This is a genomic window from Nocardioides alkalitolerans (genome assembly GCA_038184435.1).
In the GTDB taxonomy this organism is placed as follows: domain Bacteria; phylum Actinomycetota; class Actinomycetes; order Propionibacteriales; family Nocardioidaceae; genus Nocardioides; species Nocardioides alkalitolerans_A.
The window spans coordinates 3,352,294-3,409,032 of the sequence record CP116227.1; the positions used below are offsets into that span (position 1 = coordinate 3,352,294).

The window sequence follows — 56,739 nt, forward strand, 5'->3', positions numbered from 1 at the left end:
GCCGTGACCGGGGGGACGCCCAGGGCGACCAGCACCGGGAAGCTGAGGAGGGAGGCGACACCGACGGTCGCCGTCAGCACGCCGGCGCCGAAGCCGGCGAGCAGCACCCACAGCGCGTCCACGTCCCCCCGTCCCGTCGAGCCTCCCCGGAGGGCCCGTCGTGATCGTGCCACGGCGGCCCCACCCGGTGTAACGCGGTGTCCGGGCTTCCATGGACGTGGTCGACCACCGCATCAGTAGCCCGGACACCGCGTTACACGCGGGGGTGGGCGGACAATCGCCCCATGGAGCAGACCCTGACGCTCGTCGTGCTCGCGGTCGTGGCGATCGCCCTGGTCTCCATGGTCAGCAACCGGCTCGGCGTCGCAGCGCCGCTCCTGCTGCTGGCGGTGGGGGGCGTCGTCGGGCTGATGCCCTTCGTGCCGGCCGTCGAGATCGAGCCCGAGTGGATCCTCGCGGGCGTGCTGCCGCCGCTGCTCTACTCGGCCGCGGTCTCGATGCCGGCCATCGAGTTCCGGCGCGAGCTGCGAGCCATCAGCGGGCTCTCGGTCGTGCTCGTGCTGGCCAGCGCCCTCGTGCTCGGCTGGTTCTTCACCCTGGTGGTCCCCGGCCTCAGCCTCGCGTGGGGCGTCGCGCTCGGCGCCATCATGAGCCCGACCGACGCCGTCGCCACGTCCATCGTCAAACGCTTCGGGATCAGTCCACGGGTGGTCGCGATCCTCGAGGGCGAGGGACTGCTCAACGACGCCACCGCCCTCGTGCTGCTGCGGGCCTCGGTCGCCGCGGCCGCGACGGGGTGGAGCGTCGGCGGGATCGCCCGCGACTTCGCCGTCGCCGTCGTCGTCGCGGCCGCCATCGGCGTCCTGGTGGGCCGGGTCAACCTGTGGCTGCGGGCCCGCACCCTGCAGGCGTCGGTCAACACGGCGCTGTCCCTCGCCGTACCCTTCACCGCCGCCCTCCCCGCCGAGCACCTCGGCGCGTCCGGGCTGGTGGCGGCGGTGGTGGCCGGGCTCGTCACCGGCCGGGGCGCACCCCGGGTGCTGAGCCCGCAGCACCGGCTGTCGGACGCCGAGGTGTGGCGCACCGTCGAGGTCCTCCTGGAGGGCGCGATCTTCCTCGTGATGGGCCTCGAGCTCTTCGGGCTGCTCGTCGACCTCGACGAGGACGACCACCACCTCGGCCGCACCCTGGCCGTCGCAGCCGCCGCCCTCGCCATCGTGCTGCTGGTGCGGGCCGCCTTCGTCGCCCCCCTGCTGCTGGCGCTGTCGCGACGCGCGAGGCGGGGGGCGGCGGTGCGCGACCGCGTCGACCGGATGCGGGAGCTGGCGGAGGACCCCGACCGCTTCGCCGCCGCCCTCACCGCGCGGGTCGAGAAGCACGGCAAGAGTCTGCGCGGGGCGTCCCGGGTGGCACGCCTGCGTCTCGAGCCGGAGCGGATCGAGCGCTTCGGCGCGCGCGTACGACGCCGGCTCGCCGACATCGACTACCTGATCGCCGAGCCGCTCGGTCCCCGCGAGGGCGCCGTCGTGGTGTGGGCCGGCCTGCGGGGCGCGGTCACGCTCGCCGCCGCCCAGACCCTGCCGGCCGACACCCCCGACCGGTCGCTGCTCGTGTTCCTCGGGTTCCTCGTCGCCGCGGGCTCCCTCGTGGGGCAGGGCGCGACGATCGGCTGGGTCGTGCGGCGCGTGCGCCCCGCCGGGGTCGACCAGGCCGCGCTGGACCGGGACCGCCGCCAGCTCGTCGACGTGCTCCGCGCGACCGCCGAGCGCCTGGAGCGCGACGCCGAGTCCGACGACAGCGGGCCCGTCGACCGCGCCGACGTCATCGACGCCCAGCGCGGGGTGCTCCTCGACCTCGCCCGCGAGGGCGCCTTCGCCTCGTCGGCCGTGCGCGACCTGATGGCGGTGCTCGACGCCGACCAGATCAGCATCGAGCTCCGCCGTCGGCCGGTGGAGGACGTCTAGCGCTCCCCCCACCCCGGAACGTCATGCGAGGTGGCGCCCCCGACCACCGCAACGCCTGACGTCCGGGAGCACGCGGCTCGGCGGCCGCGCTCGGCTGGACCGAGGAGTCCGGATGACGCGATGCGAGCGCAGCGAGCGGGCGGCGCACGGACGACGAGGGAAGCCGAGCGCTCGGGGCCGCCGAGCACGCGCGAGCGGAGCGAGCGCAGAGAGCAGAGCCTCAGCGCGCCGCCGACAACCGGTACTGCCGCACGCTCAGCGGCACGAACACCACGAGGATGATCGCGACCCAGATCAGCGTGTAGAGCGCCGGGTGCTGCATCGACCACGCGTCGCCGACGGGCACCGAGGGGTCGTAGTTGCCGAACAGCTCGCGGCAGGCCTGCGTGAGCGTCGAGACGGGGTTCCACTCGACGAGCGTGCGCAGCACACCGCTGAAGCTCTCGAGCGGCACGAACGCGTTCGACACGAAGGTCAGCGGCATGATGACGATGAACGACGCGTTGTTGATGACCTCGACGCTCGGCACGAGCAGCCCGATGTAGGCCATCACCCAGCTGATCGCGTAGGCGAACACGAGCAGCAGGCCGAACCCGAGGACCGCGTCGAGGGCACCCTCGCGGATGCGCCACCCGATGAGCAGGCCGGTCAGCGCCATGATGATCAGCGACAGCACGTTGTAGACCACGTCGGAGGTCGTGCGCCCGATGAGCACCGCCGACGGCGACATCGGGAGCGACCGGAAGCGGTCGATGATGCCCTTCTGCATGTCCTCGGCGAGGCCGGCGCCGGTGAACGTCGCGCCGAAGACGACGGTCTGGGCGAAGATGCCGCCGATGAGGAACTCGCGGTAGCCGACCCCGCCCTCCGCGCCGATCGCGCCCTCGAAGACGAAGGCGAACAGCAGGATGAACATGATCGGGCTGACGAGCACGAAGACGAGCACCTCGGGCACCCGCTTGATCTTGATGAGGTTGCGCTTGGTGACGACCCAGCCGTCGCTGGCGGTGCGGGCGAGGGAGCTCATCGGCCGGCCTCCTTCTCGGTGCTACCGGGGGTGCCGGGGGTGCCGGCCGCGGGACCCGCGGAGTCGTCGGCCACCGCACCGGTGAGCGACAGGAACACGTCGTCGAGCGTCGGCCGTCGGAGGCCGACGTCGAGCAGCGCGATCGACGAGCTCTCGAAGGCGTCGAGCACGCGCCGGAGCGCGGGCACGCCGTCGTCGACGGCCGCGGTCAGGGTGCGCCCCGTGTCGTCGGTCTGCACCTCCGCCCCGGCCATCGCGACACCGGCCAGGATGGCGCGGGCGCGCTCGGCGTCCCCGCGCTCGCGCAGCACCGCCTCGATGCGCTCCCCGCCCACCTGGGCCTTGAGGTCGTCGGCGGTGCCGCGGGCGATCGCGCGGCCGTGGTCGATGACGACGATGTCGTCGGCGAGGCGGTCGGCCTCCTCCAGGTACTGGGTCGTCAGCAGCAGCGTCGAGCCCGCCGCGACCAGCTCTCGGATGACGTCCCACATCTCGAGGCGGCTGCGCGGGTCGAGGCCCGTCGTCGGCTCGTCGAGGATGAGCACCGGCGGGGACGCGACCAGCGCCCCGGCCAGGTCGAGACGGCGGCGCATGCCCCCGGAGTAGGTCTTCGAGGGCCGGTCGCCGGCGTCCGCGAGCGAGAAGCGCTCGAGCAGCTCCCGCGCCCGCTCGCGAGCCCGGGCGCGGCCCAGCCCGTAGAGCCGGCCCACCATCTCCAGGTTCTCGAACCCGGTCAGGTGCTCGTCGACCGCGGCGTACTGCCCCGAGAGACCGATCCGGCGCCGCACCCCGTCGGGGTCGCCGACCACGTCGACGCCCGCGACCTCGGCGCGGCCGCCGTCGGGCTTCAGCAGCGTCGCGATGATGCGCACCGCCGTGGTCTTCCCCGCCCCGTTCGGGCCGAGGAGGCCCAGCACCGTGCCCTCGGGCACGGCGAGGTCGAGCCCCGCGAGGGCTCGGACCTCGCCATACCTCTTCTCCAAGCCCTCTGCTCGGATCATCTCTGCCATCGCGGTCCTTCCCCTGGGCGCCCACCACACGTGGACGTCAGGATCACAGACCGCGGTGACAGTCCTGATTCATCGGTGGATCAGGCCCAGGTCGGCACCGTCTGCGCGATCGTGCGCGGCGCGCGGCCCAGCAGGGTGGCGAGGTCGTCGCCGGTGCGACCGAGCTCGCCGTCGAGGATGTTCTGGTCGGCGGCGACGAGGAAGCCGGCGGTGCCCTCGTCGAGGCCCGCCCCGACCAGCACGTCGCGGTAGGTGTCGGCGGGGAGCGCGGCGTACTCGACCTCACGGCCCAGCACGTCCGCGAAGACGGCGGCGAGCTCGGCGTGGGTCCACGCCTCCTGGCCCACCAGCTCGTAGGCCGCACCCTCGTGGCCCTCGCCGGCGAGCACGACCGCGGCCGCCTCGGCCAGCTCGGCCCGCTCGACGCTGGAGACCCGACCGTCGCCCGCCGCCGCGGCGACCTGGCCGCGCTCGGCCGCCTGGCCGAAGGCGGGGAGGTAGTTCTCGGTGTACCAGCCGTTGCGCAGGAACGTCCACGGCAGGCCGCTGGCCTCGATGAGCTCCTCGGTCGCCTTGTGCTCCGGCGCCACGACGAGCGTCGGGCTGTCGACGTTGGTCACCGACGTGTAGACGATGCGCGCCACGCCGGCGGCCTTCGCCGCCTCGACGACGTTGCCGTGCTGCCGCGCGCGCTGGCCGACGGCGCTCGACGAGACGAGCAGTAGCACGTCACCCGCGGAGAGCACCGACGCGTCGACGTCGTCGTAGTCGAGCCGGGCGGTGCGTACGCCGCGGTCCGCCAGGTCCGTCAGCCTCGCCGTGTCGCGGGCGGTGGCCAGGACGTCGCCCGCCGGTACGCCGCGCTCCAGGAGCTGCTCCACCACCAGTCGTCCGAGCTGCCCGCTCGCCGCCGTCACCACGATCGCCATGTCGTTCCTCCTCGTCCGTGCGCCGCGTCGTGCGGCGCTGTCGGCGGGGTCAACCGGGGGACGGACCGAACCCTTCCCGTCGGGAGGTACCGACTTTGAAGTGGGGTACCCACCTGCAGGTAAGGTGGGGCGCATGACCATGACCGGCGCCCGTCTCTCCACCCTCGACACGGGCTGCCCCGAGATGCGCCAGCTCGTCGAGCACGTGACGAGCAAGTGGGGGCTGCTGGTGCTGCTGCAGCTCGACGGCCGCACGCTGCGGTGGAGCGAGCTCAAGCGCGCCATCCCCGGCGTCAGCGAGAAGATGCTCATCCAGACGCTGCAGACGCTCGAGGCCGACGGGCTCGTGCTGCGCGAGGCCCGCCCGGTCGTGCCGCCGCACGTGGAGTACTCGCTCACCGACGCCGGCCGCGACGCCGCCGCCCTGCTCGCCCCCCTCGCCCTCTGGGCCCAGGACCGCGTGCGGGGGGCCTGAGGCGGCGCGACACTTTCCCCGGTCAGCCGGGGAACACGCCACTTAGACCATCAAATTTGATGGTCTAAGTGGTTGGTTCCCCGGTCAGCCGGGGAACCGACCGCTTCACAACCCCGGCAGCACCGGCGGGCTCGGGTGGTGCGCGACGCGGGCGTGCGGGTCGCGGTCGGCCTCGGCGACCGGACCCACGTGCACCGTCGCCGCGACGAGCTTGGGCACGCCGTGGAGCAGCGCGTGCTGTGCCTCGTGGGCCAGGTCGTGCGCCGCCGCGAGGTCGAGCCGGGGGTCGGCGAGCACCGCCACCTCGGCGCGCAGCCGGTGCCCGGTCCAGCGCAGGCGGAGGTCCTCCACGCGCCGTACCCCCTCCACCGCCGCCAGCGACCGCAGGGCCGCGTCGGTCAGCGCGGGGTCGACGGCGTCGAGGAGCCGCCCCAGGACGTCCCGGGCCGCGCCCACCAGCACGACGAGGATCATCGCCGTGATGACGAGACCGACGACGGGGTCCGCGGCCGGCACGCCGAGCATCACGCCGACGGCGCCCACGAGCACGGCCAGCGACGTGAACCCGTCGGTGCGGGCGTGGTGGCCGTCCGCCACGAGTGCGGCGGAGCCGATGCGTCGGCCGGTGCGGATCCGGTAGCCCGCGACCGCCTCGTTCCCCACGAACCCGATCAGGCCCGCGACCGCCACGGCCAGCGGCGCCTCCACGGCCCGCGGGTGCAGCAACCGGTCGATGCTCTGCCAGCCGGCGACCACCGCGGAGAGCGCGATCATCGCGACGACGAAGAGCCCGGCGAGGTCCTCCGCCCGCCCGAACCCGTAGGTGAACCGCCGCGTCGGCGCCCGCCGCCCGAGGAGGAACGCGATCCACAGCGGCACCGCCGTGAGCGCGTCGGAGAAGTTGTGGATCGTGTCGGCCAGCAGCGCCACCGACCCCGTGAACGCGACCACGACCGCCTGCGCCAGCGCCGTCACCAGCAGCACGACGAGGCTGATCTTCAGCGTGCGGATCCCGACGGCGCTCGCCTCGAGCGCCGCGTCGAGCGAGTCCGCCGGGTCGTGGCTGTGCGGACGCACGACGTGGGCGACCCGAGCGCGCCACCCGGGACGCCCGTGCCCGTGCCCATGACCTTGCCCGTGCCCGTGCCCGTGCCCATGACCGTGACCGTGCCCCCCGCTCACCGCTCGCCGCCCGCGTGGTGCGCGGGCACGCCGCCGGCGGCGTGCTCGGCGTGGTGCAGCGCGTCGACGACGAGCGTGCGGACGTGGTCGTTCGCCAGCCGGTAGAACACCTGGTTGCCCTGCCGCCGCGTCGTCACCATCCGCCCCATCCGCAGCTTCGCGAGGTGCTGGGAGACCGCGGCCTGCGGCTTGGCGACCCGCTCGGCGAGGTCGTTGACGCTCAGCTCACCGTCGCGCAGCACCGACAGCAGCCGCACCCGGGTGGCGTCGGCGAGCAGCCGGAAGATCTCGACGGCCAGGTCCACCTCGTCGTCGGCGGGCTCGACGACGGCCCTATCTGCACGCATGCGCATATGCTAAGTCGACGAGGTCCCGCCGCCAACCCCTACGGTGGCCCCATGCCTGCCGAGGTACGACGCGGTGTCGACGCCTTCCGCACCGTCACCGACGACCGCACGACCGCCCACGCCTTCTCGTTCGGCGCGCACTACGACCCGGCCAACCTCGGGTTCGGCCCGCTGGTCGTCCACAACGACGACCGCGTCGCGCCCGGCGGCGGCTACCCCGACCACCCCCACACCGACGTCGAGATCGTCACCTGGGTGCTCGACGGCGCGCTCACGCACACCGACACCCAGGACCCGGCGGGCGGCAGCGCGACGCTGGGCCCCGGCACCGTCCAGGTCACTAGCGCCGGCAGCGGCATCCGGCACAGCGAGCTCGTCGACCCGGCCGCCGGCCCGACGCGCTTCCTCCAGGCCTGGGTGCGTCCCGACGAGCGCGGCACCCCGCCGCGCACCACGCGCGCGACCGTCGATCCCGCCGACCTCGCCGCCCGGTTCGTGCCCGTCGCGGGCGGACCCGACGCGCCGCCGGTCGGCACCCGGGGCGCGACGCTGTGGGTCGCGCGGCCGCGCCGCGGCGTACCCCTCCGGCTCCCCGACGCCCCCCTGCTCCACCTGTACGTCGCGCGTGGCGCCCTCGACGCGCCCGCAGCGCCAGGGCTCGGGGAGGGAGATGCCTGGCGACTGCGGGACGCGGGCGAGCTCGACGTCGTACCCCAGGACGACCGCACGGAGCTCGCCGTGTGGTCCTTCGGAGCCGCGCGCTAGTCGGACGGGTCCGCGGCCCCCGGCGACTCGGCCGAGTCCGCGGACTCGAGACGCTCGTGCAACCGCGCGCGCACCTCGTCGGGCGTCAGCTGCGCACGGGCACGCTGGTCGCGGGCGACGACGACGCCGGTCGCGGTGACGCCGGCGAGACCGGCGAGGCCGAGCACCTTCCAGAGCTTCACGGACCCCAGTGTGCCCGGCAGCGCGGACAGGTCAGCCCAGCGCGGCCGGGTCCATCCACATGACCTCCCAGATCTGGCCGTCGAGGTCGCGGAACGACCACCCGACCATCGGGCCGTTCTCCTGCGGCTCGCCCGCCGCGGATCCGCCGAGGTCGAGTGCGCGCTCGACGAGCGCACGCACGTCGTCGGCGCTGCCCGCAGAGAGGCAGTAGAGCGCTCCCGTCCCGCTCGTGGGGGCGGTGGTGCCGTGGAAGGAGTGGAAGTAGGCGTGCTCGAGGAACATCACCGACGTCAGCGAGTTGAGCTGCACCGACACGGCCCGCTCGTCGCTGAACGCCTCGTTGATCGTGAAGCCCAGGTCGCTCCAGAACGCGCGGGTGGCGGCCGGGTCGGTCACCGGGAGGTTGACGAAGAGCATCCGCTCCGTGGCCTGCTGCGTGGCCTGCTGCGTCGTGGTCATGTGGGCGTCCCCTCGTGGCGTGGCCCCTCGTGGGCCGGTCAGGAGCTCCGACCGGCTGGCTGGCGCGGACTCATCGGCCCGCGACCGATGAGTTCCGGGCCCCGGTGGGGTCATGATGGTCGTCCCTCCCTGTCCCACCCCCAGGAGTGCCCCGGTGACCACCGACCAGACCACGGAGCTCGACGACTTCGACGCCCTGACCGCGCGCTACCGTCGCGAGCTCCTCGCGCACTGCTACCGGATGAGCGGGTCGACGCACGAGGCGGAGGACCTGGTGCAGGAGACCTTCCTCCGCGCCTGGAAGGCGTCGCGCGGCTTCGAGGGCCGCAGCTCGGTGCGCACGTGGCTCTACCGGATCGCCACCAACGTCTGCCTCACCAACCTGGAGAACAAGCCGAGGCGGCCGCTGCCCAGCGGGCTCGGCACGCCCGAGGCGACCGTTGGCGAGCTCGCCCCCGACGCCGAGGTGCCGTGGCTGGAGCCGGTGCCGGACGCCGCGGTGGTCGTCGCCGAGCGGGACTCCATCCGCCTCGCGTTCGTCGCGGCCCTCCAGCACCTGCCGGCCCGTCAGCGCGCCGTGCTCATCCTCCGCGACGTGCTCCGCTGGAGCGCGAAGGAGACCGCCGCCGCCCTCGACACCACGGTCGCCGCGGTGAACTCGGCGCTCCAGCGCGCCCACGCCCAGCTGCAGCAGCAGGGCCTCACCGACGAGACGGTGGCCGAGGACCTCAACCCCGCCCAGCAGCGGCTCCTCGACCGCTACGTCGACGCCTTCTGGCGGAAGGACCTCACCGCGATCGTCGAGCTCCTCACCACCGAGGCGAGCTGGGAGATGCCGCCCTTCACCGGCTGGTACGTCGGCGCGGACGTCATCGCCGAGCTCATCGGCACCAAGTGCCCGGGCGGCGGCTACGACATGCCGATGGTGCGCACCGACGCCAACGGCGCACCCGCCTTCGGTCTCTACATGCGCACGCCCGCCGGCCACTTCGAGCCGTTCCACCTGCAGGTGCTCGACCTCGAGGGCGACCGGGTGCGCCACGTCAGCGCGTTCTTCGACACCCGCCTCTTCGAGACGTTCGGCCTCCCGCCGCGGCTGCCCGCCGACCACGACCCGAGCACCGCGGGCACCGCGGGCGCTGCGGGCACGCCGTGACCGTCGGCGACCTGGTCGTCCCGGCCGAGGTCGCCCTGCTGGAGCGCGCGCTGGCGTGGACCGGCGGCCGGCTCGCGACCGTCGAGCCCCGGCACCTCGCGCTCCCGACGCCGTGTGCCGGGTGGGGCCTCGAGCAGCTGCTCGCGCACATGGAGGACGGCCTCGACGCGTTCAGCGAGGCCGCCGCGGGATTCGTCGTGCCCCTGCGGCCGGCGCGGTCGCCGGAGCACCCGGTGCCGCTCGTGCCCGTGCTGCAGGCGAAGGCCTGCGCGCTGCTGGGCTCGTGGTCGCGACCGACCCTCCCCGCGGTGCGCACGGGGTCGGTGCACCTCGCGGCCGGCACGCTCGTCGCGACGGCGGCCCTCGAGATCACCGTGCACGGGTGGGACGTCGCGGCCGCGGTCGCCTCCGACCCCTCCACCGACCCCTCCACCGACCCCGCCACCGACCCCGGTACGCCGCCGCCCCTGCCCGAGGACCTGGCGCGGGCACTGCTGCCGATCGCCGCCGCCGTCGTCGCGCCCGAGGACCGGCCCCACCGGTTCGGCCCCCCGCTCCCGCCGGCGTCCACCGCGTCGTACGGCGCCCGGCTCGTCGGGTTCCTCGGCCGGCGGCCCTGAGGTCCTCACGGACCCGGCCGGCTACCAGCCGACGAGCGCGCGGACCTCGTCGGCGAGCCCCACGGGATCGAAGGGCTTGGCGATGACGCCCGCGACGGCGAGGTGCTCCCAGGGCGCCGGCTCGCCGGGCACGGTGAGCTTCGCCGTCACCAGCACGATGGGGATGTCGGCGGTCTCCGGGTCTGCCAGCAGCGTGGCCGCCGCGGCCAGCCCGTCCATCTCCGGCATCATCACGTCCATCAGCACCACGGAGGGCCGGTGCTCCCGGGCCGCGGCGACCGCCTCGCGCCCGTCCGTCGCCGTCACGACCTGCCAGCCGGCGAACGACGTCAGCGCCAGCTCCACCAGCAGCCGGATGTCGTCGTCGTCGTCCACGACGAGCGCGAGGGGGGAGGTCATCGACCCTGGAAGTCCGCCGCGACGTAGGTCTGCGTGTCGAGCGTGCTCATCGTCGCGCCTCCGGACCGGTCGAGTATCGCCACGATACCGGCCTCCAGCTGGAGCTCGTCGCGGTTGTAGGAGCACATGTCCCACACGCAGACCGCCTGCTCGGCCCGGAGGCGCTCCACGATCGTGTCGACCATGGACTCGAAGGCGCGGTGCCGGTGGAAGCGCGGGTCGACCAGCGTGAAGCCGAGGTAGTAGACCGCGCCGCGCGCGGACTCCGCGGGGAAGCGCGCCGCGTAGTACTCCGGGCTGATCCACACGATCGCGTCGAGCCGGTTGGTGAAGGTCGAGATGCCCACGATGACGCCGTCGGGGTCGAGCGCGACGTACTTGTCGATGCGCTCGTCCGCCATCTCCTCGGCGAACTCCTCGTGGGTGAGCACGTGGCGGGCCGCCGCGAGCACCCGCAGCGGCCCGAACGCCGCCTCGTAGAGCCCGTAGAGCCGCGCGACCTCCTCCGGCGAGGCGCCCAGCGCGGAGCGCCGCTCGACCCGTACGGCGACCCGTTCCGCCCCGCTCACCACGCCGCGCCCCAGCCGCGGGCCTCGTACGCCGCGACCACGACCGCGCAGACGGGGAGGTCGTCGCAGTGCACGCCCACGATCTCCTGGTGGATCTCCTCCAGGGGGATCCCGCGACGCTCCGCCATGTCGGTGAGCGTCAGCCGGATCAGCTCCTCCACGGACTCCCGGCTGCCGCCATGGTGCTCGACGAAGTAGCCGCCCTTCGCGCCCGCGTGGGTCCACCCGATGCCGGCCCACGCGGACGCCCCGCGGAGCTCGGCGTTGGCCACGGACAGCACGCAGTAGAGCCGGTCGCCGTGCGTCGCCGGGAACGGGCTGTGGTCGCCACGGCGGATCTCGGCGCTCGGTGGCACCACCGACGAGAGCGGGATCAGGTTGAGGTCGCCGACCCCCGCGCCGTGCAGGGCGTCGTCGAAGGCCGACAGGGGGGTCTGCCCGGTGCCGGTCGCCGACCGCACCGAGATGACCAGGGGCGCTCCCTCACCGCTCGTGGTGGCGGGGGAATCGTCGTGGGGACTCACTTCACTCCTCGGTGCTCATGCCGGGCGCGGCCGGTGCCGCGTCGTGGCCGCCGACACCGGTGCCGACCGCCCGAGGGAGGGTAAACCAGAAGGTGGTGCCGACCCCGACCTCGCTGGTGATCCAGATCCTGCCGTTCATCTGGTGGACGATCTCGCGGGTGATGGCGAGCCCGAGCCCCATCCCGCCCTCCCGGCGCACGTCGGAGGAGTCGACCTGTCGGAAACGCTCGAAGACCGCCTCGATCTGGGCCTCGGGGATGCCGCGCCCTTGGTCGTGCACCCCCACCACGACGTCGTCACCGGTCGCGTCGGCCGTGACCCTGACCTCGGTGCCGGGCTCGGAGAACTTCAGTGCGTTGCCCACGAGGTTGGTGATGACCTGGCCGAAGCGGCCCTCGTCGGCGACCACCACCGAGTCGTCGGCCGCCGACGAGATCCGGATGCAGCGGGCGTCGGCCAGCGCGTCGACGGCGCCGAGGGCGTCGGCGATGAGGGCGTCGACCCGGTGCGGGACGATCTGCATCGGCATCTGGCCGGAGCTCAGGCGCTCGACGTCGAGGATGTCGTTGACGAGCCGGCCGAGCCGCTCGGAGTTCTCGGTGGCCATCCGCAGGAGCCGGGGACCGGGGGCGGGCAGCGGCCCGGCGACCCCGTCGTCCAGCATCTGCAGGCTGCCCTGGATCGCGGTGAGGGGCGTGCGCAGCTCGTGGCCCACCACCGAGAGGAACTGGCGCTTCATCCGCTCCACCTCGCGCCGCTGCGTCGCGTCGCGGAAGGCCACGACGGCGCCGCTCACCGAGCCGTCGTCCTCGAGGATCGGGCTGGCGGTGATCTCGACCTCGAGGCGCACCCCGTCGCCCCGAACGTAGACGTCGTCCTCCGAGGCCGTCGTCCGGCCGAGCTGGACCGCCTCGGTGATGTAGCAGGCCGCCAACGGGTCCTCGGCGCCCTCCAGGTCGGTGTGGAACAGCGTGTGCGCGTGGGTGGTGCGGTCCAGGTCGCCGTCCAGGCCGAGCATCTCCCGGGCGGAGCGGTTCATCAGCGTGATCCGGCCACCGCGGTCCACCGCGTAGATGCCGTCGCCGACGCTGTCGATGAGGGCGCTGCGCTCGCGCAGGAGGTGGCGCAGGTCGGCGGTCTGCGCATCGACCGTGCGCTCGAGGCCCCGGCGCAGCGAGTGGTTCTCGGAGATGAGGAGCATCTGCCGCGCCGCTGCGGCCACGACCAGCAGGAGCCAGAGCAGGCCCGTGCCGGTGCGCACGTCGCGGGGGACGCCCGCGACGATCTGGATGACGCCGGCGAAGAGGATGATGGCGAACACCGCGCCGGTGCTGGCGATCCCCCCGGGCCGCTGCCGCCGACCGGGTCTCCCGCCCCGCCCCGGCACCGCCGTGGCGACCGCGATCATCAGGTAGCCCAGGATCCAGCCGAGGTCGGTCCACGTCCCGAAGACGTAGGACCCCTCGGCGTCGAGCACCGCGTAGTGCAGGTCGCCGATGGCGTAGCCGAAGAAGCCGACCATCAGCAGCGCGAGGGCCGGCCGGTCCACCTCGTCGGCACGGAGCAGCTGGCTCGCCGCCGCGGTCACGACGATGACGTCGAGCACCGGGATCACCAGCACCACGGCACGGTCGAGACCGCCGCCCTCCGTGGAGGCGAGGAGCTGGGAGTAGACGAGCGCGCTGGCGATGATGAGGGCCGCGCAGCCGCCGACCACCCCGTCGAGAATCCTCGTCGTCGCCTCGACGCGGGAGAGCTTCTCCTGCGGGAACAGGAGGATGCCGACGATGGCGATCAGCAGGGCGATGCCGACGGTCGCGTCGACGGCGGACCCGCCCAGGGAGCCGCCCACCAGCACCGCCACGACGCCGTTGCCGGCGGCGGCGGTGGTGGCCGCCACGGCGAGCAGCGACCAGGCCCGACGCCGCGGGCCCGTGCTCCTCCTCGCCCGGATCGTGCAGCCGACCGCGGCGACGACGCCGGCCGCCAGCAGGAAGACCGTGGCGACGCCCGGGTGGGCGTCACCGGTGCTCAGCATCACCACAGCCGTCAGTGCGAGGGCACCGAGCGCGACGAGCGCCGTCACGTTCCCACGAGAAATGCCCACCACAGGCCGCCCCTCCGTCCGCCCCGTGGACCCATCGTGTCACGACGTGGTTGGCGCGGGGCAGGCCGTGATGAAGTGGGTCCCGTGCGCACCCCCTTGCCGGACTACCTGACCGAGGTGCTGGAGGTCTGCGGCACCGACTCCAGCGGCGAGCTGGCCGCCTACATCCCGGAGCTCGCCGCCGCGGACCCCGACCGGCTCGCGCTGGGCCTCTGCACCGTCGACGGCACGGGGTACGCCGTGGGCGACGACGGCGTGCGGTTCTCGATCCAGTCCATCTCGAAGCCGTTCGCCTACGCGCTCGCCCTCGCCGACCTCGGGCTCGACGCGGTGCTCGCGAAGGTCGGCGTCGAGCCCTCGGGCGAGGCGTTCAACGAGCTGTCGCTGGAGGAGGACTCCGGCCGCCCCCTCAACCCCATGATCAACGCGGGCGCGATCACCGTGCACGCGCTCGTGGGCCGGGACCGGGTACGACGCGGGTTCGCCGCCTTCGCCGGCCGCGAGCTCGAGGTGGACGAGGAGGTGAGCTCGTCCGAGCTCGCCACCGCCGACCGCAACCGCGCGATCGCCTACATGCTCCGCAACCACGGCATCGTCGAGGACGACCCGCGGGAGGTCGTCGCGGGCTACACCGAGCAGTGCTCCCTGCTCGTGGACGTCGCCGACCTGGCCGCCATGGCCGCGACGCTGGCGAACGGCGGCGTACAGCCGGTCACGGGTGAGCAGGTCGTGCCCCGCTGGGTGGCGCGGCAGGTGCTGAGCGTGATGGCGACGTGCGGGATGTACGACGCCGCCGGCGACTGGTTCACCACCGTCGGCATCCCCGCGAAGTCGGGGGTCTCCGGCGGGCTGATCGGGTCGCTGCCCGGACGGGCCGGGCTCGCCGTCTTCTCCCCCCGCCTCGACCGGCACGGGAACTCGGTGCGCGGCGTGCAGGTCTTCGAGCGGCTGTCGGCCGACATGGGCATGCACCTCATGGAGGTGCCGCCGCCCGCCCGATCGCTGGTGCGCGAGCGGGCTCCCCTGCCCACGGGCGACGGCCACGGCGAGGTGTTCGAGCTGCAGGGGTCGGTCGACTTCGTCGGCATGGAGCGCTTCCTGCGCGAGCTCGCCGACGAGGCCCCGAGCGAGTCGGCCGTCGTCCTCGACCTCACGCGCGTCCACGAGGTGCGCGACGTCGGCCGCCGGATGCTCCTCGAGGGCGCCCGCCGCCTGAGCCTCGACGGCCACGAGGTCGAGTTCGTGGATCCCGACGGGATGCTCGCGGCGTTCCCCGACGGGGCCTCCGGACCCGGCGAGGGCGACGCGGACCACGACGGCCGCCCCGACGGTGCCGAGTCGGCCGCCGACGACCCGTTGGTCGACGTGGGCGACGGGATCCAGGCGCGCGTGCGGCGGCGCCGGTGAGGATGGGGGCGTGAACACCTACAGCCTGTCCCTCCCGGGTGCGGTCGACCTCACGCGCACGGGCGACCTCTGGCTCTTCCGGGGCCGGTCGGGCGCCGACCGCGCGATCCGGGCGGTCACCAACGCCCCGGTCAACCACGTCGGCATGGCCGTCGTGCTCGAGGACATGCCCCCGCTGATGTGGCACGCCGAGCTCGGCAAGGGCCTGCTCGACGTCTGGACGGGCAGCCACCACCGCGGCGTCCAGCTCCACGACCTGCGGGACGCGGTCGAGCAGTGGTGCGGCCGCTACGAGCAGCACGCGTGGCTGCGCCAGCTCGACGTGCCGGGCGCGGGCGACAGCGGGGTGACACCCGAGATGGAGGCGGCGGTGCTGCGCACCATCGCGCGGCTCGACGGCACCCCGTTCCCGGCCACCGCGGCGCTGGCGGGCCGGTGGGCACGCGGCCGCCTGCGGCGTACGGCGCGGGTGGAGGAGACCTACTGCGCGGAGGTGGTGGCCGCGACGTACCAGGCCATGGGCCTCCTCGACGGCGAGCGCCCGACGAACTACTACGACCCAGGCAAGTTCTGGTCGGGCGACGACCTCGAGCTGCAGCAGGGCGCGACGTTGGGCGCGGAGATCGCCGTCCTGGTCTGAGGTTGACCCGCCCCTTGCGCCGGTGCGGAAGGCGCGCTGACGGATCGCGACGGTCGCGGAGACTACGGCGGCGATCGACCCCTCGCTTGTCGCCGCGCCGGTCGTGTGCCAGCCGGACGGCGCACATCGGTTTGACGCAATCTTGCGCGCCCGTCGGCTGGCACACTTACGATGCCCCGGGAGGTTTCGATGAGCGAGGTTGTGTTTCCCGGCGAAGCTGGGTCAAGTAAAGACCTGAGCACGGATACAATCGGCACGGCCTATGCATGTCGTCAGGGTCTGCTGCTCCTGCAGGTCCCAACGGGCAAGTTAGGAAGCGGGGCTAGCTGGCTGAGCGGCGTCTGCGACGCCTTGAAGGCCGACAGTCGTGTCTCGGACTTGAAGCGACCACGCCACAGGGAGCACCAAGCTCGGGTCGACGTGATGTACCCGCGGAACGCCGATTATTTCGACGACGATCTCCTGACGGGCCGGGACCGCTTCTTCGCCTATCGAATGTCGGACCCGGTGACGTTCGTGGTGCAGGTGGCAGCAGAGGACCAAACCGAGTTCCGCGGATCCCGGGACTTCCCAGACGGTCCCTACTATGTCAGTTGGGATGGAATATGCCTGGCGGTTTTATGGGAGCAGCCATCCGATCAGATGGTTTCCATAGCAGCGGGTCGATTCGTGGCCGACGTAATTCGAGATGCGGCAACCTCCTCGGGGCTGGACGTCTTCGTTCAAGCGTGTAGCCCTGGCTGCCAGAACATCTTCACTCATGTGGACACGTTGATCGTGAGTCGCGGGACCTACCACCGAAACTCGGATCGGGTGACTTGCACTCATCGAGACAAGCTGGGTTCACCCTTTTCGGAGCTCGATCGGTGGTTTGGCGAGATTTCTTATCCCTTCTTCCTATTTGGAACTTTCAAAAATCATTCACGGCGTATCCGCGATCTCGACAAGGCCGCCGGATTCCGCCTGTCCGCACTTCTTCAAATCCAACAGAAACGCGGCGTCATAAGTGCGGAATCCGGAGTGCCGAAAAAAATTCGTGAACGCTGGAAGATGCGAGGCTGGCGCAAGGCAGCCGAAAGTTTGACGGCCGATGTTTGGCTGGCGTCGGCGGTCGTTGAGACGATGCGACGGGAATGGAATGAAGAACGTCGCCGGTTTCGCGAGTATCGAGAGAAGGACGCATTCACAAAACTCTTTTCGATGGACTCCAGTGACGATGAACTGGCCGTGGAAAGCATCGATATGAGTCTGGCGCGTCAGGCCCTTACCCACACCTCGTCGAGACTCGACACCCGAATGATGGTTTTCGTCACCGCACTTGCGGGCTGCGCGGGCCTGATTGGGGCAGTGAGCGGAGGTGTTTTGGGGGCGACGATAGCCGGGTAGCAAACCGCGTTGCTAAAGGTTGTAGCGGTTGACGCGGTGGGCTGCCCACCCGTCTACCCCGCCGCGTGCCGAGGCGCCGCGCCGGTGCACGCGACGGCGCGCGGCCGTGCTGCCGATGCGGCTGCGGAGGCGACGTCCTAACCTCTCGCCGCCGTTCTCGGCCGACGTCGGGAACATGCTGCGCCGCTGCGTGTTGGGAACCGGGTACGGACGATCCCGACCACCCCAGGAGCAACCTGTGCCCTCCTCGCACGACGCCCTCGACCTCGGCCCCCTCACCCTCGGCGGCAACGTCTTCGGCTGGACCGCCGACCGCGACGCCTCGTTCGCGGTGCTCGACGCCTGGCTGGAGGCCGGCGGACGCTCGATCGACACGGCCGACATGTATCCCCAGTGGGTCGACGGTCGTTCCATCGGCGACTCCGAGCGGATCATCGGCGACTGGGTGGCCGACCGCGGCGTGCGCGACCAGGTGGTCATCGCCACGAAGGTCGGCCAGGGCGACGGCCGCGAGGGACTCGCGCCCGCCAACGTCCGCCGCGCGCTCGAGGAGTCGCTCGAGCGGCTCCGGACGGACCGTGTGGACCTCTACTACGCGCACGTCGACGACGAGTCGGTCCCGCAGGAGGAGTACGTCGCGGCCTTCGGCGCCCTCGTCGCCGAGGGCAAGGCGCTCCACCTGGGCGCCTCCAACTTCGCGCCCGCCCGCCTCCGCTCGGCCGTGGCGATCGCCGCCGACCAGGGCGTCACCGCGTTCACGGTCAGCCAGGACCGCTGGAACCTCCTCGCGCGCGAGATCGAGGCCGAGCTCGTGCCGACGCTCGCGGAGCTGGGGATCAGCGAGTCGCCGTACTCCGCCCTCGCCAGCGGCTTCCTCACCGGCAAGTACACCCCCGGCGCGACCGTCGACTCCCCGCGGGCGGGCACCGCGGCCGGGTACGCCGAGAAGCCCGGCGCCGACCGGGTCCTGGCCGCCCAGCGGGAGATCGCCCAGGCCCACGGCGTCACGCCCACGGCCGTCGCGCTGGCCTGGCTGCGCGCGCAGCCCGTCGTCTCCGCGCCGATCGCGAGCGCCCGCAGCGTCGAGCAGCTGCCCGCGCTGGTCGAGGCGCTGACGCTCGAGCTGAGCGCCGACGAGGTCGCGGCGCTGACCGTCTGAGGGTCGTGGGAAGCACGAAAGGCCCCGGTCGTCGACCGGGGCCTTTCGTCTCACGTGCGCGAGGGGGGAGTTGAACCCCCACGCCCTTTCGGGCACACGGACCTGAACCGTGCGCGTCTGCCTATTCCGCCACTCGCGCGTGAAGCCGGGCAAACGTATCCCAGGCCCCCACCGATCCCCAAACCGAGCACCGGCCCGGCCGGACCCCCACCGCCGTGGCAGACGGCGCCGCCACCCCGCCATGGTTACGATCGGCACCACCCGCCACCGAGCGCGGGGGCGGCTGCGTGCCCGCACGCCGCGAGCAGGCCGACGGACGACGAGTGGTCCCGCCCGACGGGCGTGGCGGAGGAGGTGGGTGATGAGCGGAGGCTTCCAGCGTTTCGAGAGCCGTCTGGAGTCCATGATCTCCGGCGTGTTCGCCCGTGCCTTCCGCAGCGCCGTGCAGCCCGTCGAGATCTCGGCGGCGCTGCAGCGCGAGGTCGACAACAACGCCCAGATCCTGAGCCGCGACCGGCGTCTCGTGCCCAACGACTTCCACGTGGAGCTGTCCCGCACCGACCTGGACCGGCTGGGGCCCTACGCGACGACCCTGTCGCAGGAGATGGCGGACAGTCTCCGCGACCACGCCGACGCGCAGTCCTACGTGTTCCCGGGTCCGGTGCAGATCAGCTTCGAGGTCGCCGAGGACCTGCCCACGGGGCGCCTCCGCGTCAGGAGCCGCGCCCAGGCGAAGGTCACGAGCAACGCGACGAACACGCAGGTCGGTCGCGCGACGGCGTACCTCGAGATCAACGGCACGCGCCACCCCCTCACCCCGCCCGGCGCGGTGGTGGGGCGCGGCACCGACGCCGACGTGCGCATCAACGACCCGGGCGTGAGCCGCCGCCACATCGAGTTCCGGGTGGGCAGCAGCCAGCACGGCGGGCCCCTCCAGGTGTCGGTGGTGGACCTCGGGTCGACCAACGGCATGCTGGTCGACGGCCGGAAGGTGGCGCAGTCGCCGCTGGACGACGGCTCGGTGGTGCGGATCGGCAACACGACGATGACGGTGCGTCTGGTGGCGGAGGGAGCCCGATGAGCGAGCTGACCCTGTTCCTGCTGCGGTGCGGCTACCTGGCGATCCTCTGGATCTTCGTGCTGGCCGCCGTCTCGGTGGTGCGCGCCGACATGTTCGGCACCCGCGTGCCGGCGACGCCGAAGACGAAGGCCGGCCCGAAAGGCAAGGCGCCGAAGCAGCCCCCGCCGCGCCGCCGCGGCGCACCGACCCACGTCATCGTGGTGCAGGGCGTCAACGCCGGGGCGCGGGCCGAGCTCGACGGCCGGCCGATCCTCATCGGCCGCGGCAACGACGCCGCGATCCGCCTCGACGACGACTACGTGTCGACCCGCCACGCGCGGATCGCGCAGTCGGGCGACCAGTGGTTCGTCGAGGACCTGGGGTCCACCAACGGCACCTACGTCGGCACCGCGCGCATCTCGCAGCCGACCACCCTCACGCTCGGCGCCCAGGTGCGGATCGGCAAGACCATTCTCGAGCTGAGGAAGTAGACAGCCGTGACGCGCACACCCGACGGGCCCGACACGACTCCCGACGAGCCGGACGACAGCACCCGCGAGGTGCCGACGATCCGGCCCGAGAGCTCCTCCGACGACCAGGCCTTCGCCCCGGCCGCCGACGACACCGCGCCCCGTCCCGTCATCCCGGCGGAGGCCGAGGAGCGGTTGGACTACACGGAGATCGGACCCAACGAGACCACCGGCGAGGTGCCGGCGGTCCCCGGTGACCGCGTCGGGCTCCACCTCGACTTCTCCGCCGTCTCCGACGTGGGCCGGGTGCGGAAGGACAACCAGGACTCCGGGTACGCCGGCCCCCACCTCCTCGCCGTCTGCGACGGTGTCGGCGGCGCGGCCCGCGGTGACGTCGCCTCCAGCACGGCCATCGGGCAGCTGCGCAAGCTGGACGACGGCCCCGCCGACGACCTGCTCGGCCAGGTCGCGGGCGGCCTGCTCCGCGCCCACAACCGCATCGGCGAGCTGGTGGACGACGACCCGAGCCTCAACGGCACCAGCACGACGGCGACGGTCGCGGTCTTCGACGGCGCCCGCCTCGGGATCGCCCACGTCGGCGACAGCCGTGCCTACCTGGTGCGCTCCGGCGAGATCACGCAGCTGACGAAGGACCACACCTTCGTGCAGAGCCTCATCGACGAGGGCCGGATCACCGAGGCGGAGGCGCGCACGCACCCGCACCGCAACCTCATCCTCAAGGCCCTCGACGGCGTCCACGAGACCGACCCCGACCTGTTCGTGGTCGACGTCGCCGAGGGCGACCGGCTCCTGCTGTGCAGCGACGGCGCGTGCGGCGTGCTCGACGACGAGCGCCTGCTCGACATCCTGGGCTCCGGCACCCCCGACTACGCCGCCGTCGAGCTCGTGCGCGCCAGCCTCGAGGCGGGCAGCACCGACAACGTGACCTGCGTGGTCGCCGACGTCACCCGGCAGCCTGTCGAGACCGAGCCCCTGCTCGTCGGGGCGGCGGCCGACCTGCCGCGCCGCGCCACCGGGCTCACGGGGCTCTTCCGGGGCCACCGCTCGGGCGACACCGGCGAGATGGAGCCGGTGCAGGCGACCATCCCGCCCGACGTCGGCTGGGCGATCCCGAGCGACCCCATCGACCCCGAGGCCGCGCGCTACGCGCCGCTGCCGCCGCGCCGGTTCGTGTGGGTCAAGCGCTTCTTCTGGCTGGTCGTCGTCGCCGGGCTGCTCGCCGCGGCGGTCGGCGCGGGCTACGGCTTCCTCCAGGGCCGCTACTACGTCGGCGTCCAGGACGGCGAGGTCGTCGTCTACCGCGGCTTCGACTACAGCCTGGCCGGGTTCTCCCTGCAGGACGCCGTCGAAGGCACGGACATCTCGATCGAGGACGTGGAGGCCGTCAACCCCCGCCTCGCCGACGCGATCCAGGACGGCCTGCCCGTCCACGACGACGTCGACAGCGCCAAGGACGAGTTCGAGCGCCGCTGGACGACCGCGCTGGAGGACGCCGAGGCCGCGGGCACGAGCGGCAGCGGCTCCAGCGAGGAGAACCAGGGACAGACGCCCGGCGAGACGGAGGACATGCCGTCCTCCCCCACGTCGGGTCCCACGTCCGCGCCGACCGCCGAGCTGCAGTCCACCGGCGTCGACTCCCCCGAGGTCGGCTGATGTCCCAGGTCACCTCCGCCTCCCCCGACCAGTTCGTCCACCGGTCCCGCCGGGGCGCCGAGCTGTTCCTCCTGATCCTGGCGCTCGGCGTCGGGGCCGGGGCCTACGCGGCCGTCGGTCTCGGCATCGAGGGCGAGGTCCCGCCCGACATGATCGGCTACACGGGCTGGCTGGCCGTGCTGATGATCGCCGCACACGTGGCGATCCGCATGACGGCGCAGTACGCCGACCCGATCCTGCTCCCCGTCGTCGCCGCCCTCAACGGGCTCGGCCTCGCGGTGATCCACCGGCTCGACCTGGCCAACAACAGCAACTTCGCGCGCCAGCAGCTGATCTGGATGACCCTCGGCGTCGTCCTCTTCATCCTGACGATCACCCTGCTGCGCGACCACCGCGTGCTGCAGCGCTACACCTACACGTCGGGCCTGCTGGCGATCGGCCTGCTGCTGCTGCCGATGATGCCGATCATCGGCAACGAGGTGCGCGGCGCCCGGATCTGGATCAACGTCGCCGGCTTCTCCTTCCAGCCGGGCGAGATCGCGAAGCTGCTGCTCGTCATCACCTTCGCGGGCTACCTCGTGCTGCACCGCGACGCGCTCGCGCTCGCGGGTCGCCGCCTGCTGTTCGTCGACCTGCCCCGCGGCCGCGACCTGGGCCCGATCCTCGGCATGTGGCTCGTCAGCCTCGGCATCCTCGTCTTCCAGCGGGACCTCGGGTCGTCGCTGATGTTCTTCGGCATGTTCCTGGTGCTGCTGTACGTCGCGACCGAGCGCCCGGGCTGGCTCGTCGTGGGCGGCGGGCTGTTCGTCGCCGGCGCGTTCCTCGGCTACCAGGCCTTCAGCCACGTGCGGAACCGCTTCGACATCTGGCTCTCGCCCTTCGACTACGTCGACCGCACCCCCGGCAGCGGCCAGCTCGTCGAGTCGATGTTCGGCATGGCCTGGGGCGGCCTGATCGGCCGCGGGTTCGGCGAGGGGCAGCCGTGGCGCATCCCCTTCGCGGAGTCCGACTTCATCATGGGCGCCATCGGCGAGGAGCTCGGCCTGACGGGCGTCATGGCCGTCATCCTGCTGTTCGCGATCATCGTCGAGCGGGGCCTGCGCACCGCCCTGGTCTGCCGCGACGGCTTCGGCAAGCTGGTCGCCACCGGCCTCGCCACGATCGTCGCGCTGCAGGTCTTCGTCGTCGTGGGCGGCGTGACCACCCTGATCCCGCTGACCGGCCTGACCACCCCGTTCCTCTCCTACGGCGGTTCGTCGCTCGTCGCCAACTGGGTGCTCGTCGGCCTCCTGCTCCGCATCTCCGACCAGGCCCGCCGCCCGCTCCCGGGCGTCGAGGAGCCCTACGGCACCTACGACTCGGGGGCGGACGAGGCGACGCAGGTGGTCAAGGTGGTGAAGCCGTGAACAAGCCGATCCGCACCGTGGGCGTGTTCTGCATGCTCCTCTTCGTCGCCCTGCTCGCGCAGTCGACCAACCTGCAGTTCTTCCGGTCCGGGGAGCTCAACGACCGCCCCGAGAACCGTCGTGTGCAGGAGGCCCGCTTCTCCGCCGAACGCGGCTCGATCCTCGCGGGCGACACGGAGATCGCGCTCAGCGTGCCGGTGGACGACCGCTACCTCTACCAGCGGCAGTACCCGGTGGCCGCGCCGTACGCGCACATGACCGGGTGGTTCTACTTCGGCGGCGCCTCGGGCCTCGAGCGCTCGCAGAACCGCGTGCTCTCCGGCGACGACCCGAGCCTCTTCGTCAACCAGCTCTCCGACCTGCTCGCCAACCGCAACCCGGCGGGCAGCAACGTCGGCCTCACCATCGACCCCGACGTGCAGCAGGTCGCCTACGACCAGCTCGCCGCCCAGGGCGACGAGGTGCAGGGCGCTGTCGTGGCGCTCGAGCCCAGCACGGGCCGGATCCTGGCGTCGGTGTCGCTGCCGACCTTCGACCCCAACCAGCTGGCGCTGCGCGACGTCAACCAGGTCCAGGAGAACTACCAGGCGCTCTACGACGACGAGGCGAACCCGCTGACCAACCGGGCCGTGGCGACCACCCTGCCGCCGGGCTCGACGTTCAAGCTGGTCACCGCCGCGGCGTACCTGGAGGACCACCCCGACGTCGACGCGAACACGCAGGTGCCGGGCGGCAGCAGCTACCAGCTGCCGGGCACCCGCACGTCGATCGCGAACGGCGGGCGCTCCTGCGGCGAGACCACGGTCTCGCTCTCGCAGGCGATGGAGCAGTCGTGCAACACGACGTTCCTGCAGCTGGCGGTCGAGGAGGGCCAGGAGGGCATGACCGAGGTGGCCGACGCCTTCGGGTTCAACGCGGACCCGGCCGAGGACTACCCGGGCACCGCCGCGTCGGCGTACCCCGAGAACGCCTCCGACGACCTCCTCGCGAAGTCGGGCATCGGCCAGCAGGACGTGCGCGCCACGCCCCTGCAGATGGCGATGGTGGCGGCCACGATCGCCAACGACGGCGTGCTCATGGAGCCCTACCTGATCGACCGCGTCACCTCGCCCGACGGCGAGACCATCACGCGCCACGAGCCCGAGGAGCGGGCCGAGGTCGTCTCCTCGCGCACCGCCGGGATCCTGCAGGAGCTGATGGTCAACACCGTCGAGCAGGGCACCGCCCGCCAGGCCCGCATCGACGGGGTCGAGGTGGGCGGCAAGACCGGTACGGCGGAGAACTGCGACGGCTGCCGGCCGTACGCGTGGTTCGTGTCCTACGGCGAGCGTGACGGCCAGCAGGTCGCCGTCGCCGTCATGCTGCAGAACGTCTCGCCGAACGTGTCGATCTCCGGTGGTGGCCTCGGCGGCCCCATCGCGAAGGCCGTCATGGAGCAGGCACTGGGAGTGGGAGAGTGACGATGGATCCGAACAACCCCGAGCGCTTCGCCGACGACGCGCACCGCTACCGCCTCGACGCCCGCGTCGCGACCGGCGGGATGGGGGAGGTGTGGCGCGCGACCGACACCGTGCTCGGCCGCGTCGTCGCGGTCAAGATCCTCAAGGCGGAGTACGCCGACGACCCCACCTTCCGCGGACGCTTCGAGACCGAGGCGCGCAACGCCGCCGCGCTGTTCCACCCCAACGTGGCCGGCATCTTCGACTTCGGCCAGTCGGCGACGTCCGACGGCTCGGACTCGACGCGGCCGTACCTCGTCATGGAGCTCGTCGACGGCCAGCCGCTCTCCGCGCTGCTGCGCCCCGACCAGCCGATGGACCCGGCGATCGTCGTCGACATCATCGCCCAGGCCGCGGACGGCATCGGCGCCGCGCACCGCGCCGGCATCGTGCACCGCGACGTGAAGCCCGCGAACCTGCTGGTGACGCCCGACCGCACCGTGAAGATCACCGACTTCGGCATCGCCCGCGCCGCCGACGGGCTCGCGCTCACCCAGACCGGCATGGTCATGGGCACGCCGCAGTACATCTCGCCCGAGCAGGCGCAGGGCATGACGGCCGGACCGGCCGCCGACGTCTACTCGCTCGGCGTGGTCGCCTTCGAGTGCCTCGCCGGGCGCCGGCCCTTCGTCGCCGAGACGGCCGTGGCGACCGCGCTCGCCCACCTCCGCGACCCCGTGCCCGACCTGCCGGGCAACGTGCCGCCGGGCCTCGCGAGCGTCGTACGGCGCGCGATGGCCAAGAAGCCGGAGGAGCGGTTCGCCGACGGGGCGGAGCTCGCGCGCGCCCTGCGCGACCCCTCGTCGGTCGCGGCCCCCGCGGCCGCCGCGGTCGAGCCCGAGCCCACCCAGGCCACGCAGGTGCTCGGCGGCGCGGCGGTCCCCGCGGCTGCGGCCGCCGCCACCGCCTTCCCGCCCACCGGGGCCGCGGCCGTCGTCACCGAGGAGACGACCGAGCCCGTGGAACCCGAGGAGCGGCGCCGGAAGCCGGTGCTGCCGTGGGTGGCGGGCGTGCTCGCGCTGCTGCTCGTCGCCGCGCTCGTGTGGATCTTCGTCGCGACGAGCGGCGGGGACGACGACGATCCGGCCGCGCCGCCGAGCGAGACCTCGTCCGCGCCGCCGCCGAGCTCGACGACCTCGGAGCCGACGACGTCGGAGCCGACGAGCGAGACGACGTCGACGGCGCCGGAGACCTTCGACCTCGACGTGGACTCCTACCGGGGGCGCAACGTCAACGAGGTGCGCGACGAGCTGCGCGACCAGTTCGGGCTCGAGGTCTCGCGGGAGGAGCTCGACAACGACGGCTCCGAGGTGCCCAACACGGTCAGCGACATCCGGCCGTCCACCGGGCTCACCGCGGGCGACTCGGTCACCGTCGAGTTCTGGGGTCCCGAGCCGGACCCCGAGCCCGAGCCGGAGCCCGAGCCGACCGAGACCCAGCCGACCGAGACCGAGCCGACCCTGCCCGTCCCGACCGACACCGCGACCACCGAAGCACCGTGAGGAACCCGGACCGTGTCTGACCCGAGGTACTCGCCCCCGCGCCCCGCGGTGGGCCCGGAGGGAGAGCGATGACGGACGCCGACAGCCCGACCCTGGTGGGCGGGCGCTACGAGCTCGGTGGGCTGCTGGGCCGCGGCGGCATGGCCGAGGTGCGCAAGGGCACCGACACGCGGCTCGGCCGCGTCGTGGCCGTGAAGCGCCTGCGCACCGACCTCGCGAGCGACGCGACCTTCCAGGCGCGCTTCCGCCGCGAGGCCCAGTCGTCGGCGTCGCTCAACCACCCCTCGATCGTGTCGACCTACGACACGGGCGAGGAGATCTCCGACGACGGCGTCGCGCAGCCCTACATCGTCATGGAGTTCGTGGCGGGCCGCACGCTCCGCGACGTGCTCCGCGAGGGCCGCAAGATCCTGCCCGAGCGCGCCCTGGAGATCACGAGCGGCGTGCTGTCGGCGCTCGACTACAGCCACCGCGCCGGCATCATCCACCGCGACATCAAGCCCGGGAACGTCATGCTCACCCCGAGCGGCGACGTGAAGGTCATGGACTTCGGCATCGCCCGCGCCATCTCCGAGGCCTCCTCGACGATGACGCAGACGGCCGCGGTCGTCGGCACGGCGCAGTACCTTTCGCCCGAGCAGGCCCGCGGCGAGGTCGTGGACTCGCGCTCCGACGTCTACTCCGCCGGCTGCCTGCTCTACGAGCTCCTCACCGGCCGACCGCCGTTCGTGGGCGACTCCCCCGTCGCGGTGGCCTACCAGCACGTGCGGGAGCAGGCGCAGCGCCCCTCCGAGCTCGACCCCACGCTGGCGCCCGAGATCGACCAGATCGTCATGAAGTCGCTCGCCAAGCGCGTCGAGGACCGCTACCAGAGCGCCGCGCAGATGCGGAGCGACATCGAGCGCTACCTCGCGGGCCGGCCCGTGCAGGCTCCCGTCATCCCCGACGAGGCCGAGCAGCCGACCGCGGGCGCCACCCCGGCCGTACCGCCGCCGACGCGGCGCGTGCCCGAGGCAGCCGCCCCGGAGCGCGGGCCGCGGCGGGGACCGTGGGTCGCGGCCATCGTGGCTCTGCTCATCGCGCTGGCCCTCGTGTTCGTGTGGTTCGTCAACCGGGTCGACCTCTTCGAGGACCCGCCGACCGACAAGGCCGTCCCCGACGTCGCGGGCGAGACCCAGGAGGTGGCCCGCACGGAGCTGGCCGACACGGGCTTCCGCGTCGCCGGCCAGGTGGAGCCCCAGACGAGCGACACCGTCGAGGAGGGGCTGGTCATCGGGACGGACCCGTCCGGCGACACGTTCGCGGAACCCGGCACGACGATCACGCTCATCGTCTCCACGGGACCGGAGACGGTGATGCTGCCCGACGTCACGGGCGACACGTGCGAGGAGGCGCTCGCGCAGCTGACCGAGTTCGACGCGCGGTGCGAGGACGTCGACTCCGACGAGGAGGCGGGCACCGTCGTCGCCATGGACCCGGAGGGCGGCAACGGCGGCGAGTTCGCCCCCGGCACCGTCGTCACGCTCGACGTCTCGCGGGGCCCGAAGGCCGTGCCGAACGTCGTGGGGTCGACCCGCACCGAGGCCGAGGCAGCCATCCGGGCCCAGGGCTTCGAGCCCGACGCCATCCCGACGCTCGACGAGACGAAGGCGTTCGGCGAGGTCGTGCGCCAGTCCCCCGGCGAGGGCCGCACCCTCAGCCAGGGCGACACGGTGACGATCGTCTACAACAACTACCGGGCCCCGGAGCCGCCCCCGGAGACGACCGCGCCCCCGGACACCGAACCGCCGGCCACCGAGGAGCCCGACCCCGGCAACGGCGGCGGACTGATCCCGTAGCGCACCCGAGCCCCCCGCCCGATCCGGGCGGGGGGCTCGTGCGTGGGTGGACCCGCGGCGTACCGGGGTGGGAGGTCAGCCGAGCGGCTCGGCGAGCTGGACGTCGAGGAGTCCGCGGTACTCGCTCGCGACCAGGTCGTCCTCCTCCTGCATCTCCCAGCCCACCGCGATGCGGGGGTCGGCGGCCTGCTCGCGGTACGTCGCGATCGTCGCGTCGTCGTCGACCGCGGTCTCGAGCGCGGTCGGGTCGCCGATCGCGGAGATGACGTAGGGCTGCGGGTAGGCGATGCCCTGCAGGAGGATCGCGTTGCCCTGGCACTTGATGCCCGTCGTGGTGACGATGCGCTGGCCCTGGATCGTGATGGCCTCCGCGCCGCCGGCCCACAGGGCGTTGACGACGGTCTGGATGTCCTGCTGGTGCACGACGTGGAGGTTCTGGTTGAGGTCGGAGGACTCCCGGACCGACAGCGGGGCGTCGCTCAGCGTGATGGTGACGCCGGAGCCGGTGACCTCCGTGAGGCCCGCCGGCGCCCGCAAGGTCTCGACCTGGCTCTGCAGGTCGTCGACCTGGGCGTCGCCGAGACCCTCGGAGAGCTGCTGCACCTCGCTGTCGAGGTCGTTGACCCGTTCCGTGAGGGCCTCCGCCTGCGCGGCCTCGTTGCTGACGAGGCCCGCGAGGTCCTGGTAGCGCCCCGGACGGAGGTCCGTGCCGTCGCTGCTGAGGGCGCTCGCGACGAACAGCCCGCCCGAGAGGAGCAGCACCACGGGCGTGCCCCAGCGCCACGACCGCGACCGCGGGCGCAGGGCGCGCGGCGCGTCGCTCGACGGGCTCGGGTGAGGACCGGGGGGCACGACGACTACGCTAGCCCGCGGCGTGCGAACCTGCACGACCGCGTCGTCCGACGAGGAGATGTCGTGAGCAAGTCCCAGTCCGATCCCGAGAGCACCTCGGAGACGTCGGAGGCGTCGTCGACGTCGTCGAAGTCCGCGACGTCCGCGTCGAAGACGAAGGGCACGTCGAAGGCGACCGCGAAGGACAAGGCGGCCGTGAAGGACAAGGCGGCCGTGAAGGCTGCGCCCGGTGGACTGCGTGGTCGCCTGCAGAGCCGCCGCGACCCGCTCGCCGGGGAGCGGCCGCCGCTGCTGAGCCTGCGGTTCGTGCTCATGGTGCTGCTCGTCGTCGCCGGCATCGCGTGGATCACCCTGACGTGGCGCTCCCTCGGCCTCGACAACTTCGACCAGTGGAGCCTCATCCCCGACGAGGAGAAGCCGCGCCGCTGGGTGTGGGAGCTCGGGCTGTGGAACTACGCGATCGGCTTCGGCGCGATCCTGCTCGGCCTCATCGTCGGCGCGCACCGCTCCACCCCGCTCGGTCGGGGCAACGGCGTCGTCGTCGGCATGCTCGCGTGCTTCGGCATCGGCCTGCTGTGGATCTGCACGTTCTACCTGTTCGCCGACGACATCTCGTCGATCTGGGTCTTCGGCGCCCTCGGCCAGTGGAACCTGGTCGTCGGCATCGCGTTCATGGCCGTTGGGTTCTCCTACGCCACCAAGTGGGAGTAGCCCACCCCGCACGCACGACGACGCCGGCCCGCACCCGCGGGCCGGCGTCGTTCGCATTTCCGGCCGTTGTGGAGGGTGAGCGGGCCGGTTGTTTCCCCGGCTGACCGGGGAACACGCCACTTAGACCATCAAATTTGATGGTCTAAGTGGTTGGTTCCCCGGTCAGCCGGGGAACCGACCGCCAACTTATCCACAGGGGTTATCCACAGTGTGGAGAACTTACACGCGTGTGATTCCGCCTCAGACGAGCTCGGCGACGCGGAGCGCGACCAGCCCGATCACGACCGCCGCGACGGCGAGCAGGCCGCTCGCCTGCCACAGCACACGGTTGCGGCGGGGCGCCAGCACGATGACGCTGGCCGCCGCGATGCCGCCCAGGAGGCCGCCGAGGTGGCCCTGCCAGGAGATGCCGCTGCCGCCGGCGATGGTGATCACGACGTTGAGGCCCAGCCAGAGCGCGAGCTGGCGAGGATCGCCGCCGACCCGCAGCACGACGACGAGCGCCGCGCCGATGAGGCCGAAGATCGCGCCGGACGCGCCGAGGGTCGACGAGTAGGGCTCGGAGAGCCACATGACGGCCGCCGACCCGGCGAGGAGGGAGACGACGTAGATGGCCAGGAAGCGCCAGCGACCCGTCACCCGCTCGACGAACGGGCCGAGGAAGTAGAGCGCGAGCATGTTGCCCGCGATGTGCCAGATGGCGACGTGGGAGAACCCGCTGGTCACCAGCTGCCAGAAGGCGCCGGTCGTGACGCCCTCGGTCCACGACCCGCCGGGCGCGAAGCCGCAGGCGGTGGCGTTCGAGACGTCGACGTACACCTGCCCCCCACCCGTCTCGCACGCCCCCCGGGGCGTCAGCAGGAGCAGGCGGCCGAGCGCGCTGTTGGCGCCGCCGGCGGCGAGGAGGGCGACGAAGACGGCGGCGTTGATCGCGATGAGCACGTACGACGTCAGCTCGGGCCGCGCCGTGCGCTCACCTCCGAAGGGAGTGGTGGGGCGGCGGATGCTGCGCTGGCCCGCGGCGACGCAGTCGGGGCACTGGAAGCCGACGGAGGCCTCCCGCATGCAGTCGGGGCAGATGTACCGCCCGCACCGCTGGCACGCGATGTGCGACTCCCGGCCGGGGTGGCGGTAGCAGACCGGCACCCCGGCCGGGACGTCGTTCACGAGCGGGTGATCTCCACCGACTCGATGACGACCGGCTCGACCGGGCGGTCGCCGGCGGCGGTCTTGGTGGTGCCGATGGCGTCGACGACCTTCTTCGACTCCTCGTCGACGACCTCGCCGAAGATCGTGTGCTTGCGGTTCAGCCACGCGGTCGGCGTGGTGGTGATGAAGAACTGCGAGCCGTTGGTGCCCTTGCCCATGCGGGTGCCGGCGTTGGCCATGGCGAGCAGGTAGGGCTTGTCGAAGACGAGCTCCGGGTGGATCTCGTCGTCGAAGGTGTAGCCCGGGCCGCCGGTGCCGGTGCCGAGCGGGCAACCGCCCTGGATCATGAAGCCGTCGATGACCCGGTGGAAGCCGAGACCGTCGTAGTACGGCACGCCGCTGCGACCGGCGTCGTCCTTGTAGTCCTTCGTGCCCTCGGCGAGCCCGACGAAGTTGTCGACCGTCTTCGGCGCGTGGTTGGGGAAGAGGGTCACGACGATGTCGCCGCGGTTCGTCTTCAGGGTGGCCTTGAGGTCAGCCATGTCAGCCTTTCCGTTCGTCTGCTCGGACGGCCGTTCCGCCGCCCCCGCAATGCTCGCACGCACGCGCAACGCCGTGGTGCCGGGACCTGCACGGCTGCGCCCGGCCCGGCCGGGGAACCGGTCCGGGACGCAGGTGTACGGCGCGGCTTGGCACGGCATGATCGAATGAGTCGAAAGCGACGAGAGAGGACTGTGATGGGCTTCCGGAAGAAGAAGACGATCCTCGAGCAGGCACAGGAGAAGGCGAGCGAGCTCGCCGACACCGTGCGGCCCCAGATCGAGGCCGCGGTCGAGGCCGCGAAGGAGAAGTCGGCCCCGGTGATCGCCGAGGCCCGCGAGAAGGCGGCGCCGCACGTCGCCGACGGCAAGGCGAAGGCCGCTGCTGCCGCGGGTGCCGCTGCGGCCACGGCCGCGCCGTACGTCGCGCAGGGTCGCGCCAAGGTGATCGACGGCAAGGACCTGGCGGCTGCCAAGGCCCTCGCCGGTCTGCAGAAGGCGGAGGCGAAGGTCGCCGACCTGCAGAGCGACCCGCCGAAGAAGAAGGGCCGCCTGCGCAAGCTGGTGCTCTTCACGCTCCTCGCGGGCGGTGCCGCGTTCGCGGTGAAGAAGCTGACGAGCAGCGGTGGCGACAACTGGCAGTCGACCTACACGCCGCCCCCGCCGCCGGCTCCGGCCAGCAACCCGGCGACGAAGCCGGCCGCTGCCGCCGACCCCGACGCCCCGCAGGCCGACGAGAACGGTGGCGCGGGCCCCGGCGAGGCGCTGGCCGACTCGGCCGAGCAGCCGCACCCCGTCACCACGCCGGACGACCCGGCCGAGGTCGTCCGGATCGACGACGACAAGGCCTGAGCCCGACCCGCACCGCACGAACGGCCGCCCCGATCCGATCGGGGCGGCCGTTCTGCGTGTCGGCGACTGTCAGGCCCGCGGGCCTGCGGTGGCGCCGGGGGCGAGCTCGTCGGCGTACTCCCGGCGGACCCGCTGGGTCGCGCGGTGCTCGGCCCAGAAGGACAGCACGGGGACGGTGCCGCAGAGCAGCGTGACGACGGTGAAGCCCGGCTCCCACAGCGCCTTGCGGGCGAGGAGGAACGCCGTGACGAGGAAGATCATGTAGAGCCAGCCGTGCGCCACGCCGAGGTAGTGCGTGATGTCCTCGCCGAGCTGCTGGGCGCCGGAACCGGGGGTGACCCAGGCCGGGGTGCTGGGGATGAAGCCCCACATCGACGAGCCGTCGAAGTTCGCCAGCGGGACGCCGACGAGGATCAGCACGATCAGCAGGACGCCGACGATCGTGGCCATGACGCGGTAACGGAGCAGGGTGCCTCTCACGAGGATGACGCTACTGCCGTTTCCTGAGCGTCCTCCGCCGGGTCGGTGCTGCTCCCGTCGCCCGCCTCGGGCTCGGCGTCGGCGATCCGCGCCCGGTCGACCTCGTCCCGGGCGAAGCGCCACCACACGAAGGCGGCGAAGGCGGCGAAGACCCACCACTCGATGGCGTAGAGCAGGTTGCGGAGGCTCGTGTTCGGCGCGATCTCGGGCACCTGGTCGGGCGTCACGGCGCTCAGCCCGTCGGCGGCGGCGTTGTCGGCGACGACGCCGGTCTCGCCGTCGATGTCGAGCACGAGGTAGCCCGGGTAGATGTCCGCGTCGACGAGCCGCACGACGTCGGCGAGACGCAGCTGGGGCAGCACGCGGTCGGTCGGGTCGTCGTCGACGGCGCCCGTGCCCTCGCCGGGCTGCAGCCAGCCCGCGCCGGTGACGGTGCCCTCCGCCGGGGGCGCGGACCCCGGGTCCGTGGTCCAGCCCCGCACCACGGGCAGCAGGGCCCCGTCGCCGTCGGTCGTCGCGACCGGCGTGACGATCCAGCTGCCCGCCACGCCGTCGACCCGGCGGTCGTCGACGAGGAAGGTGAGGTCGTCGCGCCAGGTGCCCTCGAGCTCGGCGGGCGCGCCCACGTCGGCCCCCGGGAAGCCCTCGCCCGGCACGAGCAGGTCGGCGAGCGGCGCCGGGTCCTGCGTGCTCACCTCGGCGGCCGCGCGCTCGCGGTGGGCCTGCCACGCGCCGTACTGCCACAGCCCCAGCGACACCGCCACCACGACGGCGACGACGCCCAGCAGGTGGAGCGGCCAGACGCGCGGCCGCAGCACCGGGTGGAGGCGGGACGGGGGCACGGGTCAAGAGTACGGACCGGCTCGGCCGGGCCTACGACGCGGATGGCGACCCATCTGACAGAATCGCCGATTGTGGAGCCAGGAGTCGCGGGGGACGGCAGCCCTGATCGTCGTGCCCTCGTCGTCGAGGACGATGCGGACATCCGGTCGTTGATCGACCTCACGCTGTCGGCACAGGGGTTCGTGATCCGCACGGCGGCGACCGGTCGCGACGGCCTGCAGCTGGCCCGCGAGTGGGAGCCCGACCTCATCACCCTCGACCTCGGCCTGCCGGGCATCGACGGTCTCGAGGTGTGCCGGCGCGTGCGCGAGTTCTCCGACGCCTACCTGGTGGTCGTCTCCGCCCGCCAGGACGAGGTCGACCGGCTCATGGCGCTGCAGACCGGCGCCGACGACTTCCTCGTCAAGCCCTTCAGCCCGCGCGAGCTCCAGGCGCGCGTCACCGCGATGTTCCGGCGTCCGCGCAGCGCGCCGACGGGGCCGGCGGCCGAGTCCGTGTCGAGCGGCGCCGAGCCGATCGTGCTCGGCGGCATCGCCGTGCCCGAGGGCCACGAGGTGCTCCAGCACGGCGTCGTCGGCATCGACGTCGACGGACGCCGGGCGTTCGTCGAGGACGCGGAGGTCGACCTCACGCGCACCGAGTTCGACCTGCTCACCCACCTCATGCGCACGCCGGCGCGGGTCTGGACCCGCGAGGCGCTGCTGCGCACCGTGTGGGGCAACGACTGGGTCGGCGACTCGCACCTCGTCGAGGTCCACATCGGCAACCTCCGCCGCAAGCTCACGCAGGCCTCCGGCGACAAGTCGATCATCCACACCGTGCGGGGCGTCGGCTACCGCATGTCGGCTGCCTGACCCCTTCGCGGTCGTTCGGTCGCCGGTCCCGTTGACGGTGCCGGTCAGGGGGCCGTGAAGTGTGCAGCTGGGACACGTCCCGCACGGGCGGTTTCAACCTGTTAGCGCAACACCGGTTGGTCCTGTCGGGTTGGACAGTAGTTCGTCGAGGGCTTCGGCTGGGCTCTTCCAGTCAAGGGTGGCGCGTGGCCGGTTGTTGAGCTTGCGGGCGACGTGGTCGAGGTAGTCGGCCTGATAGACCGATAGGTCGGAGCCCTTGGGGAAGTACTGACGCAGCAGCCCGTTGGTGTTCTCGTTGGTGCCGCGTTGCCAGGGCGAGTGGGGGTCGCAGAAGTAGATCTCCAGATCCGTTGCGGCAGCGATCCGGACGTGGTTGCTCATCTCTCGGCCCTGGTCCCAGGTCAGGGTCTTGCGCAACACCTCGGGCAGCTGGCTCATCGTGGTGACCATGGCGCGCTCGACGGCGTCGGCGCCGTAGCCCTCGGGCAGGTGCAGCAACATCACGAAACGCGTGGCCCGCTCGACCAGGGTGCCGATCGCGCTGCGTGAGGCGGTGCCGCCCATGATCAGGTCGCCTTCCCAATGCCCGGGCACAGCTCGGTCGGCCACCTCGGCGGGGCGTTCGCTGATGTTGACCATGCCCGGCATCCGACCGCGTCGCTCACCGTCTCGGCGCCGCGGTCTGCGCAACGCTCGTCCCGTCCGTAGCCGGGTATGCAGGTCGCGACGCAACGCGCCGCGGCCTTGCACATACAGCGACTGGTAGATCGTCTCGTGAGACACCCACATCTCCGGATCGTCGGGGAAGTCACGGCGCAGCCGCCAGGCGATCTGAGCGGGACTGTGCTCATCGCTCAGCCGATTCTGCACCTCCTGCCGCAGCCGCTGGTTCAGCACCAGCTTCGCGGGCCGGGCCCGGCAACGAGCCCGACGCTCTGCCCGTAGCTGCGCGCTGTGGGGCGAGTAGTTCCACGGCACCCGCCGCTTCGGGCCACGGCTACCCGGGGAGCCGTACCGCTGGTGGAACAGGTTCTTGTCGATCTCACGCTTCACCGTCGAGGGCGCCCGACCGAGCGCCGCCGCGATCATCCGGATCGACTCACCTCGCTCCATGCCGGCATGGATCCGTTCACGCTCGAGGATTGAGAGCCGTCGATACCCGGCTGCGGTCGGTGCAGCAACTGGCTTCACCCCGCCAGCCTGAGCGAACCAGCGATGCCCAGCCCGGCTCGACACACCCGCAGACCTCGCGGCCGCATCGATCGACATCCCCTCCCCGACCGCAGCCCAGAACACCAGCCGCACCGACCTCAAGATCGCCACCACACACCCCATCCACACAGGGCGTTGCACTAACCCCTTGAAACCGCCACGATCCGAGCTGCACCAGGCGCACAGTTCCGGCCCCTGCCCCGCCCCCCGCACGACAAGACCGACGGGCGGCAGGACTCGAGGGTCCCGCCGCCCGTCGGCGTCGGTGTGCGGCACGCGCCGCGGTTCCCGCTGCGGGTCACGCCTCGGCGAGGATGCCCTCCATCAGCTCCTTGGGCGCCGTGAAGCCCTGCACGATCGCCTCGTGCACCATCTGCAGCGCGATGAACGCGGCACCGTGCTCGACGGCGAGGCGCTTCTCCGCCTCCGACCAGGCGGGGAGCACCCACGGCTTGTCGGCGGCCTCGGCGAGCTTCGCGATGTGCGCGATGTCGGCGAAGTCCTCCTCGCTGCGCGTGTAGTGGCCACGGCCGCGGCGCAGCGAGAGGTCGGTAGGGCCGATGAAGACGCCGTCGACGGTGTCGAGCGCCAGGATCGCCTCGGCGTCGTCGAACGCGCCGGCGTCCTCGATCATCGGGAAGACGAGGGTGGTGGCGTCGGCGTTGCGGTACCACTCCTCGCTGAACCCGCCGTAGCCCACCGTGCGGCCGCCGGCCGCGCTGCGGTCGCCCAGCGGGGGGAACTTCGCGTAGCTCGTGATCAGCTTCGCGTGCTCGAGGTTCTCGATGTGCGGGATGATCACGCCGTCGGCGCCGAAGTCGAGCGCCTGCTGGATCGGGCCGCGCTCGGGCACGAGCACCTTCGCGAGCACCTTGAGGCCCAGGCCCTTGAGCACGGGCAGGAAGCGCTCGAGCGTCTCGAGGTCGAAGGGGCCGTGCTCGATGTCGAGGATGACGAAGTCGTAGCCGAGCTTCGCCACGATCTCCGCCACGGCGGTGTTGGAGTCGGAGAGCCAGGCGCCGAGCTGCGGGGTCGTGGTCATGGGGAGGTCCTTTCGGGGAACGTGCAGGGGTCGGTACGGCGCGGGATCACGCCGGCCGCTCAGGCGATGCGGTAGCGGCGGTTGGCCAGGCTGGGGTTGCTCGCGCGCACCACGCCGGTGCGGGCGGTGTCGACGTCGAAGACGGTCACGTCGACGGCCTCGGCGAGCTCGGCGAGCACCGTGCCCATCGGGTCGACGGCCACGGCGGAGCCGATGCCCATCGGCGGCGCCTGGGAGACGCCCGCGACGAACACGGTGTTCTCGATGGCGCGGGCGAGCAGGAGGGTCTTCCAGTGGTACTCCTTGCGGGGGCCCGGCACCCACGAGGCGGGGTAGAGCACCACGTCGGCGCCCGCGTCGACGACACGACGGGCCGCCTCGGGGAAGCGCAGGTCGTAGCAGGTCAGCAGACCCACCGTGACGCCGTCGACCTCGAAGGTCTCGGGAGCGTCGAGGTCGCCGGGGCAGATGAACTCCGACTCCCGGTAGCCGAACGCGTCGTAGAGGTGCTGCTTGCGGTACGCCGCGACGCGCTGCCCGTCGGCGTCGAGCACGAGCAGCGAGTTGTAGGCCCGGTCCGGGTCGGGCGACGTCTCGACGAGGCCGAAGACGATCGCGACGCCGTGCTCCTTGGCGAGCTGGGCGACCTGGCCCGCGAACGGGCCGTCGAGGGGCTCGGCGGCGGCGACGAAGTCGCGCGACATGGCTGGCAGCTCGAACATCGCGAACTCGGGGAAGACGAGCAGGTCCGCCCCCCGGGCGACCGCCACCTCGGCGAGGCGGGCCATCTGCGCGAGGTTGGCCTCCTTATCCTCGGTGGTCAGCATCTGGCAGAGCGCGATCCTCATGCGCTGTTCTCCTCTCGGGAGCGGAACGGGACGGTGGACGACAGGGGGGCGTCGACGGCGGACGGGCTCGGGGCGGCCAGCCACGGGTCGTCGCCGTCGCGGTGGCTGTGGCGGCCCTCGGCCGCCAGGGCGTCCTGGTAGGCCGGCATCCAGGGCCGCTCGGCGTCGGCGTCACGCTGGTAGGCGGCGACGACGACGTCGAGGAAGCGCTGGACCTCCGGGGTGGCGCGCTCGGGGTGCCAGACCAGGTAGGCCGTCGCCGTGAGGCGGGGCTCCACGATCGGGCGGTAGACGACGTTGGGCAGGCGGGTCGCGGCGAGCGACCGCGGCAGGAACGAGACGCCCGCGCCGGCCGCGACCATGCCGATGTGGTCGAGGTAGGAGCCGGCGGCCACGGGTCCCCGCGGGGAGAACCCGGCCTTCATGCACGCCACCACCAGGGCGTCGTGCACCTCGGGCGCGGCGTGCCGCGGGATGGTGATGATCTGCTCGTGGCGCAGGTCCGCGACCGCGACCTCCGTGCGCTCCGCCAGCGGGTGGTCGGCGGGCAGCGCGAGGAGGTACGGCTCGGCGTACAGCTCCACGCACGCGAAGCCCTTGTCGGTGTGGCGGGTGTAGAGCACCGCCACGTCCTGCCGGCCGCCCTCGAGCTCCTCGAGGATCTGCACGGTCGTCGAGTAGGTGATGGGGAGGTCGACCCGCGGCGAGGCGTCGCGGAACTCCTTGATCACCGCCGGCAGGTGCCCGTAGACGAGCGCCCGGGTCAGCGCCACGCGCACCCGGCCGAGCTCGCCGGCCTGGAGCTCGTTGAGCAGGCCCTCGAGGCCGTGCACCTGCTCGAGCACCGAGCGGCAGCGCAGGTAGAACTCGCGCCCGGCCGCCGTCACCGTGAACGGGCGGGTGGAGCGGTCGAGCAGCTGGATGCCGAGGTCGGACTCCAGCCGGATGATCTGCTGGCTGAGGGCGGGCTGGCTGATGAAGAGCTGCTCCGCCGCCGTGCGGAAGCTCTGCGCGTCGACGAGCGACACGTACATCTCGAGCCGTCGGGTCTCCACGGATCAGCCGCCCAGACGCTGGGCGCGGCGCTGCGCCTGCAGGTCGGGGTCGGGCACGGGGGCCGCGGCGATGAGACGACGGGTGTAGTCCTCCTGCGGGGCGTTGAGCACCCGCGCGGTGGGACCCTGCTCCACGACCCGGCCGTGCTGCAGCACGACGACGGAGGTCGCGAGCTGCTCGACGACCGACAGGTCGTGGGTGATGAACAGGCACGAGAAGCCGTGCTCGCGCTGCAGGTCGGAGAACAGGTCGAGCACCGCGGCCTGCACCGACACGTCGAGCGCCGAGGTCGGCTCGTCGGCCACGAGCAGGCGCGGGTTGGTCGCCATCGCGCGGGCGATGCCCACGCGCTGGCGCTGGCCGCCGGAGAGCTCGTGGGGGTAGCGGTCCACCCACTCCTTCGGCAGCCGCACGTCGTCGAGGAGCTCCTGCGCGCGGGCCCGGCAGGCCTTCGCGCTCGTGAGCTTCCCCGTCCAGCGCAGCGGGTCGGTGATCGACTGGCCGATGGTGCGGCGGGGGTCGAGCGAGGACGCGGGGTCCTGGAACACCATCGAGACCTGGGAGCGGATGTGGACGAGGTCGGCCCGCGAGCCGGCGGACACGTCGCGCCCGCCGATCTCCATCCGGCCCTCGGCGACGGGGAGCAGCCCCATCGCGAGGCGGCCGATGGTCGACTTGCCCGAGCCGGACTCGCCGACCAGGCCGACGATCTCGCCGGGCGCGACGCTGATGTCGAGGTCGTGGCCGGCGCGGAACCCGGCCTTCCGCCAGGAGCCGGGGTACTCGATGGCGACGCCCTCGAGCTCCAGCACGGGCGGCGCGGTGCGGTCGGCGACGGCGGAGCTCGTCGTACCGGAGCCGAGCCGCGGGACCGCCTCGAGCAGGGCCTTCGTGTAGTCGTGCTGCGGGCGGGCGAAGAGCTCGCGGGACGGGGCGGTCTCCACGACGCGACCGTCGCGCATGACGACGACGCGGTCGGAGACGTCGGCGACGACGCCCATGTCGTGCGTGATGATGAGGACGCCCATGCCGGTGCGCTGCTGCAGCTCGCGCACCAGGTCGAGGATCTCGGCCTGGACGGTCACGTCGAGCGCCGTGGTCGGCTCGTCGGCGATGAGGAGCCGCGGCTCCGAGGCCATCGCCATGGCGATCATGGCGCGCTGGCGCTGCCCGCCGGAGAGCTGGTGGGGGTAGTGCTTCACCTTCTCCTCGGGGCTGGGCATGTGCACCTGCCGGAGCAGCGCGATCGCCTTCTCGGCCGCCTCCGCCTTGGAGACGTCGCGGTGGCTGCGGATCGCCTGGGAGAGGTGGTGACCGATCGTGTAGACCGGGTTCAGGGCCGTCATCGGCTCCTGGAAGATCACGGCGACGTCGCAGCCGCGCACCTGGCGCAGCCGCTTCTCGCTCGCCCCGACGAGCTCCTCCCCGTCGAGCCGGATGGAGCCGGTACGGCGCGCGTTCTCCGGCAGCAGGTCCAGGATCGCCATCGCGGTGACCGACTTGCCCGAGCCGGACTCGCCCACGAGGGCGACGGTCTCCCCGGGTGCGACGGAGAAGCTGATGCCGTGGGTGACGGGCTTCCACTTCTTGCCGCCCCCGAAGGCGACGGACACGTCGTCGATCTCCAGCAGCGCCGTGGCGGGCGGCGGCGGGGCCTTCTCGAGCACGGGCTGGGTCATCGGTTGCTCCTCGACTTCGGGTCGAGCCCCGAGCGCAGGGCGTCGCCGACCAGGCCGAAGGCCAGGATCGTCAGCACCACGAAGGCTCCGGGCACGAGCAGGACGTGCGGGTCGCTGGACAGGTAGCGCTGGCCCTGGGCCACCATCGAGCCCCACGAGGGGGTGGGCGGCACGACGCCGAGCCCGAGGTAGCTGAGGCCGGACTCGAGCAGGATCGCGGTCGCGATGGTGAGCGAGACCTGCACGATGAGCGGGGCGGAGATGTTGGGGAGGATCACCCCGAAGAGCCGGGTGCGGGTCGGAGCCCCGAAGGCGGTGGCCGCCTCGACGAACTCCAGCCGCTTCACCGAGATCACCTGGCCGTAGGCGATGCGGGCGAACGTCGGCGCGAAGAGCACGCCCATCGCCGCGATGAGGGTGCCGGTGCCGGGGCCCCGGAGCGTCACGGCGAGCAGCACCAGGATGATCGGCGGGAAGGCGAGCAGGACGTCCACGACGACCCGCATCGTGATCACCTCGACGATGCCGCCGAAGTAGCCGCCCAGGAGCCCGAGCAGGGTGCCGAGCACCATCGACACGAGCGTCGCGCCGAGCGCGATGAGCAGCTCCACCCGGGCGCCGTAGATGATCCGGCTGAGGATGTCGCGCCCCAGCTCGTCGGTGCCGAGGACGTGCGCCCCGCCGGGGCCGGCGAGGCGGTCGGCCACGTCCTGCGAGAGGGGGTCGGCCGGCGCCAGCAGCGGGGCGGCGACGAGCACGAGGAGCATGAGGCCGACGTACACCAGGGCGGCGAGCCGCAGCGGGGTCAGCGCGTGAGCCAGACGGCGTCGCATGTCAGCGCCTCACTCTCGGGTCGAGCACTCCGTAGAGCACGTCGACGATGATGTTGATGGACACGAAGAGCACGGCGATCGTGATGACGACGCCCTGCACGACGGGGTAGTCGCGGGCCGTGACGGCGTCGACCAGCAGGCTGGAGAGGCCGGGGTAGCTGAAGACCCGCTCGACGAGGACCGTCGAGCCGAGCAGGGTGCCGACGCCGATGCCGACCGTCGTCACGACGGGGTTGAGCGAGTTGCGCAGCACGTACTTCCGGAAGACCGTCCGTCGCGAGAGGCCGAGGGACCGCGCCGTGCGGACCCAGTCCTGGTGGAGCATCTCGAGCACCGCGGAGCGGGTCATGCGGGCCACGGTCGAGGCGAAGCCGACGGCCAGCGCGATCGCCGGCATGATCAGCAGCTGGGCGTGGCGGGCCGGGTCGTCCCCCCACTCGGTGAACCCGCCGGCGGGCAGCAGCCCGAGCTCGAGCGAGAACAGGAGCACGAGGAGCGCGCCGAAGACGAACACGGGGAGCGCGACGCCGATCGACGTCAGCACCGAGGTGACGGAGTCGAACCAGCCGCCCCGGCGGGCCGCCAGCGCGCCCCACGGCACGCCGACGACGACCGCGATCAGGGTGGCCAGGCCGACGAGCTCGAGCGTCCGAGGGAGACGCTCGCCGATCGCCTCGGAGACGGCCTGGCCGTTGCGGAACGACTCCCCGAGGTCGCCGGTGAGGGCGCCGGAGAGGAACTGCCAGTACTGGGTCAGCAGCGGCTGGTCGAGCCCGAGCTGCTCCCGCACGCGGGCCACCGCGTCAGGGGTCGCGGAGCCGCCGTCGCCCTGCGAGAGCAGGAGCATCGCCGGGTCACCGGGCACCAGGTGCAGGGCCAGGAAGATGAGCGTCAGGACCAGGAGGACGAGTCCGATACCCACCCCGATCCTGCGCAGCACGTACGTGGTCACGACAGGTTCCTCTCCGACGCTCTCTCAGCGCTCGATGGAGGTGTTCGCCAGCGTGTAGCCGCTGAAGAACGTGTGGAAGCCGGACAGGTTGGTGAAGCCCTCGACGTCGTCGCTGTAGGCCCAGGCCTGGTCGCGGGTGTCGATCGAGGCGAAGGGCACGTCGGTCGCGAAGAGGTCGAAGGCCTCCTCGTACGCCGCGGCGCGGGTCTCGTCGTCCGTCGCCCGCAGGCCCTCCGTCAGGGCCGCGGCGATCTCCTCGTTCGCGTAGCCGAAGCTGCGGTTGAAGTTGTCGGGGCCCTGGACGAAGGAGAGCAGGTAGATCGGGTTGGTCACGATGCCGACGTCGCCGGAGACGGCGAGGTCGTAGTCGCCGGCCGCGCCCTTCTCGAGGCGGCCCGACCAGTCGGGGGCGTCGAGGGTGACGTCGATGCCGACCGCCTGGAGGTCCTGCTGCACCGACAGTGCGGTGTCCTGGAGGAAGGTGTACTGCGACGTCGCGAGCAGGGTCGCCGAGAAGCCGTCCGGGTAGCCGGCCTCGGCCAGCAGCTCCTTCGCGCGGTCGGGGTCGTAGCTCCACAGCTCGTCGCCCAGGCCCTCGAGGGCCGGGTCGTCGGAGGTGACGACGCCCTCGAGCGGCTGGCCGTTGCTCTGGAACGCGGCGGTCAGCGCGTTGTCGCGGTTGATCGCGTAGGCCACGGCCTCGCGCACCAGCGGGTCGGCGAACGGGCCGTCGGTGACGTTGAACTGGACGTACTGGAAGGGGCCGGGCTGGGCGGCGAGCTCGACGCCGTCGGTGCTGCCGACGCGGTCGAAGTTCTCCCAGGTGACGTAGTCGATCATGTCGACGTCGCCGCTCACGAGGGCGTTGGCGCGGGCGTCGCCGTCGGGGTAGTAGGCCACGTCGATCTCGTCGAGCGCGACGTCCTCGGCGTCGTAGAAGCCGTCGAACTTCGCGAGCGTCATGCCGACGCCCTCGTTCTGCTCCTCGATCTCGAACGGGCCGGCGCCGACGATGTTGGGCGTCTCGGCGTTGAGGCTCGCGTCGGGCACGATCGCCGCGGTCGGCACGGCGAGGAACTCGAGGAACGCGTTGTTGGGCGCCTCGAGCGTGACCGTCACCTGGGTGTCGCTGTCGGCCGTGATGGACGCGATGTCCTGGAGGCCGGCGATGAGGGTCGAGCCGTTGTCGGGGTTCGCGTAGTACTCGAGGGAGTTCTTCACGTTGGTCGCCGTCAGCGGCGAGCCGTCGGAGAAGGTCAGGCCCTCGTGGAGGGTGAAGACGTACGTCGTGGGGTCGGGCGTCTCGACCGACGCGGCCAGGCCGGGCACGAGCTCGCCGTCCTCGTCGAGCGTCATGAGCCCGCGGTGGATGAGCGTCAGGACGAAGTTGGTGGCGGAACCCTGCCAGACACCGGTCGTGAGGGTGACCGGCTCGGCGGACAGGCCGAAGCGGAGCGTGCCGGGGTCGTCGGAGCTGCCGCTGCCGCCGCCGCAGGCGGCGAGGGTCATGGAGGCGACAGCGGCCGCCGTGAGCGCTGCCGTACGGGGACGGGCCGCGGCGCGGAGCCGGGACGTGAGGGAGGTGCGCATGGGGTCCTCTCGGGGGTGTGCAGATCGGCTCGGGGGTGCCGACGTGAACCGCCTTCGAACCGAGCGTCAGGCGGAGGGGTCGAGAGGACTATGCGCGGCCCGCAACATATGCGTCCAATAGATCTACTGCGGAGCAGAATAAGGATCCGCTTATGTAATGCCGCCGTCATGCGGGGGCAACGCGGCGGACACGGGACGAACGGATCGGGTCAGTCCGGTTGCGCTGCCGTTAATCCTGCAGGTCAGCGCTGTGAGGGGAGTCTCGGCCGGGCACCCGGGCGGGCGCGGGTGGTCGCCGTCACGTCGGACGCGACCGCCGTCACACCGAGCGCCCGGTCGGGTCACATGGTGGACGAGCGGTCGGTCAGGAGAGCGCGGCCGGCCCGTCCGCCGCGGCGTCGAGCGAGCGCGAGGTGTCCTTGAGCCGCACCCCCGACTCGCCGAGGTCCCGCGCGCCGGCCACGAGGGCGTCGACGATCCGGGCGGCGTGGGCGTGGTCGAGCCCGTCCGGCGGGTGCACGTTGGAGACGCAGTTGCGCTCCGAGTCCCGGCGTCCCGGGCGCGGGTGGTGGGTCAGGTAGATGCCGAGGCTGCTCGGCACCGACAGGCCGGGCCGCTCGCCCACGAGCACCAGCAGCGTCTCGACGCCGAGGTGGGCGCCCACGTGGTCGCCGAGCGCCACGCGGGCGTTGGTGGCGACGACGAGGGGAGCGAGCGAGTAGCGCGGGGTCAGGCGCTCGACGAGGGCCGCGACGAGCGCGGGCGCGTGGTCGGTGAGCGCCTGGCCCGAGAGCCCGTCGGCGAGCACGATCCCGATGTCGGCCCCGGTGTCCCGCGGGAGGTGCTCCAGGTCGCGGGGCTGACGCCCGAGGTCGGGCCGGCGCAGGTACTCACCACGGTCGGCGACCTTGCTGGCCACCAGCAGCGGCGTACCGAGTCCTCGGGACTCGAGGTCCGCCACCAGGGCGTCGACGTCGACCGGCACGTGCACGGCGTCGCGCGCCTGCGCGTGGGCCGCGCGGAAGGCGAGCACGTCGCCGAGCGCCATCGTGTCGCCGGCGCGGCCGAGGCCGATCCGGGACTGGGTGGTGCGGCGCAGCGCGGCCCAGAAGTCGTCGTCGCTCATGCGCCCGCTCCCAGCGTGCGGAGCACCGAGGTGCTCGGGTCCACGGGCAGGACGCGACCGCTCTCCGACATGAGGCCGCAGCGGGTGAGCCACTCCTCGAACTCGGGCGCGGGGCGCGTGCCGAACAGGTCGCGGGCGTAGAGGGCGTCGTGGAAGCCGAGGCTCTGGTAGCCCAGCATCACGTCGTCGGCGCCCGGCACGCAGATGACGAAGCCGACGCGGGCCGCGGCCAGCAGCGTGAGCAGCACGTCCATGTCGTCCTGGTCGGCCTCGGTGTGGTTGGTGTAGCAGACGTCGGCGCCCATCTGCAGGCCCAGCAGCTTGGCGCAGAAGTGGTCCTCGAGCCCGGCGCGCACGACCTGCTTGCCGTCGTAGAGGTACTCCGGGCCGATGAACCCCACCACCGTGTTGATGAGGAACGGGTCGAGGTCACGGGCCACGGCGTACGCCCGGGCCTCCAGGGTCTGCTGGTCGACGGGACGGCCCTCGGTGCCGAGGTGCGCGTCCGCGGAGAGCACGGAGCCCTGGCCGGTCTCGAGGTACATGACGTTGTCGCCGACGGTGCCGCGCCGCAGCGAGCGCGCAGCCTCGTTGGCCTCGCGGAGCAGGTCGATCGTGACACCGAAGCCCTCGTTGGCACCCTGCGTGCCCGCGATGGACTGGAAGACGAGGTCGACCGGGGCGCCCGCCTCGATGAGCCCGATCGACGTGGTGACGTGGGTGAGGACGCACGACTGGGTGGGGATCTCGTAGCGCTGGCGCACGTCGTCGAGCAGGTGCAGCAGGTCGCTGACGGCCTGGGGCGAGTCGGTGGCCGGGTTGATGCCGATGACGGCGTCGCCGGCGCCGAGGAGGAGCCCGTCGAGGGTGGCCGCGGTGATGCCGCGGGGGTCGTCGGTCGGGTGGTTGGGCTGCAGCCGGGTCGACAGCCGGCCCGGGAGGCCGACCGTCGTGCGGAACGCCGTCGTCACCTGCACGGCCCGCGCGACGGTGACGAGGTCCTGGTTGCGCATCAGCTTGCTGACCGCGGCGACCATCTCGGGCGTCAGAGCCCAGCGGATGCCGGCGAGCCGGTCGGCGGCGTCGTCGCGGGTGACGGTGTCGAGGAGCCAGTCCCGCAGGCCGCCGACGGTGAGGTGGGAGATCTGCCGGTACGCCGCGGCGTCGTGCTGCTCGAGGACGAGGCGCGTGACGTCGTCGGTCTCGGCGGGGACGAGCAGCTCGGTGAGGAAGAGGTCGAGCGGCACGTCGGCCAGCGCCCACTGCGCGGCGGCCCGCTCGGCGTCGGTCTCCGCCGCGCACCCGGCGAGCTCGTCGCCCGAGCGGCGTGGCGAGGCCTTCGCCATGAGCTCGACGAGGTGGCCGAAGGTGTACGTCGTCGGCCCGAGGGTCTGTCGGAACACGGTCACCCTGCGACCGTAGGCCGGTCCTGTCACCCGCGTGTTACACGCGCCGCTCCATGCGTGGATCCATGCACGATCGGTCGGGGTGCTTATGGAGGCTGCGTCGAGTTGTCACGTACGCAGCGTCCCGTGCCGAGTTGTCACGAATCACTCATGACAACTCGACGGATCTGCCGCGGCGTACGTGACAACTCGGCGCAGGTACGGTCGCCCGCGTGGACCACCAGCAGCCCCCGCCGCACCATGCCGTGTTCGACTTCGACGGGGTGCTGGTGCGGCGCGACTCGACGGTCGAGCTGCTGCGCCGCCGCTTCCGCCGCCGGCCGTGGCTCCTGCCGCTCGCGCTCGGGCCGCTGACCGCGTACGCCGCGACCGTCGCCACCCCGCCGCTCCAGGCGCCCGCGTCCCGGGTGGTCGTGCGGGCCGCGCTGGCCGGCACGACCCGCGCCCGCGTCGAGGCGTCGGGCCGCGCCCTGGGCGCCGAGCTCGCCGGCGACGACCGGTGGCGCGTCGACGCCGCCGTCGCGGCCCTCCGCACCCACCTCGCCGAGGGCGCCGTCACCGTCGTCTCGGCGGGCCTCGACATCACGGTCCGCGCTTATCTCGACGCCCTCGACCTCCACGACGTCGCCGTCGTCGCGTCCCGTCTCGACGGGCGGCTCGGCGGGGTGCACCTCACCGACCACACGTACGGCGCGGCGAAGGTCGTGCGCGCCGCCGCGGCGGGGCTGCACCGCTGGGACGTGGCCTACACCGACGCCGCCTCCGACTTCCCGCTGCTCGCCCCGGCGCGCCGCCGGGTGCTCGTCAACGCCCGTCCCTCGGTCGTCGCGGCCGCCCGCCTCCGCTGGCCCGACGTCGAGGTCGTCACCTGGTGACGTCGGCCTCCACCTCGAACACGGCACGGTCGGAGCGGTAGACGTCGCGCGCGAACTCCACGCAGCGCCCGTCCGCGTCGTACGCCGACCGCTCCAACCGCGTGCCCGGCGTCGCCGCGACCGCGTCGAGCAGCCGGCACGACTCGTCGTCGAGCACGACGGAGGCCAGGGTGGCGCGCGCGGTGGTGACCACCACGCCGTACGTCGCGGCGAGCAGCTCCCACAGCGAGCCCGTCAGGTCCGCCTCGAGGAGGTGGGGAGTCAGTGCCACGGGGAAGACGGAGGTCTCGAGCGCGATGGGCTCGGCGTCGGCGCTGCGGCGGCGGCGCACGACGTGCACGGGGGCGCCCGGGACCAGGCCGAGCGCGGTGGCGGCCGCCGTGTCCGCCTCCCCCACCTCGGCGGAGAGCACGACGGCCGTCGGGGTCTTGCCGCCCCGCTCGACCTCGCGGCTGAAGCTGCCGATGCGGAAGACGTGCCGCTGCTCGGCGACGAAGGTGCCGCGGGGGGTGCGGCGGTAGACGTAGCCCTCGTTCGCGAGGACCGTGAGGGCGTGGCGGGCCGTCATCCGCGACACCCCGTGGAGCTCGGACAGCTCGCGCTCGGAGGGCACGAGCGTGTGGGGCGCGAGCTCCTCCTCGACGATGCGTCGGCGCAGGTCAGCGGCTATCTCGGCGTACCGCGGCACGCTCCCGCGCGGGGACGGGGAGGACGCGGTCGACGGCACCGCCGCAACGTAGCACTTGCGCCGAGCTTGGCCTAGGGCGCATGGTATATACCAACTACCGACCACCCGAGGAGCTGCCGATGCACGTGCTCGCGATCGACCAGGGCACGTCCGGCACCAAGGCCGTCGTGGTCGCTCCCGACGGCACCGCCCTCGCTGCTGCCGAGGTCGCCCACGCCCCGCGCCACCTCGCGGACGGCGGCGTCGAGCACGACCCCGCGGTGATCTGGCAGGCGGTCGTCGACACCGGTCGACGCGCACTCGCCGCGGCCGCCCTGCCCGACGGCGCCCTCGCGGGCGTGGCGCTGGCCAACCAGGGCGAGACCGTGCTGGCCTGGGACCGCGCGACCGGCACCCCCCTGTCCCCCGCGATCGTCTGGCAGGACCGACGGGCCGCCGGCGTCACCGACGCGTTGCGGGCCCAGGGGGCGGAGGACGAGGTCGCGCGCCGTACCGGCCTCGTGCTCGACCCCTACTTCTCCGCCCCCAAGCTGCGCTGGCTCCGCGACCACGTCACGCGCGACGGCGTCGTGACGACGCTGGACACCTGGCTGGTGCACCGCCTGTGCGGCGCGTTCGTCACGGACGTCTCCACCGCGGGCCGCTCCATGCTCACCACCCTGGACGACCCGACGGCCTGGGACCCCGACCTCCTCGCCCTCCTCGGCCTCGACGGCGAGGAGCTGCCCGCGATCGTCGCCAGCGACGACGTCGTCGGCACGACCGACGTCTTCGGCCCCCGCGTGCCCGTCACCGGCCTCGTCGTGGACCAGCAGGCGGCGCTCCTCGCGCAGGGCTGCTGGGACGCCGGCACGGTGAAGTGCACCTTCGGCACGGGGGCCTTCCTGCTGGCGCAGACCGGTACGACGCCGGTGCTGTCGTCGAGCGGACTGACCACCTCGCCGGCCTGGCGGCTGCGCGACGAGACGCGGTTCTGCGTCGACGGGCAGGTCTACACGGCCGCCTCGGCGGTCGACTGGCTCGCCGGTCTCGGCGTGCTGGGCAGCGCCAGCGAGGTCGACGCCGTGGCGGCCGACGACGCGGGCGGGGTGCAGTTCGTTCCCGCGCTCACCGGTCTCGCTGCCCCCTGGTGGCAGCCCGGCGCGACGGCGTCGCTCACCGGGCTGCGCCTCGGGACCGGTCGCGGCGAGGTGGTGCGCGCCGTCGTCGAGGGCGTCGCCGCCTCCGTCGCCCACCTGCTCGAGGCCGTCCGCCGCGACGGCGCCCCCGTGGCGAGCCTGCGCGTCGACGGCGGTCTGACCCGCTCCCGCGTGCTCGTCCAGACGCTCGCCGACCGGGCGCAGGTGCCCGTCGAGGTCCACCCCTCCGCGCACGCCACCCCGCTGGGCGCGGCGGTCGCGGCCCGCCTCGGTCTCGAGGCCGCTCTCACGCCCGGCGAGGCGCTCCCCCGCGTCGTACCGCGCCATGTCATCCACCCCACCTGGTCCCCCGACCGGGCCGCCTCCGAGCAGCAGCGCTGGCACGACGCCGCCGCGCTCGTGGCCCGCACCGAACGAACGGAGCACCCGTGAGCACCCCCTCCTCCGCAGACGCGCCCCGCCGCGTCGACGTCGCCGTCATCGGCGGCGGCGTCGTCGGGTCGGCGATCGCCCGCCGCCTGGCGGGCACCGACCTGAGCGTCGCGATCGTCGAGGCCCGCAGCGACGTCGGCGACGGCACCAGCAAGGCCAACACCGCGATCCTCCACACAGGCTTCGACGCGAGCCCGGGCACGGTGGAGTCACGGCTGGTCGCCGAGGGCTACCACCTCCTCGGCGAGTTCGCCGAGGCGACCGGCATCCCGGTCGAGCGCACCGGCGCGCTGCTCGTCGCCTGGAGCGAGGAGGAGCTCGCGGCCCTGCCGGGGCTGCGGGAGAAGGCGCGGAAGAACGGGTACGACGCGTGCGAGATCGTCTCCGCCGCGGAGGTCCACGACGCCGTGCCCTCGCTCGGCCCGGGGGCGCTCGGCGGGCTCACCGTGCCCGGCGAGTCGATCATCTGCACCTGGTCGACGACCATCGCGCTGGCGACCGACGCGGTGGCCCGCGGCGCCGAGGTGCTGCTGGAGCACCGGGTGACCGCCGTGGACGCGACGACCGACGGCAGCGTGCTGCGCACCACCGGCGGCGACGTGCACGCCCGCTGGGTGGTCAACGCGGCCGGGCTGCACGCCGACACGATCGACGGGCTCTTCGGGCACGACCGCTTCACGGTGACGCCGCGGCGCGGGGAGCTGTTCGTGTTCGACAAGCTGGCCCGGCCGCTGGCGCCGCTCATCGTGCTGCCCGTGCCGTCGTCGCGGGGCAAGGGCGTGCTGGTGAGCCCGACCGTCTACGGCAACGTCATGCTCGGTCCCACCGCCGAGGACCTCGACGACAAGACGGCGACCGGCACCACTGCGGACGGGTTCGCCTTCCTGCGCGCGAAGGGCGAGCGGATCATGCCGACGCTCTTCGACGAGGAGGTGACGACGACCTACGCCGGCCTCCGGGCCGCCGTGCCCGGCGGCGACTACCTGCTGGAGCGGGACGACGAGCAGCACTACGTGCTCGTGGGCGGCATCCGCTCGACGGGCCTGACGGCCTGCATCGCGATCGCCGAGCACGTCGCCGGGCTGCTCGCCGACGGCGGCCTCGACGTCGGGCTCCGCGACGAGCTGCCCGCGCCGCCGCGCATCCCCAACATCGGCGAGGCCGGCCTGCGGCCCTACGCCGACGCCGAGCGGATCGCCGCCGACCCGGCCTACGGCCACGTCGTCTGCTTCTGCGAGCGCGTCACGGCGGGCGAGGTGCGGGACGCGTTCGACTCGGCGATCCCGCCCCGCGACATGGACGGTCTCCGTCGGCGTACCCGCCTCATGAACGGCCGCTGCCAGGGCTTCTTCTGCGGCGCCGACGCCCAGGCCGCGCTCGAGACGTGCGGCGCCAGCCTTCTCGCAGGAGCCGACCGATGACCGTCCCTGCCACCGCACCAGCCACCGCACCGCTCACCCGGGCCGACGTCGTCGTCGTGGGGGGCGGCCCCTCGGGCCTCACCGCGGCCGCCGCGCTCGCCGAGGCCCTCGGTCCCGACGCGACGGTGCTCGTGCTCGACCGCGAGCGCGAGGCCGGGGGCATCCCGCGGCACAGCGACCACACGGGCTACGGGATCCGCGACCTCCACCGCGTCCTGCGCGGACCGGCGTACGCCCGGGTGCTCGTCGACCGCGCCCGCGAGGCCGGTGTCGTCGTCGAGACCCGCGCGATGGTGACCGGCTGGGCGGGCGAGCGGGCGGTGGAGGTCACCGCGCCGACGGGCCGCCGCGTCGTCGAGGCCGGGGCGGTCGTGCTCGCCACCGGCGCCCGCGAGCGGGCCCGACCGGCGCGCCACATCCCCGGCGACCGACCCGCCGGGGTGCTGACGACCGGGCAGCTGCAGAACCTCGTCCACCTCCACCACCGCCCCGTCGGGGAGCGCGCGGTCGTCATCGGCGGCGAGCTCGTCAGCTGGTCGGCCGTCATGACGCTCCGCGAGGCCGGCTGCCGCACCGTCGCCATGGTCACCGAGCACGAGCGCTCGGAGTCGTACGCCGCGTTCCGCCTCCTCGGCCGCCTCGCCCTCCGCGTACCGGTCCTCCCCCGCAGCCGCGTCGTCGCCATCGAGGGCCGCGGTCGCGTGACCGGCGTCGTGGTGGAGGACCGGGACGGGTCGCGCCGTACCGTCCCCTGCGATGTCGTCGTCACCACCGGTGACTGGATCCCCGACCACGAGCTCGCCCGCAGCGGTGGTCTCGAGCTCGACCGGGGCACGCGGGGCCCGCTGGTCGACGCCGCGCTCCGCACCACCGCACCGGGCGTGTTCGCCGTCGGCAACCTGCTCCACCCCGTCGACACCGCCGACGTCGCGGCGATCGACGGGCGGCAGGTCGTGCCGGCGGTGCTCGAGTGGCTGGGGCGAGAGGCAGCTCCATCCTCGCTGTCCGGCGTGCGTCTCCGGGTCGAGGCACCGCTGCGCTGGGTGGCGCCGCAGGTGGTCGACCCCTCGGGTCCAGCGCCCGCCCGGGGCCGCCTGCTGCTCTGGACCGACGCCTGGGCCGAGCGCCCCCGTGTCGAGGCCGTGCAGGACGGCCGGGTCGTCGGCACGCGGCGCCTGCCGTGGCCGGCCGCGCCCGGTCGGGTCTTCCGCGTGCCGAGCGCGATCCTCGACGCCGCGCGGCCCGACGGCGGGGACGTCACCCTGCGGCTGGCTTGAGCTCCGGCCACCCCGGGGAGGGGGCTGGGGTCCCCGGGAGGCTCGGACACAACCGGCACCCGCGCCGCGTCTGCATCACGCGCATCCGGTCCCGGACCAGGCGTCCACGGCGCCCGACCGCCCCATCGACGCCGATCGAGCCGCGATGGTGCGGGTGTGGGGGCGGTCCTGGTGCCGGATCTGTCCAAGGGGTCCGGGGACCTGCCGGAGATCCCGTCGGGGTCCAGTCGGGTACCGCCACGCACCCCACCCCCGTCAGGCCACCCCAGCGGCCTGACGGCGGCGCACCTGCTCCTCGACGTCGTCGACGAACCCCACCGGCCCGGGTGACGTCGCAATGGCGTCGCCGATGGCGCGGCTGGCGCGGGCGTACGACGGGTCGCCCAGGATCCGCTGCACCGCCGAGCGCACCTGCGCGACGGTGGGCGTGCTCGTGCCGAGCCGGATCCCGGCTCCCGACCAGGCGACGCGGGCCGAGGTCTCGACCTTGTCCTCGGAGTCACCCGCCACCACGACCGGGACACCGTGCTGGAGGGCGTGGTGGAGCCCGCCGTACCCGCCGTTCGTCACCAGCACATCGGTGAGCGGCAGCAGCTTGTCGTAGGGCAGGAACTCGCCGACGTGCAGCCGACCGGGCTGCGGCGCGAGACCTGCCAGGGCCTCCGTGAGCGCGGCGACCGGGCGACCACCGGTGGTGACGACGACGTCCACGTCGAGGTCGGCGAGGGCCTCGACCGTCGGTCGCACCAGCTCGCCGAAGTCGGTGTTCGCCACCGTCCCCTGGGTGACGTGGACGACCGGGCGGTGCTTGCCGAGCTCCGCGAACCACGGTGGCGCCTCCAGCCCGCTGCGCTCGACGCGGGTCATGGGGCCGTAGTACCGCAACGACTCCGGCGCGTCGCTGCGGGGGAACTCGAACGCCGGGACCGTGAACTGGGCGATGAGGTCCGCGCTGTGCAGGATGTCCATGAAGAACCGGCCGCGCAGGCCCGGGGCTCCCATGTCGGCGAGCATCCGGTCGGCCGCCCGGTGCACGGGACGCAGGACGACCCGCGTCGCGACCGCGCTGAGCACGGCGTTGCGCACCCGGTTCGGCAGCGTGCGGCGGAGGGGGGTGATCCCGAGCCCGTAGGGCGGCGTGTCCCGGCTCGACAGCCCGAGCGGGATGATGCCGCACATCGCGACGAAGGGGCGCTGCGCCGGGGCCAACCGGTGCAGGGCCTGCACGCCCACGAAGGTGGGCTCGTGCAGCACCACGTCGGTCGGCTCCTCCTCGAGCATCGCCATCAGGGCCCGTCCGGCCAGGGGCGCCGGGGCGAAGAAAGCCTGCTCCACGCCGGAGTTGATGGCGTCCCGCCCGCGCTTGCGGTCGCCGGCGCCGAGCTCGTCGAGGGTGTCGGCCTCGGGCGGGAGCGGCACGAAGTCGACCCCCGCCGCGCGCACCATCGGGGCGTAGCGGGCGCCCGTCAGCATCCGCACCCGCCACCCCCGCGCCTGGAGCTCGGCCGCGACGACGAGGAGAGGGCGCACGTGGCCCTCGGCCGGCATGCTGCAGATGACGGCAGTGGACACGAGGCCTCCAGAGGTTTTTCGATACCCCGACGGGGTTTTCGATACACAGCGTAGCCTGCTCGCGTGGCCGAGGGGAGAAAACGCACCTACGACAACTCGCGCCGCAGCGCCCAGGCCAGGCTGACACGGGCCGAGATCCACCGGGCCGCCTTCCGGCTGTTCGGCGAGCAGGGGTACGCGGCCACCTCCCTGCCCCAGATCGCCGCCGCCGCCGGCGTGTCGGTCGAGACCGTCCGCAAGATGGGGCCCAAGAGCGGCCTGCTCGACGGCGCGCGCGAGGTCGCCGTCTTCGACGAGAGCGGCGTCGACGACGTGCTCGACACGGCGTTCCTCCGCTCGGTCGCCGCACAGGAGGACCTCGCCGGTGCGGTCGACGTGCTCGTCGACTTCTACGGGACGTCCAACCAGCGCGCCGCCGCCTTCTGGCAGGCGTGGCGCGCCGCCGCGGCCGGTGACCCGGTGGTGGCCGCCGCCTGGGAGCGCGAGATGGCGTCGGCGCACGGGGCGTTCCGCACGGGCATCGAGTACGCCGCGGGCCGCGGCTGGCTGCGGGAGGACGTGTCGGTCGAGGAGCTCGCCGCGACGCTCTGGGTGCTCGCCGCCAGCGAGACCTACACGCGCCTGACGGTCGACGCGGGGTTCAGCGACGAGGCCTACCGATCGTGGCTGCGCCGGATGCTGTTCGAGCAGCTCGCGCCCCGCTGAGCGTGCGCGTCCTGGCGCTGGTCCCCGACACCGGGCCCCGAACTGCCACCCGCCTCAGTGCTCCCCGAGCCGCCCCGACAGCCGCTCGTGCCGATCGGCGCTCGCCCCGTCGAGCCCGACGATCTCGACCGTCGTCCCGCGGCGTTCGTACTTCGTCGTGATCGCGTCCAGCGCCGCCACCGACGACGCGTCCCAGACGCGCGCGGCGCTGAGGTCGATGACGACCCGGGCGGGGTCCTCCGCGTAGGCGAACTGCGTCGTCAGGTCGTTGCTGGAGGCGAAGAACAGCTCACCGGTGACGCGGTACGACGCGGTGCCGCCCTCCACCACCCGCTCGGTCGCCGTCAGGTGCGCCACCCGCCGGGCGAACAGCACCATCGCCACCAGCACGCCGACGCCGACGCCGATCGCGAGGTTGTGGGTCCAGACCGTCACCACGACGGTGGCCACCATGACCGTCGTCTCCGACAGGGGCATCCGGCGCAGGGTCGCGGGCCGCACGCTGTGCCAGTCGAAGGTCCCGACGCAGACCATGATCATCACGGCCACGAGCGCCGCCATCGGGATGAGCGCCACGACGTCGCCGAACCCGACGACCAGCACGAGCAGGAAGACGCCCGCCAGGAAGGTCGAGAGCCGCGTGCGGGCGCCCGAGACCTTCACGTTGATCATCGTCTGGCCGATCATGGCGCAGCCGCCCATGCCGCCGAAGAAGCCCGTGACCACGTTGGCCGCGCCCTGGCCCCACGCCTCGCGGGTCTTGTCGGAGCCGGTGTCGGTGATGTCGTCGACCAGCTTCGCGGTCAGCAGCGACTCCAGCAGGCCGACGAGCGCCATGGCCAGCGCGTACGGCGCGATGATCTCGAGCGTGGCCGGCGTCCACGGCACGTCGGGCACGAACCACGACGGCAGGCTGTCGGGCAGCCGGCCCTGGTCGCCCACGTCGGGCATCCCCACCGAGCCGACGACCGTGAACGCCGTCAGCGCCACGATCGCGACGAGCGGGGCCGGCACCACCGAGCTCACGCGGGGTAGCCCCGCGATGAGGGCGATCCCGACGGCCGTCATCGGGTAGACCGCCCACGGCACGTCGACGAGGTGCTCGAGCTGCGCCACGAAGATGAGGATGGCCAGCGCGTTGACGAACCCGACCATCACCGAGCGCGGCACGAACCGCATCAACCGCGCCACCCCGAGCAGCGCGAGCACGACCTGCAGCACCCCGGCGAGCAGCACGGTCGCGATCAGGTAATCGAAGCCGTGGTCCCGCATCACGGGCGCGATCACCAGGGCGACCGCCCCCGTGGCGGCCGAGATCATCGCGGGCCGACCGCCGAGGAACGAGATCGCGACGGCCATCGTGAACGACGCGAACAGCCCGACCCGCGGGTCGACGCCCGCGATGATGGAGAAGGAGATGGCCTCGGGGATGAGCGCGAGCGCCACGACCAGGCCGGCGAGCACCTCGGTCCGCAGCAGCCGCGGCGAGCGCAGGGCGGCGCGCACGGTGGGCGCGCCCTGGGCGGCGAGGGCAGGCGCGTTCGACACGGGCGGTCTCCGTTCGGCAGGGTGGTCGTACGGCGGGCGCCGCGTCCGCACCGACCCTAACGTTGCGTGAGGGTTGTGACCCCGTCCGCGAGGAAGTGAGCCCGACCACATGCACGACCCGCTCGACAGCAGTGACCGGCCGGCCGTCATGCACATCGGCGAGGTCGCCGCCCGGACGGAGCTGTCGCTGCGGAGCCTCCGGCACTGGGAGGAGGTCGGGCTGCTCCAGCCGTCGGGGCGCACCGAGGGCGGCTTCCGGCTCTACACGGAGGACGACGTCGAGAAGATCCTCGTCATCCGTCGCATGAAGCCGCTCGGTTTCACCCTCGAGGAGATGAAGGCGGCACTCACCGAGGTCGAGGTGCTGCGCGATCCCGCCGCGTCCGCCGAGGCCATCGCCGGCGCCCGCGAGCAGCTGGCCGCCGTCCACGCCGACGCCGTCGAGCGCCGCGCCAAGCTCGTGCGGCAGCTCGCGATGGCCGACGAGTTCCTCGCCATCCTCGCCCGCGAGATGTGAGGCCGTGACCCTCAGGCCCAGGCCCGCAGCTTCTCGGGGTTGACGCACAGCCACACGTCGACGATCCGGCCGTCCTCCACGCGGAACGACGCCACCCCGTGGACCCGCCCGTCGACCGTCATCCGGTAGCCCAGCCCGTCGGCGGTGGCGACCTCCTCGAGCACCATCGCCGGCTGCTTCGTGCGCACCCCTAGCAGGAAGCGCAGCACCCGGTCGGCACCGTGGACCGGCTTGCGTGCCGCGCTCACCAGGCCCCCACCGTCGCTGCGGAGCACCACGTCGGGCGCCAGGGCCCGGAGCAGCGCGTCGAGGTCGCCCCGCCCGGCCGCGGCGACGAACGCCCGCACGACCGTGTCGTGGTCCTGCGGGACGACGACCGTCGACCGCTGCTCGCGCACGTGCCGGCGGGCCGACGTGGCGAGCTGACGGGTGGCGGCGGCCGAGCGTCCGACGACGGCGGCGACCTCGTCGTACGGGACCGCGAAGACGTCGTGCAGCACGAAGGCGACGCGTTCTGCCGGGGTCATCGCCTCGAGCACGACGAGCAGCGCCGTGCTGACGGCCTCGTCGAGCGTCACCCGGTCGGCCGGGTCGGGCGCCGGAGCCGGGGCCGTGCCGCTGAACAGGTCGGCCGGGACGGGCTCGGGGAGCCACTCGCCGACGTACCGCTCCCGGCGCGCCCGCGCCGACGTCAGCTGGTCGAGCGCGACCCGGCTCGCGACGCGCGTCAACCACCCGGCGGGGTTCGCGATGGCGGCGCGCTCGGGGTCGTCGAGGCGGTACC

General features: G+C 72.9%; 56 protein-coding genes and 1 tRNA gene (2 of these 57 cut by a window edge). 25 read left to right on the forward strand and 32 right to left on the reverse strand.

Annotated elements, in window-relative coordinates; all coding sequences use genetic code 11:
• Positions 1–122, reverse strand: the 5' portion of a protein-coding gene (locus tag PIR53_15960) for a sulfite exporter TauE/SafE family protein (GenBank protein WZH51505.1). The gene continues 631 nt to the left of window position 1, outside the view; the window shows 122 of its 753 coding nt (coding positions 1–122); it begins with the start codon at positions 120–122; its stop codon lies beyond the left edge, outside the window.
• Positions 123–284: 162 nt separating this feature from the next.
• On the opposite strand from PIR53_15960, the gene PIR53_15965 reads away from it, so the two are divergent.
• Positions 285–1,964, forward strand: a complete 1,680-nt coding sequence (locus PIR53_15965; protein ID WZH51506.1) for a sodium:proton antiporter — start codon at positions 285–287, stop codon at positions 1,962–1,964.
• Between the two features lie 220 nt (positions 1,965–2,184).
• Here PIR53_15965 and PIR53_15970 read toward each other — a convergent pair whose 3' ends face one another.
• The 3 genes from PIR53_15970 to PIR53_15980 form a co-directional block, all read right to left on the reverse strand.
• Positions 2,185–2,991, reverse strand: coding sequence for an ABC transporter permease (locus tag PIR53_15970; GenBank protein WZH51507.1), 807 nt, complete (start codon positions 2,989–2,991; stop codon positions 2,185–2,187).
• Positions 2,988–4,001: an ATP-binding cassette domain-containing protein gene (locus PIR53_15975; protein ID WZH51508.1), complete on the reverse strand. Its 1,014-nt coding sequence runs from the start codon at positions 3,999–4,001 to the stop codon at positions 2,988–2,990. The genes PIR53_15970 and PIR53_15975 overlap by 4 nt, the downstream gene beginning before the upstream one ends.
• An 80-nt stretch (positions 4,002–4,081) precedes the next feature.
• A complete protein-coding gene (locus PIR53_15980) occupies positions 4,082–4,930 on the reverse strand; it encodes an SDR family oxidoreductase (GenBank protein WZH51509.1) in 849 nt (282 codons plus the stop codon).
• 133 nt (positions 4,931–5,063) lie between these two features.
• Here PIR53_15980 and PIR53_15985 point away from each other — a divergent pair, with 133 nt between their 5' ends.
• Positions 5,064–5,405: a winged helix-turn-helix transcriptional regulator gene (locus tag PIR53_15985; GenBank protein ID WZH51510.1), complete on the forward strand. Its 342-nt coding sequence runs from the start codon at positions 5,064–5,066 to the stop codon at positions 5,403–5,405.
• 105 nt (positions 5,406–5,510) lie between these two features.
• Here PIR53_15985 and PIR53_15990 read toward each other — a convergent pair whose 3' ends face one another.
• On the reverse strand, positions 5,511–6,482 hold the full coding sequence (locus tag PIR53_15990; GenBank protein ID WZH51511.1) for a cation diffusion facilitator family transporter: 972 nt from the start codon (positions 6,480–6,482) through the stop codon (positions 5,511–5,513).
• A 101-nt stretch (positions 6,483–6,583) separates the two neighbouring features.
• Positions 6,584–6,934, reverse strand: a complete 351-nt coding sequence (locus tag PIR53_15995; GenBank protein ID WZH51512.1) for a metalloregulator ArsR/SmtB family transcription factor — start codon at positions 6,932–6,934, stop codon at positions 6,584–6,586.
• A 51-nt stretch (positions 6,935–6,985) separates the two neighbouring features.
• Here PIR53_15995 and PIR53_16000 point away from each other — a divergent pair, with 51 nt between their 5' ends.
• Complete coding sequence (locus tag PIR53_16000; GenBank protein ID WZH51513.1) at positions 6,986–7,699, forward strand: pirin family protein; 714 nt, start codon at positions 6,986–6,988, stop codon at positions 7,697–7,699.
• Here the strand turns inward: PIR53_16000 and PIR53_16005 are convergent.
• A complete protein-coding gene (locus tag PIR53_16005) occupies positions 7,696–7,881 on the reverse strand; it encodes a hypothetical protein (GenBank protein ID WZH51514.1) in 186 nt (61 codons plus the stop codon). The genes PIR53_16000 and PIR53_16005 overlap by 4 nt on opposite strands.
• Positions 7,882–7,912: 31 nt before the next feature.
• The gene (locus tag PIR53_16010) at positions 7,913–8,341 is read right to left on the reverse strand and encodes a hypothetical protein (GenBank protein WZH51515.1); all 429 of its coding nucleotides are present in this window, start codon (positions 8,339–8,341) and stop codon (positions 7,913–7,915) included.
• Between the two features lie 154 nt (positions 8,342–8,495).
• Here PIR53_16010 and PIR53_16015 point away from each other — a divergent pair, with 154 nt between their 5' ends.
• Together PIR53_16015 and PIR53_16020 are read left to right on the forward strand one after the other, a co-directional pair.
• Positions 8,496–9,497, forward strand: a complete 1,002-nt coding sequence (locus tag PIR53_16015; protein WZH51516.1) for a sigma-70 family RNA polymerase sigma factor — start codon at positions 8,496–8,498, stop codon at positions 9,495–9,497.
• Entirely contained in the window at positions 9,494–10,117 is a 624-nt protein-coding gene (locus tag PIR53_16020; protein ID WZH51517.1) for a maleylpyruvate isomerase N-terminal domain-containing protein, read from the forward strand. The genes PIR53_16015 and PIR53_16020 overlap by 4 nt, the downstream gene beginning before the upstream one ends.
• A 21-nt stretch (positions 10,118–10,138) precedes the next feature.
• Here PIR53_16020 and PIR53_16025 read toward each other — a convergent pair whose 3' ends face one another.
• The 4 genes from PIR53_16025 to PIR53_16040 are packed head-to-tail and all read right to left on the reverse strand — an operon-like array spanning position 10,139 to position 13,695.
• Positions 10,139–10,516 carry a response regulator gene (locus PIR53_16025; protein ID WZH51518.1) on the reverse strand — a complete coding sequence of 126 codons (378 nt, stop codon included), beginning with the start codon at positions 10,514–10,516 and terminating at the stop codon, positions 10,139–10,141.
• A complete protein-coding gene (locus PIR53_16030) occupies positions 10,513–11,085 on the reverse strand; it encodes a hypothetical protein (GenBank protein ID WZH51519.1) in 573 nt (190 codons plus the stop codon). The genes PIR53_16025 and PIR53_16030 overlap by 4 nt, the downstream gene beginning before the upstream one ends.
• The gene (locus PIR53_16035; protein ID WZH51520.1) at positions 11,082–11,609 is read right to left on the reverse strand and encodes a pyruvoyl-dependent arginine decarboxylase; all 528 of its coding nucleotides are present in this window, start codon (positions 11,607–11,609) and stop codon (positions 11,082–11,084) included. Before PIR53_16035 ends, PIR53_16030 begins: the two co-directional genes overlap by 4 nt.
• Position 11,610: 1 nt before the next feature.
• Positions 11,611–13,695: an ATP-binding protein gene (locus tag PIR53_16040; GenBank protein ID WZH51521.1), complete on the reverse strand. Its 2,085-nt coding sequence runs from the start codon at positions 13,693–13,695 to the stop codon at positions 11,611–11,613.
• 105 nt (positions 13,696–13,800) lie between these two features.
• Between PIR53_16040 and PIR53_16045 the strand changes: the two genes are divergently transcribed.
• The 4 genes from PIR53_16045 to PIR53_16060 all read left to right on the forward strand — a co-directional run bounded on the left by PIR53_16045 (position 13,801) and on the right by PIR53_16060 (position 18,308).
• Positions 13,801–15,123: a glutaminase gene (locus PIR53_16045; GenBank protein WZH51522.1), complete on the forward strand. Its 1,323-nt coding sequence runs from the start codon at positions 13,801–13,803 to the stop codon at positions 15,121–15,123.
• A 10-nt stretch (positions 15,124–15,133) separates the two neighbouring features.
• On the forward strand, positions 15,134–15,763 hold the full coding sequence (locus PIR53_16050) for a hypothetical protein (GenBank protein WZH51523.1): 630 nt from the start codon (positions 15,134–15,136) through the stop codon (positions 15,761–15,763).
• 189 nt (positions 15,764–15,952) lie between these two features.
• Entirely contained in the window at positions 15,953–17,149 is a 1,197-nt protein-coding gene (locus PIR53_16055) for a hypothetical protein (protein ID WZH51524.1), read from the forward strand.
• A 238-nt stretch (positions 17,150–17,387) separates the two neighbouring features.
• A complete protein-coding gene (locus tag PIR53_16060; protein ID WZH51525.1) occupies positions 17,388–18,308 on the forward strand; it encodes an aldo/keto reductase in 921 nt (306 codons plus the stop codon).
• Positions 18,309–18,363: 55 nt separating this feature from the next.
• On the opposite strand, the gene PIR53_16065 is transcribed toward PIR53_16060, so the two are convergent.
• Positions 18,364–18,447 (reverse strand) — tRNA-Leu (locus PIR53_16065).
• A gap of 222 nt (positions 18,448–18,669) precedes the next feature.
• Here PIR53_16065 and PIR53_16070 point away from each other — a divergent pair.
• From PIR53_16070 to pknB, 7 genes are all read left to right on the forward strand, one after another.
• The gene (locus PIR53_16070; GenBank protein WZH51526.1) at positions 18,670–19,389 is read left to right on the forward strand and encodes a DUF3662 and FHA domain-containing protein; all 720 of its coding nucleotides are present in this window, start codon (positions 18,670–18,672) and stop codon (positions 19,387–19,389) included.
• Positions 19,386–19,859 (forward strand): FHA domain-containing protein, encoded by a 474-nt coding sequence (locus tag PIR53_16075; GenBank protein ID WZH51527.1) that lies wholly within the window; start codon positions 19,386–19,388, stop codon positions 19,857–19,859. Before PIR53_16070 ends, PIR53_16075 begins: the two co-directional genes overlap by 4 nt.
• 6 nt (positions 19,860–19,865) lie before the next feature.
• Positions 19,866–21,512: a protein phosphatase 2C domain-containing protein gene (locus PIR53_16080; GenBank protein ID WZH51528.1), complete on the forward strand. Its 1,647-nt coding sequence runs from the start codon at positions 19,866–19,868 to the stop codon at positions 21,510–21,512.
• The gene (locus tag PIR53_16085; GenBank protein ID WZH51529.1) at positions 21,512–22,918 is read left to right on the forward strand and encodes an FtsW/RodA/SpoVE family cell cycle protein; all 1,407 of its coding nucleotides are present in this window, start codon (positions 21,512–21,514) and stop codon (positions 22,916–22,918) included. Before PIR53_16080 ends, PIR53_16085 begins: the two co-directional genes overlap by 1 nt.
• Positions 22,915–24,378, forward strand: coding sequence for a penicillin-binding protein 2 (locus PIR53_16090; GenBank protein ID WZH51530.1), 1,464 nt, complete (start codon positions 22,915–22,917; stop codon positions 24,376–24,378). Before PIR53_16085 ends, PIR53_16090 begins: the two co-directional genes overlap by 4 nt.
• A 2-nt stretch (positions 24,379–24,380) precedes the next feature.
• A complete protein-coding gene (locus tag PIR53_16095; GenBank protein WZH51531.1) occupies positions 24,381–25,919 on the forward strand; it encodes a serine/threonine-protein kinase in 1,539 nt (512 codons plus the stop codon).
• A 68-nt stretch (positions 25,920–25,987) separates the two neighbouring features.
• Complete coding sequence (gene pknB, locus PIR53_16100) at positions 25,988–27,757, forward strand: Stk1 family PASTA domain-containing Ser/Thr kinase (protein ID WZH51532.1); 1,770 nt, start codon at positions 25,988–25,990, stop codon at positions 27,755–27,757.
• A gap of 75 nt (positions 27,758–27,832) precedes the next feature.
• Here pknB and PIR53_16105 read toward each other — a convergent pair whose 3' ends face one another.
• Positions 27,833–28,609: a DUF881 domain-containing protein gene (locus PIR53_16105; GenBank protein ID WZH51533.1), complete on the reverse strand. Its 777-nt coding sequence runs from the start codon at positions 28,607–28,609 to the stop codon at positions 27,833–27,835.
• A gap of 63 nt (positions 28,610–28,672) precedes the next feature.
• Here PIR53_16105 and PIR53_16110 point away from each other — a divergent pair, with 63 nt between their 5' ends.
• A complete protein-coding gene (locus PIR53_16110; GenBank protein WZH51534.1) occupies positions 28,673–29,320 on the forward strand; it encodes a cell division protein CrgA in 648 nt (215 codons plus the stop codon).
• Positions 29,321–29,560: 240 nt separating this feature from the next.
• On the opposite strand, the gene PIR53_16115 is transcribed toward PIR53_16110, so the two are convergent.
• Positions 29,561–30,487: a rhomboid family intramembrane serine protease gene (locus PIR53_16115; protein ID WZH51535.1), complete on the reverse strand. Its 927-nt coding sequence runs from the start codon at positions 30,485–30,487 to the stop codon at positions 29,561–29,563.
• Positions 30,484–31,011: a peptidylprolyl isomerase gene (locus PIR53_16120; protein WZH51536.1), complete on the reverse strand. Its 528-nt coding sequence runs from the start codon at positions 31,009–31,011 to the stop codon at positions 30,484–30,486. Before PIR53_16120 ends, PIR53_16115 begins: the two co-directional genes overlap by 4 nt.
• 195 nt (positions 31,012–31,206) lie before the next feature.
• On the opposite strand from PIR53_16120, the gene PIR53_16125 reads away from it, so the two are divergent.
• Positions 31,207–31,860, forward strand: a complete 654-nt coding sequence (locus PIR53_16125) for a hypothetical protein (GenBank protein ID WZH51537.1) — start codon at positions 31,207–31,209, stop codon at positions 31,858–31,860.
• A 69-nt stretch (positions 31,861–31,929) separates the two neighbouring features.
• Here the strand turns inward: PIR53_16125 and PIR53_16130 are convergent, their stop codons facing one another.
• Together PIR53_16130 and PIR53_16135 are read right to left on the reverse strand one after the other, a co-directional pair.
• Positions 31,930–32,340 (reverse strand): DUF3817 domain-containing protein, encoded by a 411-nt coding sequence (locus PIR53_16130; GenBank protein WZH51538.1) that lies wholly within the window; start codon positions 32,338–32,340, stop codon positions 31,930–31,932.
• Positions 32,337–33,182, reverse strand: coding sequence for an SURF1 family protein (locus PIR53_16135; protein WZH51539.1), 846 nt, complete (start codon positions 33,180–33,182; stop codon positions 32,337–32,339). The genes PIR53_16130 and PIR53_16135 overlap by 4 nt, the downstream gene beginning before the upstream one ends.
• 72 nt (positions 33,183–33,254) lie before the next feature.
• On the opposite strand from PIR53_16135, the gene PIR53_16140 reads away from it, so the two are divergent.
• Positions 33,255–34,037 carry a response regulator transcription factor gene (locus PIR53_16140; GenBank protein ID WZH51540.1) on the forward strand — a complete coding sequence of 261 codons (783 nt, stop codon included), beginning with the start codon at positions 33,255–33,257 and terminating at the stop codon, positions 34,035–34,037.
• A gap of 93 nt (positions 34,038–34,130) precedes the next feature.
• On the opposite strand, the gene PIR53_16145 is transcribed toward PIR53_16140, so the two are convergent.
• The 10 genes from PIR53_16145 to PIR53_16190 form a co-directional block, all read right to left on the reverse strand.
• A complete protein-coding gene (locus PIR53_16145; protein ID WZH54468.1) occupies positions 34,131–35,372 on the reverse strand; it encodes an IS30 family transposase in 1,242 nt (413 codons plus the stop codon).
• A 175-nt stretch (positions 35,373–35,547) separates the two neighbouring features.
• Positions 35,548–36,291, reverse strand: coding sequence for an aldolase/citrate lyase family protein (locus PIR53_16150; protein WZH51541.1), 744 nt, complete (start codon positions 36,289–36,291; stop codon positions 35,548–35,550).
• 59 nt (positions 36,292–36,350) lie between these two features.
• Positions 36,351–37,139, reverse strand: coding sequence for a carbon-nitrogen hydrolase family protein (locus tag PIR53_16155; protein WZH51542.1), 789 nt, complete (start codon positions 37,137–37,139; stop codon positions 36,351–36,353).
• Positions 37,136–38,194, reverse strand: a complete 1,059-nt coding sequence (locus PIR53_16160) for a LysR family transcriptional regulator (GenBank protein WZH51543.1) — start codon at positions 38,192–38,194, stop codon at positions 37,136–37,138. The genes PIR53_16155 and PIR53_16160 overlap by 4 nt, the downstream gene beginning before the upstream one ends.
• Positions 38,195–38,197: 3 nt before the next feature.
• The gene (locus tag PIR53_16165; protein ID WZH51544.1) at positions 38,198–39,874 is read right to left on the reverse strand and encodes an ABC transporter ATP-binding protein; all 1,677 of its coding nucleotides are present in this window, start codon (positions 39,872–39,874) and stop codon (positions 38,198–38,200) included.
• The gene (locus PIR53_16170) at positions 39,871–40,707 is read right to left on the reverse strand and encodes an ABC transporter permease (GenBank protein ID WZH51545.1); all 837 of its coding nucleotides are present in this window, start codon (positions 40,705–40,707) and stop codon (positions 39,871–39,873) included. The genes PIR53_16165 and PIR53_16170 overlap by 4 nt, the downstream gene beginning before the upstream one ends.
• A 1-nt stretch (position 40,708) precedes the next feature.
• Positions 40,709–41,659, reverse strand: a complete 951-nt coding sequence (locus PIR53_16175) for an ABC transporter permease (protein ID WZH51546.1) — start codon at positions 41,657–41,659, stop codon at positions 40,709–40,711.
• A 24-nt stretch (positions 41,660–41,683) separates the two neighbouring features.
• The gene (locus PIR53_16180) at positions 41,684–43,249 is read right to left on the reverse strand and encodes an ABC transporter substrate-binding protein (GenBank protein ID WZH51547.1); all 1,566 of its coding nucleotides are present in this window, start codon (positions 43,247–43,249) and stop codon (positions 41,684–41,686) included.
• Between the two features lie 364 nt (positions 43,250–43,613).
• On the reverse strand, positions 43,614–44,375 hold the full coding sequence (gene eutC, locus PIR53_16185) for an ethanolamine ammonia-lyase subunit EutC (GenBank protein ID WZH51548.1): 762 nt from the start codon (positions 44,373–44,375) through the stop codon (positions 43,614–43,616).
• Positions 44,372–45,784 carry an ethanolamine ammonia-lyase subunit EutB gene (locus PIR53_16190; protein WZH51549.1) on the reverse strand — a complete coding sequence of 471 codons (1,413 nt, stop codon included), beginning with the start codon at positions 45,782–45,784 and terminating at the stop codon, positions 44,372–44,374. The genes eutC and PIR53_16190 overlap by 4 nt, the downstream gene beginning before the upstream one ends.
• Before the next feature lie 209 nt (positions 45,785–45,993).
• Here PIR53_16190 and PIR53_16195 point away from each other — a divergent pair, with 209 nt between their 5' ends.
• Complete coding sequence (locus tag PIR53_16195) at positions 45,994–46,656, forward strand: haloacid dehalogenase-like hydrolase (protein WZH51550.1); 663 nt, start codon at positions 45,994–45,996, stop codon at positions 46,654–46,656.
• Here the strand turns inward: PIR53_16195 and PIR53_16200 are convergent.
• A complete protein-coding gene (locus tag PIR53_16200) occupies positions 46,646–47,383 on the reverse strand; it encodes a GntR family transcriptional regulator (protein WZH51551.1) in 738 nt (245 codons plus the stop codon). The two genes, PIR53_16195 and PIR53_16200, sit on opposite strands and share 11 nt — an antisense overlap.
• Positions 47,384–47,424: 41 nt before the next feature.
• On the opposite strand from PIR53_16200, the gene PIR53_16205 reads away from it, so the two are divergent.
• From PIR53_16205 to PIR53_16215, 3 genes are read left to right on the forward strand one after another with little or no spacing between them, the layout of a single operon-like run.
• Positions 47,425–48,915 carry an FGGY family carbohydrate kinase gene (locus tag PIR53_16205; GenBank protein WZH51552.1) on the forward strand — a complete coding sequence of 497 codons (1,491 nt, stop codon included), beginning with the start codon at positions 47,425–47,427 and terminating at the stop codon, positions 48,913–48,915.
• Positions 48,912–50,336: an NAD(P)/FAD-dependent oxidoreductase gene (locus tag PIR53_16210; GenBank protein ID WZH51553.1), complete on the forward strand. Its 1,425-nt coding sequence runs from the start codon at positions 48,912–48,914 to the stop codon at positions 50,334–50,336. Before PIR53_16205 ends, PIR53_16210 begins: the two co-directional genes overlap by 4 nt.
• A complete protein-coding gene (locus PIR53_16215) occupies positions 50,333–51,613 on the forward strand; it encodes an FAD-dependent oxidoreductase (GenBank protein ID WZH51554.1) in 1,281 nt (426 codons plus the stop codon). The genes PIR53_16210 and PIR53_16215 overlap by 4 nt, the downstream gene beginning before the upstream one ends.
• A 255-nt stretch (positions 51,614–51,868) precedes the next feature.
• Here the strand turns inward: PIR53_16215 and PIR53_16220 are convergent, their stop codons facing one another.
• A complete protein-coding gene (locus PIR53_16220) occupies positions 51,869–53,185 on the reverse strand; it encodes a glycosyltransferase (GenBank protein ID WZH51555.1) in 1,317 nt (438 codons plus the stop codon).
• A gap of 63 nt (positions 53,186–53,248) precedes the next feature.
• Here PIR53_16220 and PIR53_16225 point away from each other — a divergent pair, with 63 nt between their 5' ends.
• Complete coding sequence (locus PIR53_16225; protein WZH51556.1) at positions 53,249–53,890, forward strand: TetR family transcriptional regulator; 642 nt, start codon at positions 53,249–53,251, stop codon at positions 53,888–53,890.
• Between the two features lie 54 nt (positions 53,891–53,944).
• Here PIR53_16225 and PIR53_16230 read toward each other — a convergent pair whose 3' ends face one another.
• On the reverse strand, positions 53,945–55,438 hold the full coding sequence (locus tag PIR53_16230) for a SulP family inorganic anion transporter (protein ID WZH51557.1): 1,494 nt from the start codon (positions 55,436–55,438) through the stop codon (positions 53,945–53,947).
• Positions 55,439–55,547: 109 nt separating this feature from the next.
• Between PIR53_16230 and PIR53_16235 the strand changes: the two genes are divergently transcribed.
• A complete protein-coding gene (locus tag PIR53_16235; GenBank protein ID WZH51558.1) occupies positions 55,548–55,955 on the forward strand; it encodes a MerR family transcriptional regulator in 408 nt (135 codons plus the stop codon).
• A gap of 11 nt (positions 55,956–55,966) precedes the next feature.
• On the opposite strand, the gene sigJ is transcribed toward PIR53_16235, so the two are convergent.
• Positions 55,967–56,739, reverse strand: the 3' portion of a protein-coding gene (gene sigJ, locus PIR53_16240; GenBank protein WZH51559.1) for an RNA polymerase sigma factor SigJ. Its footprint extends 121 nt past the window's final position; 773 of the gene's 894 nt are visible here — the last part of the coding sequence; its start codon lies off the right edge, out of view — the gene reads right to left on this strand; it ends in the stop codon at positions 55,967–55,969.

Bases quoted from the DNA above. Each gene is read 5' to 3' on its own strand.
- PIR53_16095 (WZH51531.1), top strand. From the start codon at position 24,381: ATGGATCCGAACAACCCCGAGCGCTTCGCCGACGACGCGCACCGCTAC.
- PIR53_16155 (WZH51542.1), bottom strand. From the start codon at position 37,139: ATGAGGATCGCGCTCTGCCAGATGCTGACCACCGAGGATAAGGAGGCC.
- PIR53_15980 (WZH51509.1), bottom strand. From the start codon at position 4,930: ATGGCGATCGTGGTGACGGCGGCGAGCGGGCAGCTCGGACGACTGGTG.
- PIR53_16000 (WZH51513.1), top strand. From the start codon at position 6,986: ATGCCTGCCGAGGTACGACGCGGTGTCGACGCCTTCCGCACCGTCACC.
- PIR53_15975 (WZH51508.1), bottom strand. From the start codon at position 4,001: ATGGCAGAGATGATCCGAGCAGAGGGCTTGGAGAAGAGGTATGGCGAG.
- PIR53_16215 (WZH51554.1), top strand. From the start codon at position 50,333: ATGACCGTCCCTGCCACCGCACCAGCCACCGCACCGCTCACCCGGGCC.
- pknB (WZH51532.1), top strand. From the start codon at position 25,988: ATGACGGACGCCGACAGCCCGACCCTGGTGGGCGGGCGCTACGAGCTC.
- PIR53_16145 (WZH54468.1), bottom strand. From the start codon at position 35,372: ATGGGGTGTGTGGTGGCGATCTTGAGGTCGGTGCGGCTGGTGTTCTGG.
- PIR53_16120 (WZH51536.1), bottom strand. From the start codon at position 31,011: ATGGCTGACCTCAAGGCCACCCTGAAGACGAACCGCGGCGACATCGTC.
- PIR53_16180 (WZH51547.1), bottom strand. From the start codon at position 43,249: ATGCGCACCTCCCTCACGTCCCGGCTCCGCGCCGCGGCCCGTCCCCGT.
- PIR53_15965 (WZH51506.1), top strand. From the start codon at position 285: ATGGAGCAGACCCTGACGCTCGTCGTGCTCGCGGTCGTGGCGATCGCC.
- PIR53_15995 (WZH51512.1), bottom strand. From the start codon at position 6,934: ATGCGTGCAGATAGGGCCGTCGTCGAGCCCGCCGACGACGAGGTGGAC.
- PIR53_16075 (WZH51527.1), top strand. From the start codon at position 19,386: ATGAGCGAGCTGACCCTGTTCCTGCTGCGGTGCGGCTACCTGGCGATC.
- PIR53_16170 (WZH51545.1), bottom strand. From the start codon at position 40,707: ATGCGACGCCGTCTGGCTCACGCGCTGACCCCGCTGCGGCTCGCCGCC.
- eutC (WZH51548.1), bottom strand. From the start codon at position 44,375: ATGAGCGACGACGACTTCTGGGCCGCGCTGCGCCGCACCACCCAGTCC.
- PIR53_16205 (WZH51552.1), top strand. From the start codon at position 47,425: ATGGTATATACCAACTACCGACCACCCGAGGAGCTGCCGATGCACGTG.
- PIR53_16010 (WZH51515.1), bottom strand. From the start codon at position 8,341: ATGACCACGACGCAGCAGGCCACGCAGCAGGCCACGGAGCGGATGCTC.
- PIR53_16070 (WZH51526.1), top strand. From the start codon at position 18,670: ATGAGCGGAGGCTTCCAGCGTTTCGAGAGCCGTCTGGAGTCCATGATC.
- PIR53_16125 (WZH51537.1), top strand. From the start codon at position 31,207: ATGGGCTTCCGGAAGAAGAAGACGATCCTCGAGCAGGCACAGGAGAAG.
- PIR53_16085 (WZH51529.1), top strand. From the start codon at position 21,512: ATGTCCCAGGTCACCTCCGCCTCCCCCGACCAGTTCGTCCACCGGTCC.
- PIR53_15985 (WZH51510.1), top strand. From the start codon at position 5,064: ATGACCATGACCGGCGCCCGTCTCTCCACCCTCGACACGGGCTGCCCC.
- PIR53_16235 (WZH51558.1), top strand. From the start codon at position 55,548: ATGCACGACCCGCTCGACAGCAGTGACCGGCCGGCCGTCATGCACATC.
- PIR53_15970 (WZH51507.1), bottom strand. From the start codon at position 2,991: ATGAGCTCCCTCGCCCGCACCGCCAGCGACGGCTGGGTCGTCACCAAG.
- PIR53_16025 (WZH51518.1), bottom strand. From the start codon at position 10,516: ATGACCTCCCCCCTCGCGCTCGTCGTGGACGACGACGACGACATCCGG.
- PIR53_16150 (WZH51541.1), bottom strand. From the start codon at position 36,291: ATGACCACGACCCCGCAGCTCGGCGCCTGGCTCTCCGACTCCAACACC.
- PIR53_16165 (WZH51544.1), bottom strand. From the start codon at position 39,874: ATGACCCAGCCCGTGCTCGAGAAGGCCCCGCCGCCGCCCGCCACGGCG.
- PIR53_16055 (WZH51524.1), top strand. From the start codon at position 15,953: ATGAGCGAGGTTGTGTTTCCCGGCGAAGCTGGGTCAAGTAAAGACCTG.